This window comes from Acinetobacter minutum, from assembly GCF_035916735.1.
GTDB lineage: Bacteria > Pseudomonadota > Gammaproteobacteria > Pseudomonadales > Moraxellaceae > Acinetobacter.
The window spans coordinates 1-57,671 of record NZ_JAQIHG010000007.1 but is presented as its reverse complement, the minus strand read 5'-3'; the positions used below and the strand labels follow the sequence as shown (position 1 = coordinate 57,671).

Genomic DNA, 57,671 nt, shown 5'->3' with positions numbered 1-57,671 from the left:
TCGCCGGCGGTCATGCAGCGACAATCGACAATTTAAGCCTGATTTATAATGTCCTATCACAACGTGTGACCCGTATGGGCGACAGCGGGACAGGACAGGCGACCAAAATCTGCAACCAGTTGATCGTCGCAGCTAACAGTACCTTGATTGCTGAAGCAGTGGCACTGGCTGATCAAGCTGGCGTGGATACCCGCCTGCTTGCTCCGGCCTTGGCCGGTGGTTTTGCCGATTCCAAACCTTTCCAGATTCTGGCACCTCGTATGGCGACCCATACCTTTGAGCCGGTTCAATGGAAGGTACAAACTTTATCGAAAGATCTGAACAATGCAGTTCGTCTGGCGCAAAGTTATCAGTTGTCGATTCCAGTCGCACAGCGTGCATTGCAGCAGCTACAGGCCCATCAAGACAGCGGCAACGGTCAAAAAGACCTCGCCAGCATCATTGAATACATCGAACAATAAACTCACCCTCACAATGGAGCGCGACACATGAGTAAACTGGCAGTCAACTTGTCCATGATCTTTACTGAAGTTCCCCTCATTCAGCGTTTTCAGCAAGCGCATGAGCACGGTTTCAGACATGTAGAAATCCAGTTTCCTTATGAGTTAAGCATTGAAGAGATCCAGGTTCAGTTGATTCGTTATGACCTGAGCCTATGCCTGATCAATGCACCTGCCGGGGACTTGATGCAGGGGGGTAACGGACTGGCTGGTGTCCCAGGGCAAGAAGCTGCATTTTATCAGGCCGTTGAGAAAGCGATTGCTTATGCCAGTGCACTCAAGGTACCGAATGTGAATATTTTGGCTGGCAAGCAGCCACTCGATGCCGACCTGCTCCCTTGCCTCAATACCTTAGCCAAAAATCTCAAGCTAGCGACCCATATGCTCAGCGATGTTGGAATTCAGACGGTCTTTGAAATGATCAACGGCACTGATATGCCCCGTTTTCTGGTACAGAATATTGCCCAGGCACAAGAAATGCTCGAGGCCGTTAATCATCCGGCGTTAAAAATGCAATATGACTGCTACCATATGGCCATGATGGGAGAGGATGTACTGGCAGGATTACAGGAAAACATCGAACAGATTGGACATATCCAGTTTGCTGACTGCCCAGGTCGCCATGAACCGGACACCGCACAAATCGACTTCGCAACAATTTTTACCTGGCTCAAGCAAAGCAATTATCAGGGTTATATCGCAGCAGAGTATCGTCCACAGGCACACTCCAGTCATTCTTTCGCCTGGAAACAGAAATATTTTGCCGATCATTTACAATTTTAATGTCGGTGCTTGATTTGAAATTTAAGGGTAAAGACGCTATATTAGATCATGAGTTATTGTCAGGAAATTACCACCTTTATGAATTTAGAACCATCGCCCAGCGCTTCTAATTCTTACGATCTCGCCATGAATGCTCAAAATCAACACGTTCAAGCTTGCCTCAATGTCGTGCGTGAAGCTTTAGTTGATGTAAAAGCCAAAGATATTATCGAACTTGATGTCAGCAATATCAGCAATGTTGCCGATGCGATTGTAATCGCCAGCGGCACCTCTACCCGTCACGTCAAAGCACTTGCCGACAATGTGGCTGAAGAAGCACGCAAAGCCGGTTTCCGCCCGATTGGCGTAGAAGGCGAACGTGATGCTGAATGGATCCTCATCGATCTCGGTTTCGTTGTCGTTCATGTCATGTTGCCAACAGCACGTAAATTTTACGATCTTGAAAGCTTGTGGCGTGTCGCCCCGGAATCCGTGGCTTAAGGACCCGATACACTTCAAATGAATAGAAAAGCGACCATCCGGTCGCTTTCTGTTTTTAAGGTCTCGCTACAACAGCTGGTGCAGGTCAACATCGGGAAAGGTATTTTTCACCTGCAACCTGCTGCGTGCATAAATCTGGTCGGCCTTGGCAGGTCCATAAAACTCACAATAGACTTCATATAACGCCGTAATCACTTTGGCATAACTGCTTAACGGTACAAACTCCAGAAAATCTAGCGCATCCACTCGCTGTAACGGATCAACCGAGAGCTTAAGTAAGTGCAGCTGGGCTTTAACTTCAGCGTCAAATTCTGCACGATCCACATCAGTGACAGTATGCACCACCTGCTGGATAAACTGGATAAAAGCATCTGTCAGATAACCGGAAACCAGCGTTTCGTGTTTCGTTTGCCCTTGCTCAGCTGGAGACTTTCCTTGAAGACGCACCTGTTTTTCCACTTGTGCAATTTCAAACAGCAGCTCCCGCAGCATTTCCTTACGCTGCTGTTTTAATAGGTCCGTCGTACAAATGTCTTGCAAAAAACGGTTCAGCACAAAGGACGGCTGATTGCCATACTGCTGTTCCCAATATTGTACGATCCGCTCAAGCACATTGCCCTGCACAAAACGGCTCAGGCCTTTGGCAATTGCCTGTTTCTTTTGTGCAACCGATAAAACGTCTACAGACATCTTGACCTCCTTAATGTCGTGTTGTCATATCGTCGGTTTCAAAGGTCACGTCACGCTGGAATTCCGGATAGCACAACTCGGCATGCTCGGTATAGTCTAGGCCACGTTGTTCATGCTGTTTGCTGACCCGCAATCCACCGAGCACTTTATCAAGAATCTTGAATACGATGAATGCTACCCCGAATCCCCAAACAAAGGCCACGCCCACACCTAATACCTGCACACCAATAATTCCAGGATTAAACATCTGCTTCTCAAAGAAGATCCCGGCAGCCAGTGTTCCCCAAACACCACAAAAGCCATGAACCGCCACTGCATCCACCACATCATCAATCTGAAATTTCTCTAAAATGGTGGGCAATATACTGACCAGCAGCCCCGCCACTAACCCAGTCACAATCGCGAACAAAGGTGTCATGGTGGCACAGCCAGCTGTCACTGCAACCAAACCACCCAGTGAGGCATTAATACTCGAACGCATCAACATAGCCTTGCCACGCAATAATGCCCAGAGCATATATGCTGTTGCTGCTGCACAGGCCGCCAAATGGGTGTTTAATGCAATCCGGCCAATACTGACATCTGCACGCACAGTAGATGCTGCATTAAAACCAAACCAGGCCAACCATAAAATGAATCCCCCCAAAGCGACCAATGGCAGATTATGCCCTGCCAAATAATGGCTTTGACCATGTCGACCAAAACGCCCGAGACGCGGTCCCAAGACCATAATGCCTGCCAGCGCTACCCAACCACCAATTGAATGCACTACGGTTGAACCGGCAAAATCGATAAAACCTAAGGCTTTCAACCAGCCTTCGCCGCCAAACAAGCTGCCCCATGCCCAGCTGCCAAATATCGGGTAAATCAAGCCACTGACTATAATGGCACTGACCACATAGGCGACAAAATGAATCCGCTCTGCCATCGCCCCACTAGCAATCGTGGTGGCTGTAGCAGCAAACATCATTTGAAAGAACAACAAATTCCAGTGCCAGTCATCCAGCTGATTCGGTGCAAAATGGCTCATGCCCAGCCAACCAGTATGGTTCAGACCAAACATCAGGCCAAAACCGAACAACCAGAAAATCAACCCACCCAAGCAGGCATCCATATAGTTCTTCATCAATACATTGACGGTATTCTTACTGCGTACCGAGCCGCTTTCAACCAAGGCAAACCCGGCTTGCATAAAAAACACCAAGATACCGCCCACCACCACCCAGACACTATCCAGTGACAAGCGGATTTCCTGAATATTGGCCGCTGGTGTTAGATTGCCTTCAGCCCATACTGGACGAACCACCCCAAATAAAAACAACATGAGATAAATTATTTTTTTCATATAGCACCCCTAAACTTAATTAGGGAAATGCAAGTAAAATGCCAACTTATTAAAATATCATCAGAATATTGCTAAATCCCTCTCTCAAAAACCAATCAAATGAGCGCAATAAAAAACCACCCGAAGGTGGTTTTAGATCAGCTCGAACAATCTTAGTGCCCAGTTCCATTAATGGCTTTGGTCATATCTTCCACCACTTTTTTGGCATCACCAAAAACCATCATAGTTTTATCATGATAGAACAAATCATTGTCCAGACCCGCATAACCGGTTGCCATCGAACGCTTGATCACCATAATTGTGCGTGCTTTATGTGCTTCCAGAATCGGCATGCCATAAATTGGTGAACTTGGATCATCTTTGGCAGCAGGATTCACCACATCATTCGCCCCAATCACCAAGACCACATCGGTTGCCGGGAAGTCTGAGTTGATCTCATCCATTTCCAGAATGTCTTCATACGGTACATCCGCTTCTGCCAACAGCACGTTCATATGACCTGGCATACGACCAGCCACCGGGTGGATAGCAAAGCGTACAGTCACACCCTGCTCTTTTAGCAAGTTGGCCAACTCTTTCACGGCATTTTGTGCACGACCTTGTGCCATACCATAACCTGGTACAATGACGACACTGTCCGCATTCGACATCAGGAAGCCCGCATCATCTGCTGAACCGGAACGGTAGTTGCGTTGTACCTGCGCACCCGCTGCAGCCACAGGTGCAGCAGCACCCATGGTGCCACCAAACAATACGTTGATGATGGAACGGTTCATTGCCTTACACATAATGTAAGATAAAATCGCTCCCGAGGAACCGACCAAGGAACCTGCAACGATCAGCATGTTGTTTTCCAGAGTGAAACCGATTCCTGCGGCAGCCCAACCCGAAAACGAGTTCAATAAAGACACCACCACCGGCATATCACCACCACCCACCGGTGCAATCCAAACCCAGCCAAAAGCCAGCGCCAGAGCGGTCATGGCCCAGAATGCGGTCATATTGCCTGTAGTAAAGAAGTAGAAACCACACGCCAGCATGGCAATAAAAATCGTTGCCTGCACAGGTTTAACCCAGGCACCCGCAATGGTTTTTGCCCACTTTTTAGCTGCCAGTTTGCCGTAGGCAAACACAGAAGCCGTAAAGGTAATCGCACCAACAAAACAGCCAACGAAGAGTTCAAACAAATGCACTTTGCTCATATGTGCAGCTTCAACCCCTGCAGCAGTCAATGCTTGTGGGTTCTGTGCAAATAAAGTCGTGAGCTGATTGTTATGCAGGATTGCGGCAATCGCGATCAAGACGGCTGCCAAACCGACCAGCGAGTGCATCAGTGCCACAGTTTCCGGCATTTGTGTCATCGGGACGGTACGTGCACGTGTAACCCCCACCACAGCACCGAGCACCATTGCACCAACAATCATCCAGATCACCGGATGATTCGCGACAAAAAAGGTCGTCAGGACAGCAATCGCCATCGCGATCATGCCATAACGGTTACCCGCAATCGCGGTTTTAGGCCCCGACAGTCCACGTAGCGTCAAAATAAACAGGACTGCACCAATCAGGTAGAACCAATCCGCGTTCGCTCGAATAAATTCCATTGTGTCGTCCTCTTATTTCTTCTGCTTTGGCTTGAACATTTCAAGCATGCGGGCAGTCACTGCGAAACCACCAAAAATATTAATGCTCGCCAGGAACACCGCAATCGCACCTAAAACGCTAACGACATTGACACTCTGAAACTGCACATTGGCATCCATACCCAATACAGGCAGACCGACGGTCTGGATCATGGCTCCCACAATGATGATCGAGGAAAGTGCATTAGTGACAGCCATCAGCGGCGTATGTAACGCGGGTGTCACCCCCCAAACCACGTAATACCCGACAAAAATGGCCAGGACAAAAATCGTAATCGTTTCAACCATGGTTGTTCTCCTTAACCACGCTTCAACAGCACTTGACCCGCATGGGTCACCAATAGGGCTTTCTGAATTTCATCATCCTGATTCAGGACGAAGTTTTTCTCCTGATCAAACAGGGTATCGACAAAATTCAGTACATTACGCGCATACAACGCAGATGCCTCTGTCGCGACAGTTGCCGGAATATTCGGAACCCCTAAAATCTTGACACCATTCACAGTCACCACGGTTTCGCCCACTTGAGATCCTTCCACGTTACCGCCCGTTTCCACTGCCATATCCAGAATGACCGAACCCGGTTTCATCTTGGCCACGGTTTCTGCCTTGATCAGACGGGGTGCATTACGTCCTGGCAATAGTGCCGTGGTAATCACGATGTCTGCATTGGCAACGGCCTTATCCACAATCGCGGCTTGATCCTGGATGTATTGCTCACCCGGCGTCCAGCCATAACCATTCTTGGCCGCATCCGCAGCACGCTGCTGTTCTTCAGCAGACATGGGCACATCGAGCCATTTCCCTCCAAGGGATTCCACCTGGTCTTTAGCCGTTGGACGTAAATCGGTCGCTTCAACCACCGCCCCCAAACGTTTCGCCGTTGCGATCGCCTGTAGGCCCGCCACACCAACTCCCATCACCACCACACGGGCCGGTTTTACCGTACCCGCAGCAGTCATCAGCATCGGAAACATGCGCTGGTATTCATTGGCTGCCAGTAACACGGCTTTATAACCCGCCAGGTTCGCCTGAGAAGACAACACATCCATGTTTTGTGCACGTGACAAGGTTCGAGGCAACAGTTCCAAAGCAAAGGCAGACACTTGCTGTGCCGCAAATTGCTCAAGCTCAGGGTTGCGATAGGGATCAAACATCGCAACCACCACACTTTGCGTTGCAAGTTTTGTAATCTCATCACCCTGTGGCGCACGAACTTTCAAAATCAGCTGGCTACCGGTATAGGCGTCCTCAGTGATTTTGGCACCCATCTGCTCATAAGCACTGTCCAGGTAAGCGGCTTTGACTCCAGCGCCACGTTCAATCAAGACACTATGACCGGCGCTAATTAACTTCTTGACTGTCTCTGGTGTTGCAGCAACGCGGTGTTCACCAGCGACAGTTTCAACAGGTATTCCAATCTGCATGAGCATTCCTCAAGCTTGTGTTTTCTCAAGTAAACATCGCGGTAAGCAATGTTTCCCCCAGGATTATTCTTATTGACTCACTTGGATTCTAATTAAAGTTTTTGAAAATGCTACCCAGTATTTATTTAATAAATGATGACATTTTCAAACAATGATTCTTAAAAATTATGATGCGATATATAATTTTTTAGTTAAGCTTTTTATTTTTAAGCAAACACCACCCTAATTTTCTGTGCATGAAACCAGCTCTCTCTAGCACGCAACTCGGCTCGTTGTTTGCCTTATCCGCTGCCTTTTTGTTTAGCAGCAAAGCCATCCTCATCAAACAAACCTATGCCCTATCTCCTCTGGTCGATGCCACAGTTCTGATGGCACTTCGTATGGCCAGTGCTTTACCTTTTTTCCTGCTTATCTGCTGGTTCTGCCGTCACCGCAACCGGGGCATTCAGGCTAAAGAATGGGGGTTATTAGTGTTGTCTGGCCTTCTGGGCTATTACTTTGCCAGCTGGCTGGATTTCTTGGGTTTGATGTTTATTAGTGCGTCGTTAGAACGGATTATTCTGTTTTTGTACCCGACCCTGACCGTTCTGGGTTCGAGTGTTATTTATAAACAAAAATTAAATGTAAAAACTTTGTTTGCCATTTTGTTGAGTTATGGTGGAACGCTACTCGTGCTGTTGCAGGAACACAATAACGCACCAATTCAGGGCAATTTCTGGTTGGGTGCCAGTTTGGTGTTTGCCAGTGCGGTGGCATTTGCGGTGTATTTACTGCTGACACCACGGCTCATCCAGAAATTTGGCTCCTGGAATTTTACTGGTTTAGCCCTGAGTGTCGCGTGTATCGGCACGCTGCTGCATTATGTCGTGGTAACTCCCGACCCACTGCATCTATTGCTCAAGTTACCGGCAAGCGTGATCTGGTATGGCGTTGGATTAGGCTTTATGGTCACCGTTTTACCCACTGTTCTACTTATGCAAGGCATTGAACGGTTGGGGGCGGCTCAATCTGCCATGATTGCATCCATCGGTCCGATCCTGACCATTTTACTGGCGGTGGCATTTTTAAATGAGCATCTGAATGGCTGGCAATGGCTGGGCTGTATTTTGAATATTGTCGGGGTGATGATGGTGACCCTGAATAAAAACAAACTGAAACATTAAGCACCCGGTAAACTCTGATCTAAGCCGTTATGTTTGCTCAGGTTATATAGACTCAGTATATCTTCCACCAATCCAAGGCAGTGTTTATCCTGCGGTTATTTTTGCTATAGTTCCGCACACCCTATTTGACCAGTTGCTTTATTTTTCAGGAGTTCTCATGTCCACAGCCTACGATATTAGCCACAACAAAGCATTACTGTGGCTGATGGCTATTGCCTGTGGACTCTGTGCCGGATCCAACTATTACTGTCAGCCGCTGATCCATTCAATCCAGCAGTATTTTTCGGTCAGTGCAGCTTCAGCCGCTCTCACGGTCACTTTTGCCCAAGTTTCTTATGCCTTTGGACTGCTACTCATCGTCCCGCTGGGTGATGTGAGCAACAAACGTAAATTAATCCCGGGACTGATGGTGCTGACTGCATGTGGTTTGTTTCTCTGCGCCTTCGCGATCAATTTACCGATGTTATGGATGGGGACCATTCTCACCGGGCTGTTTTCTGTGGCGGCCCAAGTCTTGATTCCGCTGGCAACCATGGCAGTTAAACCGGAAAAAACCGGTGAAGTGGTGGGCTTCTTAATGAGCGGACTGCTCGTCGGCATCTTGCTGTCTAGCACTCTGGCCGGTCTACTGTCCGATCTGTTGCACTGGAAAGCCATTTACGCACTGAGTGGCATACTGATGTTATGGCTGGCGTTCCTCCTACACGGCAAACTACCTTATGTGCTGCGCCTGAATCTAAGCTATGGCCAGATTTTTCACTCCATGGCCAATTTACTGCGTCATGAAAAACGCTTAATTCTGCGTTCTTTACTGGGTGCCTGCGCCTTTGCCTCGATGAGCACACTCTTTTCGACTTTTGCCCTGCTGTTATCCAACCGGCCTTTTCAGCTCAGTGATTTCTGGATTGGATTGGTACCTCTGGCTGGTATGATCGGTGCCCTATCCACTTCATGGATTGGCAAATGGGCCGATCAGGGTCATACCGAACGTTTGACCTGGATCGGTGCAGCGATCCTGTTACTCAGCTGGCTATTGCTTTATTTTGCGCAACAGGGTTTACCGTTCTACCTACTTGGCTTTGCACTGATCAATTTAGGGCTGGCGATGCTACACAGCTGCAACCAGAACGTGATTTTCCGCCTGCGTCCCGATGCAAAATCTCGTTTAAATGCCATTTACATGACCTTATATTTTGCCGGTGCAGCTACCGGTTCAGCACTTGGCGTCTTTGCCTGGCAGCATGGCGGCTGGCAAGCAACCTGCTTAACCGGTTTCATTTTGGCGCTCTGTTCTGCCGGCTTTTCCGTGATAGACCGACTCATCAAACCTGTCACGAAACCAGCCTAACAGCCCAAACATGTCAGGAAAATTGCACAACCGGATAAAAGGGTTGCGGTTGATCCAGCGCCTGAGCATTTTCCAGCAGGATAAACATAAAGCCCGAAAGCAGACCCGATAAAACACTACAGGCTTCCGACAACTGTGTCCGGTTCACACTGCTGTGGCAACTACTACCACCTTGCAACAACTGTTGTCCTAAAGTCTGCAGGCAGTGGAACAGACGATGCAAAATATGCAAGGCGTCTTGTTCTTGCCAAGCTTGTTGCCATTGTTGCTGATCCCGCTCAAAAGCCTGTTGCCAGGCCAGTTTGCTAATCTTTTGGTTCTGATAATCCCAATAAGACTGAAAGGCATAAGGAGACTGCAATAAAAAACGGATTGCTTGTGGAAATCTGCTCCAGATCATATACTCAATACGGTGCGGTGCATCATGCTGGAACATCTGATCCAAAAAAGGCTGCAAGGTTGTTTCTTCAGCGTCTGTTTCGCGCGCGCACATGGCTTTGAATGCCACCCACAAACTGATAAATTTTAAATCCAGTTGTCTCGCATCTAACTGCAAAGCCTGCTTAAACCAGCTCAGCGTACGTTGCATGCGCAGATTAAAATACTCAGAATGTTGCGCTTTCTGGCTGCGGAACACCATTTCTAGCACTAACATGAACACCTCTATCTTCTTTATTTTTCTAGTTTGATGCAGCATAGACATCAAAAAAATTACACTTAAATTTCAGCAAAAAACCGCTTTTAAACATCTACGGGTTACCATCCAATCACGCCCCGATCAGCAGTTTTCAGGATCAGGCTGTTGTATTATAGCCAAAGTCCGTATAATTTCGCCCTCTCCTTTCGCGGTTTAGGTTTTCGCATGCAATCCACATCAGTTCTTCAGCCTCGTATTTCAGTTGCCCCGATGATGGATTGGACCACCAAGGATTACCGTTATTTTGCCCGCCTGTTTAACCCGAATGTCGTCCTGTACACCGAAATGGTCACAACGGGAGCGATCCTGTTCGGTGATGCCAAACGTCATCTAGATTTCAATCAGGAAGAACATCCGGTTGTGTTACAGCTAGGGGGATCAAATGCAAAAGACCTTGCCACCTGTAGCAAAATGGGGGAGGATTGGGGGTATGACGAAGTCAACCTCAATGTTGGCTGCCCAAGTGATCGGGTACAAAATAATAAAATTGGCGCTTGTCTGATGGCGGAACCGGATTTGGTGGCGGAATGTATTGCCGCCATGCAACAGGCTGTCCAGATTCCTGTCACGGTCAAACACCGCATCGGCATTGACGATATGCATTCTTATGAAGAAATGCTGCACTTTGTAGATACCGTAGCAAAAACAGGCTGCAAGCACTTTATCGTGCATGCGCGAATTGCTTTACTGCAAGGCCTCTCACCGAAAGAAAACCGCGAAGTCCCCCCGCTGCGTTATGAAGATGTATATCGTTTAAAACAGGATCGTCCACAGCTCACCATCGAAATTAATGGTGGCATTAAGACCTATGCTGAAACCGTCGAACACCTGAAACATGTCGATGGTGTGATGATTGGCCGCGAAGCCTACCATAACCCGTATTTACTGGCAGAACTCGGGCAATTATGGCATCTGCCGATGCCAGACCGCTTCGACATTATGCAGCAGATGATGCCTTATATTGCACAACGGGTTGCGGAGGGTGCTCCATTGTCGATTATTACCCGGCATATACTTGGTCTGTTCCAAAATTTACCCGGTGCACGCAAATGGCGTCAGGCGCTGAGTGGTGGCAATGCCAAAACCTTAAAAGATGTGGAAACCGCACTCGTCAATATTCAGGCTGCGATGCAACGCACTGAAGACTATATACGCGAGCATCAAGTTTAAGTTGCAGGTTGACTCACGACACCATAACAATCTCAAGTTGCCTGAAAGATGGTTTCAGGCAACGGATCAGGCAGTATCAACAGCATTAAAAGATGGCTTACGGCTAACTTCAATCAAGGCTTAGTAGGCAGTCAAATTCATATTGGCCTGCCCCACACAAGGGGTTTCTGCCAGAACCTGATCGCCACGGCTCACCCGAATACCCGCTTCTTCTTCGCCACTGGCACGATGATAGGACCACCAGCCGGTATAGGTATTACCATTAAATTTCAGCATGATTTGCTGGGTCATCCACCAGCTCCCACCACCCAAATTTTCACTGCCATCATCAATCGAACTGGCAGAACGAGGAACGGAAAATGCCAAATCTGGTGCTACCACTGACTTTCCATATCGATAGTGAATGACTTTACCCGCATTTAAAAACTGTACTGTTTTGCCGCTGGCCGTTTTACAGGAAAAAATCACCTGATCAGCTGGCGCTGCCTGCGTCAGGCTAGACAGGAAAGAAACCAGACATGTCGTGATCAGTGTCACCGCAACTCGGTGCAATCGTGCCATAAATACTCCAAATCCATTATTATTCTCATCAGATCAGTCTATCTGGATTTTAATTATTTGAATAGCATCACATTTTATAAAACTGAATGCGGCTTGCCCCACCAATCTATCTAGAGCATTAAGCTCTAGCTTTAAGACTATCCAGTTTCTTCAGCACCTCGGCAACGGCAATCATGGCGAAACTGGATGTCACCACCACGGCAGAACCATATCCCCCACAACGCAAACCAGCACTTGCACACACCTCAGCACTGGAAAACGGATTGTCGATGGAATAGACACAGGTAATACCAAATTTTTCTTTGGGCTTTTTACAAATGCCTTTGGCACGCAACTGGGCACGCAATTTGGCCAGCATCGGATCCTGTTCCGTTTTGGATAAATCGGCCACTCGAATTTTTAATGGATCAAGCTTACCGCCTGCACCGCCAGAAACGATAAGCGGAATTTTATTAAAACGGCAGTGCAACATCAGAGCCAGTTTAGCTTTCACATCATCAATACAGTCAAGTATCAGATCCGGCTGGCCTGCCAATAAGGTTTTGACATTGTCCGGTGTCAGGTAATCATCAATCAGGTTGACCTTGATACGCGGATTAATCTGTCGGCAGCGCTCCGCCATGATTTCAATTTTTTCACAACCCAAGGTCGATGTCAGTGCAGGCAGCTGACGATTGATATTGGAAGCCGCCACCACATCCATATCGATCAGGGTCAATTCACCAATACCCGTACGGGCCAGTGCTTCAACCGCCCAACTGCCCACGCCACCGATCCCGATCACCATTACATGACTGTTTTCATAATGGGTAAACACATTTTCCCCATAGATTTTGGCAACTCCGGCAAAACGGCGTTCATATTCATCATCTTGAAGAAGGTCTGTCATGGTGCATATCAGCATAAGAAATTCGCTGCTATTTTACTGATTTTCCCTCTAAGCGTCTTGTCTTTCATTTCATAAATAAGCCCAGCATTAGCTGGGCTTATTTATGAAAAATATCAGGATGCAATCAAGTGACGCAGCACATAATGCAAAATACCCCCCGACTTGAAATATTCCACTTCATTTAAGGTATCGATACGGCATAACACCTGAAAACTGCGTTGCTGGCCCGTTATATCTTGCACATCCACTTCCAAAACCTGATGTGGCTGTAACTGATCCGACAAACCACGGATCGACAGGATTTCATTGCCCGTCAAGGCCAAACTCTGCCTGTTTTGTCCGTCCATAAACTGCAAAGGCAAGACTCCCATCCCAACCAGGTTCGAGCGATGAATCCGCTCAAAACTTTCTGCAATCACGGCTTTTACCCCTAACAGGTTGGTCCCTTTCGCGGCCCAGTCACGTGACGAACCTGTTCCGTACTCTTTTCCAGCAATAATCAGCAAAGGGGTCTGGTCTGTCTGATAGCGCATGGCAGCATCATAAATCGACATTTTGCTTGCGGTTGGAATATGAATCGTATTGCCGCCTTCTTCGCCACCGAGCATTTCATTTTTAATCCGGATATTGGCAAAGGTCCCGCGCATCATGACTTCATGATTGCCTCGACGCGAACCATAGGAATTAAAGTCCTGCGGTTCCACACCTTGCTGCTGCAAATAGCGCCCCGCCGGACTGTCTTTTTTAATGTTACCCGCCGGAGAAATATGGTCTGTGGTGACCGAATCTCCCAATACTGCCAGAATGCGCGCGCCTTCAATATTCTGGATCGGTGGAGTTGGCTGATCGATGCCTTGGAAAAATGGAGGATGGCGGATATAGGTCGATTGCTCATCCCAGAGATAGGTTTTGCTTGGTGGAATAGGAATGGCTTTCCATTGTTCATCCCCTTCAAAGACTGCCGCATATTCCTTATGGAACATTTGCGTATTGACACTTTGTAGAGCTTCCTCGATTTCAGCCTGAGTTGGCCAGATATCTTTCAGATAGACCAGTTCACCATTGAAGCCCTCGCCAATTGGCTGCTGGCTTAAATCGGTACGGATATTGCCAGCCAAACCATAGGCAATCACCAATGGCGGTGAGGCCAGCCAGTTGGTTTTAACTAAGGGATGCACCCGTCCTTCAAAATTGCGGTTACCCGAAAGCACCGCTGCCACATTCAGATCAAAACATTGCACCGCCTCTTCAATCGCGGGAGGTAAAGGACCCGAATTCCCGATACAGGTGGTACAGCCATAACCGACCAAGTGATAACCTAGCTGTTCCAGATAGGGAGTTAAGCCGGCAGCATTCAGATAATCGGTCACCACTTTGGAACCCGGTGCCAGTGAGCTTTTCACCCACGGTTTACGCTGCAGACCTTTTTCTACTGCCTTTTTGGCCAGCAAGCCGGCAGCCAGCATGACACTCGGGTTAGAGGTATTGGTACAGGATGTAATCGCGGAAATTACCACATCACCATGCTGCAAGGGGTATCTTTTCCCTTCAATCATGCAGAAAGCTTCTTCATGGGGCAGATTGGCCTGTTTAGCTTCTACCGCCGTTCCACCACCGCCTTCATTTTCCAGACGCTCTTTTTCCTCTTTGGCCGGTTTTAAGGTCAACTCCATTAAGGCTTTAAAGGTCTGTGGTACATGTGAGAGTGGCACACGATCTTGTGGACGTTTAGGTCCAGCCAGGCTCGCTTCCACGGTACTCATATCCAGTTCCAATGTGTCGGTAAAGACGGGTTCATCGCCAGGATTACGCCATAAACCTTGCGCCTTGCTATACGCTTCAACCAAGGCTATACGTTCCGGCTGGCGTCCAGTTAAACGCAAATAACCTAAAGTGATATCATCAATCGGGAAGAAGCCACAGGTTGCCCCATATTCCGGGGCCATGTTGGCAATCGTCGCACGGTCAGCCAAAGGCAAATCAGCCAAGCCATCGCCATAGAATTCGACAAATTTTCCGACCACGCCTTTTTGCCGCAACATCTGAGTGATGGTAAGCACCAGATCGGTTGCAGTGATGCCTTCGTTCAGTTTTCCAGTCAGTTTAAAACCGATCACTTCTGGAATCAGCATGGAAATCGGCTGCCCTAGCATCGCAGCTTCTGCTTCAATCCCACCTACTCCCCAACCCAACACACCCAAACCATTAATCATGGTGGTGTGTGAATCTGTCCCTACCAGCGTATCTGGAAATGCAAAGGTCTGGCCTTCAACGTCATCCGTCCAGACGGCTTGTGCCAAATACTCCAAGTTGACCTGATGGCAAATCCCGGTTCCCGGAGGGACAACCCTAAATTGGTTTAACGCCGATTGCCCCCAACGCAAAAACTGGTAACGCTCGCCATTGCGCTGCATTTCGATGGCCACGTTCTGTTCAAAGGCTTGGGGTGTGGCAAAATAGTCAACCATCACCGAATGGTCAATCACCAGATCAACCGGTGACAACGGGTTAATTTTGTCTGGGTCTTTACCGGCTTTGGCAACGGCAGCACGCATAGCTGCGAGATCCACCACAGCAGGCACACCGGTAAAATCCTGCATCAGGACGCGTGCAGGGCGATATTGGATTTCCTGTTCTGAACTTCGGGTAGCAGGCCATTGCAGCAGCGCATGGATATGTTCGGTTTTTACGGTCAGCTGATCTTCAAAGCGCAATAAATTTTCCAGCAAAACCTTAAGTGATTTCGGCAAGCGTGTCACATCCGGACACTGGGCCTGTAATTTATTGAGGTTATAAATCTGATAATGTTTAGAATCGACTGTCAGTGTTTCTAAGCTATTAAAACTATTGAGATTGCTATACTTGGCCATCGAGTTACCCTCCGGCTTGGCATGTTATTTTTCTGTGCCCAGCGAACTACGTCTGTATTTACTGTATGCCAACTGGGTGAATGGATTGTTATTGATTGGTGAATATTTATTATTCGATTATGTTAGCGTGTTAAATGCAAGGCCGCCAATGAATTCTGCCACAATATATCCGCCAAGTCCGTTTCCGGCATCGCGAGCGTTTCTGCCAGCCCTTTCAAGACATACGGTAAATTCACCGGGGTATTACGCGTGCGCTGTTGGTCAGACAGCTGGCAGCATAACGGCGTCATATCGGGACAATCTGTTTCGAGTACCAGATGTTCAGCACCCAGCTGTTGAACGACGTTACGCAGCTTTTTGGCATTTGAATTGGTAATTTGCCCGGTCACACCAATCTTGAAACCCAGCTTAACAAAAGCCTTTGCTTCTTCAATGCCACCGCTAAAGGCATGAGCAATGCCGCCGAGCTGAAAGCGTTGCTGCTTGAGTAGTTGCAGGCTTTCAGCATGTGCCTTGCGAATATGTAACAAAACCGGCTTGTTGTATTGTCGTGCCAATTCAAGCTGTGCAGCAAAATACTCGCGTTGCTTAGCCAAATTTTCCGGCTGTTTGTGCTGTGGCAAAAAGGTATCCAGGCCAATTTCGCCCACTGCAACACACGCTTGTGTTTGCAGAATCTGCTGCAAGTGATCCAGATGTTCGGGCTGATGCTGCTCGATATAAACCGGATGTAATCCCGGTGCGAGATAACTTTTTGGAGCTGTGTTGAATTGCTGCAATTCGCGATGGACCGCCAACAACTGGGGAAAGCGCTCTGCAACAAAGCCTATCAAGATTAAAGCCTCTACCCCCACCCTCTTAGCCTGTCGTGCCAGTTCAATCCGATCTGCATCAAACTCAGTGACATCAAAATGGGTGTGGGTATCAAACAGGGAGCAAACGGACATCGTTTAGGACGCTGCCTTTTTGTCTGCGGCTTTCGCTGCTTGCGGCAAATATTGGGGTTTTAGAATCTTCTGCAATTTCTCATACGGAACCACCAGACGTGGTAACCCAACCACATAAGGACCAATTTCGTATTCGCCATATTGCAGAATTAAGCCCTGCTGACTCAGGAAAAAATTATCGGACAACTGAAATGGCCAGACCTGTTCATATTCTTCAACACTTGTGGCCAATTTGGAATCGACAACCCAACGTTGAAAGATACGATGAGCTTCCTGTCTGAGGGCTGCTCGCTGGTTCGGTTGCAGAATGTCCTGCAACTGCAGCTGCCTTTGCTGTTTTAAATCAAAATTATAGTACTGCTGTGCCGCCGAACCATGTGCTCCGCCCAGATAACTACTGCTATTCATGACCACGGTGGCTACCGGACTTTGCGCAATCAGGATTTTGGGTTTAACCATAAGGTTGATGGAGTGACTCGCACCCAACTGCTTGAGTTCCTGATCCAGCTGCAGAAATGTGCGCAGATAAGGTTGTACCTGCGTTTCCAGGTTTTGCTGAGGCGTCGCCGGTACACTGGCTTCTGCCACCGTTGCACTGGCGGCAATTGCGCTGGCAGGTTCACTCGCAGCCTGCTGATCTTGTGGGGCAAGATCTAGCGTTTGTTGCAGCTGTTTTAAAATTTCCTGATCAATCACCTGATCAATAAAGGGCTGGTTACTCTGCAAACGCTCAATGCTAATTTCTGGGCAACTGTGCCCCTCACATTCGGGAAGCACCAATTGCAGCTTCACGATCTCGCCTTCCAGGCTCGGTAGCTTCGCTGTTTCAACAGCAGAGGCTTCCGGTTTTGCCGGTTCGGGATCTGCTTTAGGTTGACAAGCACTCAGTCCTAACGTACTCGCCAAGATCGTCAAAGCCAAAAGTTTTGCAGAATTCGACATTACACCAACCTTAGTGTAGAGCATTTCATAATGCTTTAAGCCTAAAACGATGTGCGGTCAGACTCAATCATGTTTTGTATCTAAATCAAAACATTTGTTGATAAATTTCGGGTTTCAGGACTTGCTTGCTTTGTTCGGCACTCAAATAGATATCCAGTTGGCTAGCATCTGGGGCGATCTGCGCGGCACGATAATGTAGCCCAATACCTTCAGAATCAAAAAACCAGTCCGCTTGCCCCCAATACAGTTTTTTCGGTGCCTGCTGTTGAATCTCTGGCGTTTGTTTCTTTAACCATGCCTGATAATGTTGCTGCACCCACTCATTTACCAGAATCTGCTGCTGTGGTTGCAAGACATCCAAAAGGGTCAAGTTTTTTTGTACCTGACGATCCGCCACAAAAAAGTAATGCCGCTCTTTTACTGTACGCTCTTCCTGTTTGGAATCCAAAGCAATCTGCAGCAATACATACTGATGGCGCTGTGAGGCAATCCGGGTTCGCATATGCAATTCATAGGCACGATGTGCACTATATTCATCCTGCCATTGATCAGATTTTTTTACATAAGCATCAATCGCCTGCTGCAGATTCAGGTTCTGTTTCAGCCCGATCTGCTGTTGAATGACATTGGCCTGATTACGGCTAATCCAGTCATTCAGCCAGTGATCCTGTGTTTGCAAGCTCTGGATATCGATTTCAATACAGTTTTTATTTTCACAAAATGGCAAAGCATATTCAGCCGGACGTTCCTGAATGTTCAGTGCAGCTAACGTCCGACTGGTCTGCTGTGCTTCAGGTTTGCCCGAATCCGCTTGCTGCGAGGAATCACAGGCCGTCAATCCACCCAATACCAACACAGCCGCCAAAATACTCAGTATCGGTTTAAACATGTATTGCTCCTTTGGCTTAGAATACATCCAGCATAAAACAACAGCTTCACGAGGAAGCTGTTGGAGATGGCTAGTGCTCTCGAGTGGCACGGAACTGAATATCTGGATAACGTTCTTGCATCAATTGTAAATTGACGCGGCTCGGTGCCAGATAGGTCAAGTGTCCGCCGCCATCCAAAGACAGCTGATCATGTGCTTTTTTCTTGAATTCGTTGAATTTCTTCTCATCATCACAATGCACCCAACGCACGGTATTAATGCTGACCGGCTCGTAGATACAATCCACTTTGTATTCTTCTTTCAGACGGTAAGCCACCACTTCGAACTGCAGTACACCAACAGCACCAACAATCAGGTCATTGCTGTTTTGTGGCATAAACACCTGAGTCGCACCTTCTTCAGACAGTTCCTTCAGTCCTTTTTGCAACTGTTTAGATTTCAAAGGATCTCTCAGACGCACACGACGGAACATTTCTGGTGCAAAGTGCGGAATCCCGGTAAATTGCAGTTTTTCACCCGAAGTAAAGGTATCACCAATCTGGATCGTGCCATGGTTATGCAAACCGATAATGTCACCCGGCCAAGCTTCTTCCAGATGCTGACGATCCCCTGCCAAAAAGGTCAGTGCATCACTAATCCGCACGTCCTTGCCGATCCGCACGTGGTTCATTTTCAGGCCTTTTTCATACTTGCCTGAACAAATCCGCATAAAGGCAATACGGTCACGGTGTTTCGGATCCATATTGGCCTGGATTTTAAACACGAAACCGCTAAAGCCTTCTTCTTTGGCATCGACGACACGATCCTGTGTAGGATGGGCTTTAGGTTCTGGTGCCCATTGAACAAAGGCATCCAGCACATGATCAACACCGAAGTTTCCTAAAGCAGTACCAAACAAGACCGGAGTTTGACGACCCGCAAGAAACTCCTCACGATCCAAAGGCTCATTCGCCATTTGCACCAACTCTAGAGATTCTTCAAAAGCGGCCCATGCCAGATCACCGACTTTTTCACGGATGTCCGGATAATCATAGCCTTCACGCACTTCAATATCCGTGATGGTCGAACCAAAGCCGGCTTTATACACATATAACTTTTCTTCGAGTAAGTTATACACGCCAGCAAAGTCACGACCTGAACCCAATGGCCAGGTCAATGGAACACATTTGATTTTTAGAACGTTTTCAATTTCATCTAGCAGCTCTAATGGTTCTCGGATTTCACGGTCCATCTTGTTGACGAAGGAGATAATCGGTGTGTCACGCATACGACACACATCCATCAGTTTGATGGTTCGTTCTTCGACCCCTTTTGCACCATCAATCACCATCAGCGCAGAGTCCACAGCCGTCAGGGTCCGATAGGTATCTTCCGAGAAGTCTTCATGCCCCGGAGTATCCAGTAAGTTGATCACATGATTTTTATAGGGGAACTGCATAACCGACGTGGTAATCGAGATCCCACGCTCTTTTTCCATTTCCATCCAGTCTGAAGTGGCGGCACGATCTGATTTACGGCTTTTTACCATCCCAGCCACCTGAATCGCCTGCCCCCATAACAGCAGCTTTTCGGTCATGGTGGTTTTACCGGCATCGGGGTGGGAAATAATCGCAAAAGTACGACGCTGCGCGACCTGCGCCGCTAGTTCATCTTTAAAACTCATGAAAGACACCTACTGCAGAAGGCAGTGTAGAGGATCAAGACTTGATCAATAGCAAAAATTGGCGATATTGTAGCAGATCGGCATGTTTTTGAAATGGATCAACTGCTCTGCAACAGCGGATAAGCACCAGTATCGGTCTCAGCCAGATACATATCCAGACGTTCAACATCTACCGGCATACCGAGTAAAAAGCCCTGTAATTGCTTGCACCCCAAACGCGTGAGAATGTCTGCCTGTAGGGGTGTTTCCACCCCTTCCGCTGTGACTGTAAGACCAAGTTTCAGGGCTAGATGAATAATACTTTCCAGAATCATTTCATCCTTGGAGCCCGGCGTTAACTCATTGATAAATCCACGGTCAATTTTCAGTTCATCCACGGGTAATCGTTTCAAATACATAAAACTGGAATGTCCGGTGCCAAAATCATCAATCGCGATACGAAGTCCCATCTGGCGTAAACGTTCAAAACTGCGAATACTCAGTTCAATATGATGCATGGCGGTAGATTCGGTAATTTCGATCACCAGATGCTGCGGTTGTACCTGATACTGTTTCAGCAATTTTTCCAGGGTCGTGAACAGGTGTTTATGTTCAAACTGAATCGCGGAGAGATTAACCGCAATCGGATAAAAAGGCTTACCCAAGCGTTGCCATTGCTGAATTTGCTTGCAGGCCTGTTCCAACGCCCAATAACCCATCCGAATAATCAGGCCGGTCTTTTCCGCTCCCTGAATAAATAGGTTGGGGGTGAGTAATCCCAAGGTGGGATGCTTCCAGCGAATCAGGGCTTCTACTCCACAAATCCGGTAATCTGTGGTGAATTTGGGCTGATAGAACAGGACAAATTGCTCTTCTTCAACCGCCTTATAGAGATCATTCATCAGCTTGCTCTGACTGTGACTCTCTTGCTGTTCAAGCGTGGAATGAAACACGGAATGGGTATTGCGTCCCTGTTCTTTGGACATCAGCATCGCGGCATCGGCATGCATCAGCAAGTCTTGCAGCTGCGTGCCATGTTCCGGGTAAATGGCAATCCCGATACTGGCCGAAATCTTGATCTCTTTGCCAGCAATCAAAAAACCATCCTGCAAATGCTGCAAGACTCTCTCGGCCAGCACACTCGCACCATCCGCATCAGTTTGTTCGACAACCAACAGAAACTCATCTCCACCGATTCGCAGCAGTTTTTGCTGGGCGGTTAAATGTCGCTGAATCCGGTTGGCGATCTGCACTAATAGCTGATCCCCCGCGGAATGACCAAAGGCGTCATTGATGCTTTTAAAGCGATCCAGATCAATATACAACCAGGCAATCTTCTGCGCACAAGCCTGATGCTGCTGAAACAGCATCTGCGCATAATCCAGCAGAAACAGCCGATTCGGCAGTTTGGTCAGATTATCCTGTAAAGCCTGCGTGGCCAGTTCCTTACTGACTTCGGAAAGCTGAAAATCACGCTGCTCAAGGCGTAATTCCAGGGAAGCGACAGCCAAAGCCATCAAAATAATCAAACTGGCAATCACGATAATGGTCAACAGTAACAAGCCTTTGCTTAACTGGTAGGGACTGAGGACTGAAACGACTTCTGCCATTTCAGGATGATAATAGGCAGCTCCCATCCCCAGGTAATGCATCGCCACAATACTCATAGCCATGATCAGGGTGACCATCATTTTCAGAGCCACATGATGATTTGATTGAGCGATTTTATATTTAAAGGTTAGCCAGAACGCTAATGCTGCACCGGCAATTGCGGTCAGAATCGAGACCACAACCAAGAACAGATCATAATGCAAATGATAGCCTGGGATGATCAGCCCCATCATACCCACATAATGCATCCCCGACATGCCGAGTCCCATTAAAATGGCACCCGTCAGCAAGCGGGCTAAAGGTAAAGTTGGACGTGTTGTTAGCCTAATAGAGAATATCGAGGCAATCGCCGCAATCAAATAAGATAAAAATGTCAGCGCAGGATCAAAATAAAAATCTTGCGGTAAATGACCCGCCAGCGTACCAACCAAATGCATCGACCAGACAGCAAACCCTAAGATCATGCCACTGATTGTAATAATCATTTTCCGGTAATTTTTATAAAATTTTTGGAATAGCAGCTGTTCCACAGAAATGGCGAGATAGCTGGCTAGAAATGCGACAAAAATCGACGCAATCACCAGGTTGCTATCATAATGTATTTCCACCATATCCCAAGTTCCAAAACCCGATCTATTTTCTTTTTTTTAATACACTGCTTTAAAAAGTTAGTATTTTACATAAGGATAGAGGGAAAAAAGTTTCCCCCTATGTTGTTCTGCTACGAAAATAGCATCATCTTCTTGCAGGTCAAGGTTTATTTGCCGATTAGCACTGAAATACATCACACAAAAATGAGTAATAATTCTCATTTCTTGATTTTAGCGTGACCTTCATTAAAACCACCTTATTTTATAATTCAAAAATACTTTCCTGTTCACGTTATTTTTCATCATTGAGTTATTATTCTTCACGCTAGTGACTTTTTCACTGCATTCCAAAATAGCTTTCAAACACACGTTCAGTATTTTGGACGCCGATAGGTCAGACATAAAAAAAGCCTATCAAAATAGGCTTTTTTATCACGGCTTAATCATCAGGATTTGTGCAATTGAGCATAATCCAACAGCACTTGAGCCGCTTCGGTCACGAAGGCTTCTTCTTCTGGCAGTGCCGGACGTTGTGCAGCTTTCATCTTGGCCCGAGCTTCAGCAAGGGATTCCAACGCCGCCTGATAACTTTCCCAATTGGCATATGGTTTTTGTCCAGATGCCTGACGGCGCTTATTCTCCGCCTCTAGACTCTGCTGCTCTAGACGGTGCAATTCTGCACGGCGCTGATCAATATCCAGCACCAGACGTTTTTGCTCAGCCGTTTCTTCAGCAATCTGTTTGCGTTGATTGAGATAATTAAATTGCGGATCTTGCATCACCCGCTGTGCCGATAAAGTACTCAACTGTTTTACATACGGTTGCACCACACCCTCTCGTTTAAACGGTGCTGTCGAGATGGTATCCCACGCCAGTGCATTTTTAGATTTCCGTTCACCAAATTCATCGTTGTAGATATCGACCAGCTGGATATCCGGCACGACGCCTTTGTTCTGGGTACTGCCACCGGTCACCCGATAGAACTTGCGCTGAGTGAGCGTTGCTTGACCATGCGCCAAGGTATCCAGTTGCACTTGTGCCGTGCCTTTACCAGTTGTGGTACTGCCAATCACAATACCACGCTCATAATCCTGAATCGCCGCAGAATAAATCTCGCTCGCGGATGCAGAGGCCAAATTCACTAGAACTGCCAATGGCCCGGCATAGGTCTGTGCACCACCATCGTTATCTTCAAACACGCTGACATTGCCATTGCCATCACGGATCTGCACCACAGGTCCGGACTTAATGACTTGTCCCAACATACGAGCCACTTCTTCTAATGAGCCGCCTGGATTATTACGCAAATCGATGATAATCCCTTCAACCTTTTGTGCCGCCAGTGCTTTCAAGGCATTGTTGGTGTCTTCAGCGACAGAGCGGTATTCTGCTCCGGCACGACGTGCACGGTAATTCAAGTAAAATGAAGGAATTTCTATTACACCAAACTGATGGTCTTTGCCATTACGATTCACCGTGACGGTACGTGCACGCACTCCGGCATCTTCTTCCTTAATCACATCACGCACCAATGTCACGCTGCGTGCCTGTCCCATCGATGCACCTGGGCCTAAAAGTCTCAAGGTGACTTTGGTGCCGCGTTTTCCCCGGATCAATCCAACAATTTCCGTGCTTGGCCAGCCAATCACATCCACCATTTTCTCGCCATCTTGGGCCACCCCAATAATCCGGTCACCCGATTTGATCTGGCCGGACTTGCTGGCCGGACCACCTTCTACGATGGTTTCGATCTTAGTGTAGTCTTCATTGCCACGATCCGGACGAATCGAAACCCCAATTCCCTCAAGTTGCAAGGTGGTTTGACGGTTGAGTTCCATCGCATCCACTGGTGGGAAATAGTTACTGTGTGGATCATAAGTCGCCATCATGGCATTTAAGGTTTTATCCAGCACATCATCACTCTTAATCCGGTTAATCCGTTCGAGTTGACGGGTATAACGTTTGACCAAGGTTTGTACCGGTGTTAAATCTTCCGGACTGACCACATCCTGACCATTGGCCAATTCTGGATTGTCTTTCAGGGCTTGCTGTTTGGCCAGTTCTTCTTCTTTGGCAATGGTTAAATTGATCAGCTGCGAGACCAGCATCTTGCGCCAGTGTGCGTGCTGCTCTGTTGCACTTTTAAAATAAGGTGCTTTTTCACGTTCTGCGTCAATATACACATTGGTTTGTTTTAGATTTTGCGGCTTCTGCAATTCAGCCAACATAAAACGGTTATATTCTTTTAAACGCTGACGATACTGCTGATGAATCGCATACGGACCAGACAGGTCACCCGCCTTTAAGGCTGCACCAAATGTTGGACCATATTTCTTTTTATATTGTTCTACATCTGCAGCCAGGAACAAGGAGTGATCCGGATCAAGACTGTCCAGATACATATCCAGAATACGCTGCGATGTCGTTGCGTCCAGGCGCATGTTTAAATAATGCTGACGGTCAACAAGGGTTGCCAACTGGCGGGAAACTAGAGCCTGTTCTGGACTCGGTTGAATCGACTGGCTAACTGAAGCAGCATTGGTTGCTGCAATCGCCTCATTCATCGCATGGCTAAAGAAAAGTCCACCTGTTGCGATGGCAACCGCACAAGCTATAGTTTGAAGTTTCATAAAAATTCGTACTTCCTGGGTTTTTCACCAATAACACAACACGCTGTGATGGAGATACATCAAAAACGATGATTCATCTTAACCTGTTGATTCTGTTTATCTCGTGTAGTTTTATCATATTCTGTACTGACAAAATGTAGCAAATCATTGCAAAATTCGGGTATTGTTTTTCTTTAAAAATTCGAACACGGATACCGATATGATTGGCGCATTGATGCTGGACATCGCCGGCACAGCCCTTACCCAAGAAGATATTGAACTCTTACAGGCTCCGCAAGTCGGCGGCATGATTTTATTTGCGCGTAATATCGAATCTCCAGCCCAGGTGCGTGCTCTAACCGATCATATGCGCCAAATCCGCCCGGATATTCTGATTGCTGTCGATCAGGAAGGCGGTCGGGTACAACGTTTAAAACAGGGCTTTACCCTGCTCCCCGCCATGGGACGTTTTGGTGAGTTATATCAGACTCAACCAGAACAGGCTCTACAACTGGCTGAACAATGTGGCTGGTTGATGGCCACAGAAGTTTTGGCGGTGGGTATTGACTTTAGCTTTGCCCCGGTTCTAGATCTGAATGCAATCAGCGATGTGATTGGTGACCGTGCTTTTGCCAAGACCATACAAGCGATCATTCCACTCGCAGGGGCTTTTTTAAGCGGCATGCATCGTGCAGGGATGGCCAGTACAGGCAAGCATTTCCCAGGACATGGTTCTGTCAAAGCAGACTCACATATTGCAGCGGCCATTGACTCGCGTTCATACGAAGAGATTTATCAGCAAGATATGCAGAGTTTTATCCAGTTGATGCCACAACTCGATGCACTCATGCCAGCCCATGTGATCTATGAGCAGGTCGATCCAAACCCTGCGGGCTTTTCTCCCTACTGGATTCAGCAAATTCTCCGTCAACAGCTCAAGTTTGATGGTGTGCTGTTCTCTGATGACCTCAGTATGCAAGCCGCTTGTGTCGCCGGTGGTGCCGATGCCCGTATCCGTGCAGCACTCGATGCCGGCTGTGATATGGGACTGGTCTGCAATGACCGTGCTGCAGCCTGCCTGGCTTTGGATGCCATTCAAAGCTATGCGCCACCCAACCAAGGCCGTTTAGAACGTATGCGGGGGCAAATTCCTGCCATTCGTATCGCTGATACATTGGAGCTTGGCCAAGAATGGCAACAGGTCAAAGCAACGATTGAAACATTTAAAAATGCAGTTTAAGCAGGAGATTGTCGCGGACTGATACTCCTCACATTTTTCCAGCAAATCAACCCGAGCCAGATTGCTCGGGTTTTTCTTTATAAATTAATCTATGATTTTTAGCTGTTAAATTCTATTGATCATGCTTTTGATCCGAGATCACGACCTCAAACACAGCAGAGCCCGTTGCTGCATTTTACAAGCGAATACGCGTTTTTTCCGGGAAGTGCTTTATGGTCTGCCGAGAGGCTGCTACTATCGTTCTGTAAAAATGTCTAAGTGATCAAACCGCTATGCAAGATTCGATTGAACAGTACATGCAAACGGTAGGACAACAGGCACGTCAAGCGTCACGCGTGTTGGCCAGTGCCTCTACCCTTGTAAAAAACAATGCTTTGTCTGCTATTTATACCGCTTTGGAAAATAGCGAAACCCAGATTCTGGCTGCTAACCAGGTCGACATGACCAAAGGCCGTCACAACAATCTCGACAGTGCCTTGCTTGATCGCTTAGAACTTACCCCCGCACGCTTTCAAGGCATGTTGCAGGGCTTAAAAGATGTGATTAGCCTGATCGACCCGATTGGTGAAATCACCGACCTGGCATATCGTCCTTCCGGCATCCAGATCGGCAAGATGCGCGTACCGTTGGGTGTCGTGGGCATGATTTATGAATCTCGTCCAAATGTAACCCTGGAAGCCGCTTCGCTCGCACTAAAATCGGGAAATGCCATTATTTTACGTGGCGGCTCTGAAGCACTCGAATCCAACAAAGCAATTGCTGAAGCCATCCAGCATGGTTTGAAAACAGCAGGACTGCCTGAAGCCTCCGTGCAGGTGATTGCGACAGCTGACCGTGCAGCAGTGGGCCATCTCATCACCATGACTGAATATGTGGACGTGATCGTACCGCGGGGTGGCAAAGGGTTGATTGAACGGATTACCAATGAAGCCCGTATCCCGGTGATCAAACATCTTGATGGCAACTGTCATGTGTTTGTGGAAGCACAGGCCGACCTGCAGAAAGCGCTACCGATTGCGCTGAATGCCAAAACCCATCGCTATGGTGTCTGTAATGCCATGGAAACTTTATTGGTGGATGAGAAAATCGCTGAAATTTTCTTGCCCCGTATTGCCGAGCTGTATGCTGAAAAACAGGTGGAACTGCGCGGCTGCCTGGAAACCCGCCGTATTTTAGGCAGTAGCGTAATCGCGGCCAGTGAAGAAGACTGGTATACCGAATACCTCGGCCCGATTCTGGCAGTGAAAGTGGTCAGTGGCATAGCTGAAGCGATTGAACATATCAACAAATATGGCTCACATCATACCGATGCCATCATTACTGAAAACTTTAGCCTGGCGCGTCAGTTCCTGGCCCAAGTGGACTCCAGCTCAGTCATGGTGAATGCCTCTACCCGTTTTGCAGATGGTTTTGAATATGGTTTGGGCGCTGAAATCGGCATCTCCACCGATAAGATTCATGCTCGTGGCCCCGTCGGTCTGGAAGGCCTGACCTCACAAAAATGGATCGTGCTGGGCGATGGACAAATCCGTAAATAAGCCTCATATTCAAGCGTAAGTATTCCGATCCGGTTTTTCGCAGTAGAAGCCGGATTCCCCCAATCAACAGGGCTCTCAATTAAAATAATAAAAGGAGAATCCGATGTTCTTCTATCTGATTATCAGTACCTTTGTTCTGGCTTTTGTGGTTTCACTGATTGTGATGCAGCTGTTTTCCGGCTCGATCAACAATATCTTGGCCCGCATTATCCATGATCCGATTCATAGCTCATGGGCGAAATACACCAAATTCGCTGGCATGGTCGTTGGTATTTCCTCAGGCGTGCGGATTTACGATATGGAAAAATATATCAATCCCATCACCTACAATGCCAAAAATGAGCAAGGCATGATTATCCAGCTCACCACCGAACGCTGGTTTCTGGAAATCTACCGCACGATTATCGAAACCCTACAAGGTCTGGCTTGGATGATGTTGGTATTTTTTATGGTTGCTTTGATCGCTTATGTCATCGTACGCTGGTCAGAAATGAAATATCATCGCGCTAACGAACAAAAATAAACATGATCCAATGAAGCAAAATGAGGTGAGAAAACTTAGAATAATGAGCAATAAGAAACAGCAGACAACAACTGATTAAACTGAATGAATAGTTGATTTTTAAAGCTTTAATAACTAAAAGTGATCAACTCATAAATATTAGCTATGAAGCCTTTTCGGGTCGATAGTGCTTAAGTCTAATCTGCTAAAGTCTAGCTTGGACAGAAAAACAACACATGATACAACATCATTAACTGATCTAGATTGCATCCGTTTGCACTGCATAAAAGATCATCTAGGACGACTATTTCAATTAAAATTTGGGTAATTTAACGTGTCTACATCAGTATTAGTAATTAATTGCGGATCTTCTTCTCTCAAATATGCATTGGTATCTGAGAACTCTGACGATCGAATCTATGGTTTGGCAGAAAACTTAGGTTCTGCTGATGCACGTATCAAAGGTGTGACTGTCGGTGGTCAACCGCTCGAGCTTGCTATTCCAAATGCCGATCACGAAAAAGCGCTCGAAACCATCTTGGAACGTTTAGCACAATACAAACCACAAGCGATTGGTCACCGTGTTGTCCATGGTGGCACGTTAACCAAAGCAGAACTGCTTACCCCAGAAATTGTTGAACGTATTCGTGAAGCAACACCCCTTGCACCACTGCACAACCCTGCTCACTTGGTAGGTATTGATGCAACCATGCGTCTGTTCCCAGACCTACCACAGGTTGCAGTATTTGATACAGCGTTCCACCAAACCATGCCAGCACATGCTTACCGCTATGCTGTACCAAAATTCTTATACACTGAACACAATGTTCGCCGTTATGGCTTCCACGGTACAAGCCATGCTTATGTTTCAGAGCGCGGTACGGAGTTGGCAGGCAGCTTCAAGCAAGGTGGCTGGCTCACAGCTCACTTGGGTAATGGTAGCTCAACTTGCGCGATCTGGAATGGTCAAAGCGTAGACACCTCTATGGGCTTGACGCCACTTGAAGGCTTGGTTATGGGTACCCGTAGTGGTGATGTAGACCCTAGCCTGCACAGCTTCCTGGCTTCTAACTTGGGTTGGGATATCTACAAAATCGACAAAATGCTGAACAAAGAAAGCGGCTTGCTTGGTTTGTCTGACAACCTGTCAAACGACATGCGTACTCTGATTGAAGCATCTGAACAAGGTAATGAAGACGCAACGCTCGCGATTGAAGTATTCTGCTACCGTCTTGCAAAATCACTTGCTGCGCTCAGCTGTGGTTTACCACGTCTTGATGGCTTGATCTTCACCGGTGGTATTGGTGAAAACTCGGCGTATATCCGTGAAAAAACCATGAGCTACTTGCCACACTTCGGTTTCAACCTCAGCAAAGAGCAAAACAGTGGCCTGAAACGTGGTACTGAGGGCCGTATCGATGCCGGCACAGGTCCACAAATCTGGGTGATCCCAACCGATGAAGAAGGCCGTATTGCCAAAGAAACCAAACAAGTGGTTGAGCAAGAGGTTCTCGCTGCAAAAAAGCCTGAAGCAATGGTTACCTCTGCGTAACCATTGACCACGACGATCAAATTAAATTACAGCGATATTTAAGGTCATTATGAATACAATTCTATTGATTCCAACCGGGGAAGGCGTAGGTTTAACCTCTGCATGTCTGGGCATGATCTATGCCCTAGACTGTAATGGCATCAAAGCCGGTTTCTTAAAACCTTTTTCTCAAAGCCCGCAGCACACCCGTGATGGCACAACTGCTTTGTTTGAACACCTGTTCCAAGGTAAAACTGCAACACCAATCGCCCATAAAAAATTATCGCAATTGATGGCACTCGGTGAAACTGACGAGCTACTTGAAGAAGCCGTGAGCCTGCACCGCGAGGTTGCACGCAATTATGACCTAATCATTGTTGAAGGCCTGATGCCGAACAGTGAAGATCACTTTGTCAATGAAATGAATGCCTGCCTCGCGCAAGCACTCGATGCCAAAGTCGTATTGGTCAGCACAGCAGATATTCAAAATCCACGTAAAACCGTAGAAAAAATTGAAGCGAATTTACGTCAGTTTGGTGGTGCAACCTCTACCCGTACTGCCGGTGTACTGTTTATGCGTACCAAGGGCTTACCAGAAGAGTCTGCCCAAATTCCAGTCACCATGGATCCATCTTTACGTCTGACCGCAGAAATCGAACGCTTCACAACTGAACTACAGCAACATAACCGTTATATCGGCAGTGTGGATTTACCAATTATTGGAATGGTTCCGTTCAGCAACACTTTAAGCGTGCCGCGTACTTTGGACATTGCTCCACTCATTCAAGCTGAATGGATTTATCAAGGTGATGCAAAACACCGCCGCGTGCTACATACCAGCCTGATTGCATCCAATATTGAAAACGAATTGGATAAATTTGTTGCCGGTGAATTGCTGATCAGTGCTTCAGAACGTACCGATGTGTTGCTGGCCAGTAGCTTGGCAACCAGTAATGGTATCCCATTAGCGGGCGTTGTGTTGAGTGACCGTGATGCACCAAGCAGCCAGATTCTGGACTTCTGCCAAAATGCCATCAAGCAAGGCTTGCCAATTTTGCATACCGCATTAAGCCCGCTTGAAACTGCGCTTCGTTTAAACAACTTCTGCAGCGAAATCCCGACCGATGATATCGAACGTGCTGAACAAGTGACACACTTTGTTTCCAGTCATCTTGATTCTGCCTGGTTACAACGTTACAGCGAGAAAGGTGCTAAACCTCGTCTGTCTCCTTCAGCTTTCCGCCATGAGTTGGTTCAAAAGTCGATTGCAGCGAAAAAACGTATTGTATTACCGGAAGGTGATGAACCTCGTACCATTGAAGCGGCAGCGATCTGCCAGTCTCGTGGTATTGCACACTGTATTCTTTTGGCCAAACCAGAAGCGGTATTTGAAGTGGCAAAAGCTCGTAATATCGAGTTGCCAGAAGACTTGGAAATTATTGATCCAGATACGATCCGTGACAACTATGTTGCACCGATGGTGGAATTGCGTAAAGGCAAGTTAAACGACTTACAAGCCAAAGACCAGCTCCAAGATACCGTTGTATTAGGCACCATGATGTTAGCGCTTGATCAAGTGGATGGTTTGGTTTCTGGTGCAGTGCATACTACAGCAAACACTGTACGTCCTGCCTTCCAGCTGATCAAAACTGCACCGGATTATTCTCTTGTGTCTTCAGTATTCTTCATGCTGCTCCCAGACGAAGTGTATGTCTACGGTGACTGTGCGATCAATCCGGATCCAACAGCAGAACAGCTGGCTGAAATTGCCATCCAGTCTGCAGATTCTGCAAAAGCCTTCGGTATTGATCCACGCATTGCGATGATCAGCTACTCAACCGGCACCTCTGGTGCGGGTGCAGATGTTGAAAAAGTCAGCGAAGCGACCCGTATTGCACAAGAGCGTCGTCCTGATCTGTTGATCGATGGTCCATTGCAGTATGACGCAGCCTCTGTGGAAAGTGTGGGCCGTTCTAAGGCACCAAACTCTCCAGTAGCAGGTCGCGCCAACGTATTCATCTTCCCAGATTTGAATACCGGTAACACCACTTATAAAGCAGTTCAACGTTCTGCGAATGTGGTCAGTGTCGGCCCGATGTTGCAAGGTCTGAACAAACCTGTGAATGACTTGTCTCGTGGTGCATTGGTCGATGATATCGTGTTTACCATTGCATTGACTGCGATCCAATCAGAACAACAAGCCGCAGCAAAATAATCTTTAACTCCGCTGATAGCCATTCAATTGCAAAATTGAGTGGCTTTTTTTATGGTACTCCCTCTACTCTCAACCTCTCTACAGCTTGTGCCAGCCACACCGTATGCCCTGCACATTCAGGATCATTTATCCGCATCTCAATCAGCTGAAAACCATGTTGATAAAGTAACTGCTCATATTCTGCTGGTGCCAGACTCGCATGGTATAGCAATTCTCCTTCAAACTCGCCAATCGCTTCACCATGTTCCGGACCACTGCTAAACATCAAAACTGTACCTGTTTTGGCATGTTGCTGAAAAATGCCAAACATCTCTCTTTGATCCTGATGAGTGAGATGAAAGAAACTGTCCCAAGCCAGAATGCCGTCAAATTGCTGTACTAAATTCAGACTACGCATATCGGCCTGCTGCCAACTATGCTGAGGAAAGCGTGCTTGCGCCAATTCCAGCATGGCTGGTGCACTATCAATGCCCGTTAGCTGAAAATGATGCTGAATCAACACTCCTGCGATCGGCAATCCGGAACCACAGCCCACATCCAGAATCGCTCCCCGTGCAGGCAACAAGGCCATAAATCGCTCCAGCCAACCCTGCTGATAATTCTGTTCACGACGTACGTCATCCCACTGCCGGGCATAGCTTTGATACAGTGGAATGATCTGTGCGGCAAGTGCATTCTGATCTTGCATTTTTATCCATTTATTCCTTTTCTTTAGATACCGACGAGCCTGCTATATCCTAGTTTCTCAGTCACTTATTAGTCTGATTAGTTTATTAAACTTTTGCCCAAAAAACAGTTTAAACGCCCACAAATCCTGCTTTTTATCTTATAATTTGGCCGCTAGCTTTCAGCCCGCTCAAGAGAATTCTGATATGACCACTATTATCAAGCAAGATGACTTGATCACATCGATCAAGGACGCGCTACAGTTCATTTCGTACTATCACCCACAAGACTTTATTCAAGCAATGTCTCGTGCCTATGATCGCGAAGAGAACCAAGCGGCCAAAGACGCAATTGCACAAATCCTGATCAACTCTCGCATGTGTGCAGAGGGCCATCGTCCGATCTGTCAAGATACTGGTATCGTGAACGTATTCCTTGAAGTGGGCTTAGACGTTAAATTTGATTTAACCATGAGCTTGGATGATGCGATCAACGAAGGTGTACGCCAAGGTTATCTCGAAAACAGCAACGTACTTCGTGCTTCTGTTTTGGCAGATCCTGCTTTTGGCCGTAAAAACACCAAAGACAACACGCCTGCAGTGATCCACTACAAACTCGTTCCAGGCAACAAAGTGGATATTACTGTTGCAGCCAAAGGTGGCGGTTCAGAAAACAAATCTAAACTGGCGATGTTGAACCCATCTGATTCCATCGTGGATTGGGTATTGAAAACTGTTCCAACCATGGGTGCAGGTTGGTGTCCTCCTGGTATGCTTGGCATCGGGATCGGCGGTACTGCAGAAAAAGCCATGATGCTTGCGAAAGAAGCATTGATGGAAGAGATCAACATGGACGAATTGCTTCGTCGTGGTCCACAAAGCAAGATGGAAGAACTTCGTATCGAGATCTTCGAGAAAGTGAATGCACTCGGTATTGGTGCACAAGGTCTCGGTGGTTTAACGACTGTTCTGGATATCAAGATCAAAGATTACCCTTGCCACGCGGCAGGCAAACCAGTCGGCATGATCCCGAACTGTGCGGCAACCCGTCACGCGCACTTCCAGCTTGATGGTTCAGGTGTTGCGCATATCCAAGCGCCTAAACTTGAAGACTACCCTCAAGTGACTTGGGATGCATCTAAATCTAAGCGTGTGAACCTGGATACCATCACTCAAGAAGAAATGAATTCTTGGCAGCCAGGTGATACCTTATTGCTCAGCGGTACCATGTACACTGGCCGTGATGCAGCACATAAACGTATGGTTGAAATGATCGACAATGGTGAAGAGCTTCCTGTTGATCTGAAAGGTAAATTCATTTACTACGTAGGTCCAGTTGATCCGGTCCGTGACGAAGTGGTTGGCCCTGCAGGCCCTACAACTGCAACACGTATGGACAAGTTCACTCGCAAAGTACTTGAGCATACAGGTCTGTTCGGTATGATCGGTAAAGCGGATCGTGGTCCTGCTGCGATTGAAGCAATCAAAGACCACAAAGCCACTTATTTGATGGCTGTGGGTGGTGCAGCTTACCTGGTATCTAAAGCAGTACGTCAGGCTGAAGTTGTTGCCTTTGCTGACTTAGGTATGGAAGCAATCTACAAATTTGTCGTAGAAGATATGCCTGTTTCTGTTGCTGTAGATGTGAATGGTACTTCCATCCACGCGATTGCACCAAAAATCTGGCAAGCCAAGATTGGTAAAATTCCAGTCGTAGATGCTGCTGCTCAGTAATCATTGAGTAGATATAAAAAAGCACCTGAATCAGGTGCTTTTTTATTGCAGAGAAATATTTTCTTTCTACAAGAAAGAAAAAACGTGTAGCATCCTTTCGACACTACACGTCCTTTCAACACACAATCAAAACTTAAGCCGATTTAGAATCAATCACTTTAAGATCTGATTTGACTGCTTCTTCAGTTTCTACTTTGGGCAAACGCTCTGGCTTAAATACTGGCTCAGCTGTTCCATTGATCACCGCTTCATTGATCACCACGGTGCCAACATCGCTACGGCTCGGTAAGTCATACATAGTTTCAAGCAGGACATTTTCCAAGATAGAACGCAGACCACGTGCACCTGTATTACGTTCGAGCGCTTTTTTCGCTACTGCACGTAATGCAGAATCTTCAAATACTAGATCTACATTTTCCATGCTGAACAAATATTGGTACTGACGAGTCAAAGCATTTCTCGGCTCAGTCAGAATCTGCATCAAGGCTTCTTCGTCCAGCTCTTCAAGCGTTGCAATCACCGGTAAACGACCAATGAATTCAGGAATCAAGCCAAATTTGACCAGGTCATTCGCTTCAACCTGACGGAACAGCTCAGTGACTTTTTTGCTTTCGTCTTTTTTCTTCACTTCAGCATTAAAGCCAATCCCGCCTTTTTCCTGACGCTGCTGTACGATTTTCTCCAAACCAGAGAAAGCACCACCACAGATAAACAGGATGTTTGAGGTATCAATCTGAATGAACTCTTGCTGTGGATGCTTACGGCCACCTTGTGGTGGAATAGAAGCCACAGTCCCTTCAATCATTTTCAGTAGGGCTTGCTGCACCCCTTCACCCGATACGTCACGGGTAATCGATGGGTTTTCCGATTTACGGGTAATCTTGTCGATTTCATCGATATAGATAATCCCTTTTTGAGCCTTTTCGACATCGTAATCAGCTTTTTGTAACAGCTTCTGTACGATGTTCTCAACATCCTCACCGACATAACCGGCTTCGGTCAAAGTCGTTGCATCCGCCATGGCAAAAGGCACATCCAGCAAACGTGCCAGTGTTTGTGCCAATAAGGTTTTACCTGACCCGGTTGGACCGATCAGCAAGATATTACTTTTTGCAATTTCCAGCCCATCTTCAGCTTTATGATGGCCATGATGGGAAACTTTCAAACGCTTGTAATGGTTATAAACCGCCACAGACAAGGTTTTCTTGGCCAAGTCCTGACCAATCACATATTGATCCAGTGCAGCACGGATTTCATGTGGTTTTGGCAGAGGACGGCTCGCCCAATCTCCAGATTCCACCTGCTGGCTGGTTTGTACCAAGTCTAAGCATACGTCCACACATTCGTTACAAATATATGCGTCCTCGCCTGCAATCAGTTTCCCGACTTCGGCCTGCGTTTTACCGCAAAATGAACAATGCTTTTGTCCTTGAGGATGTTCGGACATACTTTCTCCAATAATCTAATCTTTTGAGCTTACAGACGTTTGCTTAATACGGCATCAACCAGACCGTAGTCTTTCGCTGCCTGAGCCGTCATAAAGTTATCACGGTCGGTATCGCGTGCTACGGTTTCGTAATCCTGGCCACTATGCTCAGCCATCAAACGGTTGAGACGCTCTTTAATAAACAGGATCTCACGCGCATGGATTTCGATGTCTGATGCCTGACCACGGAAACCGCCTAGAGGCTGGTGAATCATGACACGGGCATTTTCCAGGCAATAGCGCTTGCCTTTGGCACCCGCATTCAACAGGAAAGCACCCATAGAGGCTGCTTGCCCCATACAGATCGTGGATACATCAGGTTTGATGTATTGCATGGTATCGTAAATCGCCATACCTGCGGTCACAGAACCGCCCGGCGAGTTAATATATAAATGAATATCTTTATCTGGATTTTCTGCTTCTAAAAAGAGCATTTGTGCGACGATCAAATTCGCCATGTTATCTTCGACTTCACCGGTCAAGAAAATAACCCGTTCACGCAACAAGCGAGAAAAAATATCAAATGATCGTTCACCACGAGATGATTGTTCAACAACCACAGGAACTAAAGCATTTTCAATACCTGGAACATACATACGTTTATTTATTCCTAAATTTTTTGTGACTCAACCCATCGCAACAATATGCGGGATAATACGCAAAATTGCAAAATTATTCCGAGTAAAATGTCAGATAATTTGTGCATATGCTAGAGGCAGTTACAGTCACAAACAATCCTATAAAAAAAGGCGCTTACGCGCCTTTTTTCATTCAAGTCAAATTAACCTTGTTGACGAGCTTGTTGCTCTTTCAATAGGTCTTCATAACTTACTGCTTTGTCGCTGACTTTAGCTGCTGCCAAGATGTGGTCAACAACTTGGTCTTCAAGTACAACAGCTTCAATTTGCGCGCGTTGTTGCTTGTCATTTTTGAAGAATTCGATCACTTCGTTTGGATCTTCGTAAGAAGAAGCCATATCTTCGATGTAAGCATCTACACGGGCTTGATCTACTTCAAGTTTCGCATCAGCCAAGACCTTGCTCACCAATACGCCAAGTTTTACAGATTTTTCAGCTTGTTCTTTGAACAATTCATCTGGAAGCATGCTTGAATCAAATGCTTTCGCACCTTGTGCACCAAATTGTTGGGTGAACTGTTGGATCATTTGTTGACGTTGACGGTCGATTTCTTGAGCAACCATTGCCGCTGGAAGTTCAACTTCGTTTGCTGCTACAAGCGCGTCAAAAGTAGCGCCTTTCACTTGGTTACGTAAGCCGTTTTTCACTTCACGTTCCATGTTTTTACGAACGTCAGCTTTTAACTTTTCAACGCCGTCTTCTTCAGAAAGACCAAACAATTTCAAGAATTCAGCATCGATTTCTGGAAGTTTTGCTTTTTCAACCAACTTCACAGTGATCTTGAATTGTGCTTGTTTACCTGCAAGATTCGCAGCTTGGTAGTCTTCAGGGAAAGTTACATCAATAACTTTCTCTTCGCCTTTCTTCATGCCTACGATGCCATCTTCAAAGCCTGGAATCATACGGCCAGAACCTAATACCAGTTTAAAGTCTTCAGCAGAACCGCCTTCGAATTTTTCACCGTCGATAGAACCTTCAAAATCGAAAGTCACTTGCATGTCTTTTTTCGCCATACCTTTGGTTTCAACCCAAGTTTGACGTTGTTTCTGCAAGTTCTCGATCATCTGATCAACATCAGCGTCTTTTACTTCAGAAGATTTACGTTCGATTTCAAGAGCATCAAATGCTTTTACTTCAACTTCAGGATAAACTTCAACAATCGCTTCAAAAGTCAATGCATCTTCTTTTTGCTCAACTTTCTCAATGTTAGGCATACCTACAGCATTGATTTTTTCTTGTTGAATCGCTTCGAATACAGTGTCACGAATGATGTCATTCACCACTTCTTGGTAGATGCCTGCGCCATATTCACGACGTACAACATTCACTGGCACTTTACCAGGACGGAAGCCGTTGATCTTCACAGTTTTGGCAGTGCGTTTCAAGCGAGCTTCGAATTGCTCGTTAATACGGCTCGTCGGTACAGATACGTTTAAACGACGGGCAACGCCCGAAACCGCTTCAGAAGTTACTTGCATGGCTTCCTCGATATGTTTAGTAATAACAGTTTATAAAAAAGTGCCATATTATATGCCAACATTTCAAGATATACAAAATCACCTGATTTTTAGTGTTATTTTTGTTTATCAGAATCGTTGAATTAGATTCAAATCTGAATATCACTGCAGATATCGAGATTAAACAACAAGTTAAACTTCCTTCTTGTGCTTTGAGCAAAACTCATTTCAGCCCTGCTCAACCACATAACAGCAAACTTCCCTCCCAAACACTCTAAAATCCCCAAAATCATCTCCCATTCATACAGAGATAACCGAAAAAAACATCAAGAGATTAAAAATATTCACTTAAAATCAGAGCATAATTGAATAACGCCTACAGGACTTAAGCCAAAGATGTGGATGAATCAGCCTCACAACGTGAAAACTTCCCTTGATCCCTGTACTAGGTAAAGCAGGCATAGGCACTTTTAGCATACGCTTTGTTTCATTCCATTATGAATCGACTGCAACAGCCAAATAAAATGATGCCCAGGGATTTTGATTAGTTTAGGCAAGTAAAATAGGACTTTGAAACAAGACTTAACGTTTTTAAATGAAACCTTAATGAAAATCTTTCTCAAAAAAAATGCTTACATTTAAAATACTGATCAAAAACAAACAATACAAAGTTTTATCCTATTTATAATTAAAAACAGTAAGTTATTTGTTTTTTGTTACAACATATCATTTGCAAAAATGATCAATACCAAAATATCAATCTTTAGTTTCAATAAAAAGCAATTGGTATTACAAATAAGAATTACTATTATTTGCAACATCAACTGATTCTCATTTAGAGCCAATTATGTCATTCATCAAAACACGCAAAAAGATTGTATCTTCAGCGATCGCTTCTTCACTTTCAGTGATGGCAACAGCCGCAATTGCGCAGGAAGATGTTACCCAGCTACCAACGATTCAGGTGGCTGCAAATGCTCAGGAACAGCAAGGCTTAAAGGTAGATAACTCAGCAAATAGTAAATTTGTTGCCCCTCTGCTCGACACCGCAAAATCAGTCTCTGTGGTTTCCAAGCAACTGATTGAAGACACCAAAGTCACAACATTAAGTGATGCACTGCGTACGGTGCCAGGGATTACCCTAGGTGCAGGTGAAGGAGGTAACCCGAATGGTGACCGTCCATTTATTCGCGGTTATAACTCGGAAAGCTCGATGTATGTCGATGGTATCCGCAATGCTACCTCACAAAACCGTGAAATGTTTGCGGTAGAACAGGTTGAAGTCACTAAAGGTTCTGCATCTGCCTTAGGTGGTGCAGGCACCAGTGGCGGTAGCATCAACATGATTTCTAAAATCGCTAAAGCCGGTGACTTTTTAGAAGGTTCTGTCGCGGGTGGTACAGATAGCTATGCACGTATTACGCTCGATGCCAATAAAGATTTTGGTAACGGTGTCGCAGCACGTGTTGCGGTTCTCGGTCATCAAAATGAAAAAGCTGGTCAAGCTGATGGTACCGAATACAAACGTGCTGGTATTGCCCCTAGTATTACGTTTGGTTTGGATACTCCTACCCGTGCAACATTAAGCTATTACTACTTGAAAACGGATGATACGCCAGATTCAGGTATTCCATACAATAACCCGAGTAAGTTCCCTGATAATAGTGGTAAACCAATTGATGTCAAACAAGGAACTTACTATGGTTGGAAAGATCGCGATTTCCAACAGCAGGAAAACCAGATTGGCACCCTCAAGTTAGAACATGATTTGACTGATGATCTGACAATTACCAATACAGCCGTTTACTCAAATTCAAAGAATGATTATCTCTGGACCAACCCAGATGACTCCAAAAATAATATTTATACTGGCACAAACCCGGGTGTGCTAAATGGTTATGTTTGGGCACGTGTCAACTCTCGTATTGCTGATACCGATACCTTTACTGATCAATTGGCATTAACCGGTAAATTCAATACTGGTCGCTTAAAACACCGTTTTAACCTCGGTGCAGAATATAGCGATCAAGAAACTGATCGTACGCAATATATTATTAATGATAAAAACAGTACTGGTAGTGCATATCAAGATTGTTCTATAGCAGCCAATATCATTTCAGGCTGGTGTACTCCAGTACAGGATCCGAACAGAGGCGCATGGACTGGTTCAATCAGCACCAATGGTGCGGATCGCTACAATATCCAAACCAAGTCAACCTCTGTCTATTTCCTGGATAACATTGAGCTGAATCCACAATGGCTTCTAGACTTGGGTGTTCGTTGGGACAAGTTTGATACCGAACAAACCATGGTTGCTGGTAGCAAAAATACTCTTGTTGACCCAGGTACTGTACGCAAGGCAAAAAATGACAAAGATTTCGTTAATTACCAAGCCGGTATTACCTTTAAACCGGTAGAAAATGGCTCTATTTATGCCAGTTATGCAACATCTGCCAATCCAGTCGGTGTCGATGGTGGTGATGGTTCTGAAGGACTGAGCAATCAGACTAGTTCTGTAACCTTAGAACAAGCGAATTACATCAATAACCTCAAGCCTGAAGAAGTACGTACCATCGAGTTAGGCACAAAGTGGGATTTATTGGATGAACACTTAAATCTAACTGCGGCAATTTTCCGTACGGAAAAAACCAACACGCGCGCTGTAGATTTTGACAATCTTACACGTAATATTGGTGAAACACGCATTGATGGTTTTGAATTAGGTCTGAACGGCAACATCACTGAGCAATGGGCTGTTTCAGCTGGTTATACTTACCTAGACAGTGAAATTATTGATGATGGTAAGGCAACCAATGAAGGTAACCAGGTACAGAACGTCGCTAAAAATAGTGCAACGCTCTGGACGACTTACCAAGTTCTGCCTCAATTCACCATTGGTGGTGGCGCAACCTATATGGATAAAGTCTATGGTGACCCAGCAAATACCAAGTGGGCTCCATCGTATGTTCGTTATGATGCAATGGCACGTTACAATGTTGATAAGAATATTGATGTGCAATTAAACGTCAATAACTTGACAGATAAACGTTACTTCAATAGAACGTATAGCAACCACTATGCTACTGAAGCGGAAGGCCGCAGCGCAGTCTTGTCTTTAAACTTCAAATATTAATTCAACCGGAGAATTCCATAATTAATTTATGGGATTTTTCACTCATAGCCTCCTCATGTGAGGCTATTTTTATATACTGTCTATATCCATTTACACAGGTACACAGCCGTGATCCATCATATTCCGAATGTATTAAGCTCTGAACAAGTCCAATATTTTCGTGAGGAAATGAATAAAATCGAGTGGGTCAATGGCAAAGTGACGGCCGGCACCCTGTCTGCAACCGTCAAACAAAACCAGCAACTTCCAGAAGATAACCCTTTAACCCATCATCTTAGCAATATCATTTTAGAATCTTTAGGCCAGCATCCTTTATTCCTGTCAGCTGCATTGCCACTGGATATCATTCCGCCCCTGTTTAACCGTTATGAAAATAATGAAGCCTTTGGTTTTCATGTCGACAATTCCATCCGCCGTATTCGTGGCACCAATGAACGTCTAAGAACCGATCTATCCTGTACCGTATTCCTGAGTGAACCAGATGAATATGAAGGGGGTGAATTGGTCATTGAAGATACTTATGGCTACCATGAAGTGAAGTTACCCGCTGGCGATATGGTGCTCTACCCTTCAACCAGTCTGCATGAAGTAACTGCCGTAACCGAAGGCTGCCGTATTGCTTCTTTTTTCTGGGTACAAAGTATGGTGCGTGGTGAGGCTGAAAGACATATGCTATTCAATCTGGACCAAACCGTACAAAACCTGCGGGTAGAACTCGGTGATAGCCATGATGAAGTCATTCGCCTGACCAATCTGTATCATAACTTGATGCGTAAATGGGCCGAGCTTTAACGCTGTCCGAGTGCTCTTGATCTCTAAAATGCTCGTACAATCCAGCCACATTCTATTTTAGAGATCATTTGCTTTTACTCAAAAAAGTATTTACCACACTGAGGAGAAAAGAAAAAATTTTTCACATTTATTAAAATAATGAAAATTTATTTTCATAAAACTTAAAAATGACTAAAAATTGAAAAACTTTTTCCCTTTATTCTGGTTAAACTCTATCTTATAAATGAACAGATAAGCATCAATTCGATCCAGCTCAACGCGATAGCCCAAAAAGCTTGGAAATTGACTGCATAGACACAATCTATATTAGTAGAACGGTAGTTTGAGTAAGAACTAAACTACTGAGACTACACAAGGAGTTCCCTCATGATGTTGGCTGATCCAAGTAAAAAATATCGTCGCATGTACCAGCGTGTGGACTTGCCTGACCGTCAATGGCCAAATAACGAAATCACCCAAGCGCCGATGTGGATGAGTACTGACCTTCGTGATGGTAACCAGGCCATTTTTGAACCGATGGACATGGAACAGAAATTTAAAATGTTCCAGATGTTGGTCAAAATTGGTTTCAAACATATCGAAATTGGCTTCCCATCAGCGTCGCAAATTGACTTTGATTTCACGCGCAAATTGATCGAAGAAGGTCATATTCCGGATGACGTGTATATCGAAGTCTTGGTACAAGCCCGTGATCATTTGATCCAGCGTACGTTCGAGGCCTTGGAAGGTGCGAAACGTGCCATCGTGCATATCTATAACTCCAACTCTCCAACATTCCGCAAGAAAGTTTTGAATGTGGATGTGGAAGGTGCACGTCAGTTGGCAATCAATGCTGCACAAAAAGTGAAAGAATACGCGGCGAACTACCCTGAAACTGATTTCATTTTCCAGTACAGTCCAGAGTGTTTCTCTGCAACTGAATTGGAAGTTGCCAAAGCCGCCTGCGATGCGGTGACTGAAGTTTGGGAAGCCTCTCCAGACAACAAAGTCATTTTGAACTTGCCAGCGACTGTTGAAGTTTCTACACCGAACATCTATGCCGACCAAGTAGAATGGATGCACCGTAACATCGAACGTCGTGATGGTGTAATCATCTCTGTTCACTGTCATAACGACCGTGGTTGTGGTATTGCAGCGACTGAATTGGCGATTATGGCCGGTGCAGACCGTGTCGAAGGCTGTGTGTTTGGCAATGGTGAACGTACCGGTAACGTAGACGTTGCTGCAGTGGCCTTGAACATGTACACCCAAGGTGTTACACCAAACTTGGACTTCTCCAACATCAATGAAATCATTGCGACTGTGGAAGAATGTACCGGTTTGCCCGTGCATCCACGCCATCCATATGCTGGTGACTTGGTGTTCACTGCATTCTCTGGCTCGCATCAGGATGCGATCAAAAAAGGCTTTGAATACCAGAAAAATGAAGAAATCTGGGATATGCCGTACTTGCCAATCGATCCAAAAGATTTGGGTCGTGACTATGACGCCGTGATCCGTGTGAATTCACAATCAGGTAAAGGTGGTATCGCCTACTTGTTGGAATCAAATTACAATGTGGTCTTGCCGCGTCGTTTGCAAATCGAATTCTCACAAGTGGTTCAGCAACATACTGATGCAACGGCCAGCGAAATTTCAGCACAAGAAATCTGGAACTTGTTCAAAGAAACTTATGTTGAAGTGAAGAATGCCAACTACACGGCGAAAAACTACAAGTTGTCGGATAACAACGGCAATCAGGTGATTGAGCTTGATGTGGTGGCGAATGGTCAGAGCCAGCAACTTCGTGGTGAAGGCAATGGTCCAATCTCAGCGATCTTGGATGCCTTGAACTTGCCAATCGACGTATTGAACTACGAAGAGCGCAGTATTGGTTCAGGTGCCAATGCCAAAGCCTTGGCCTTGATCGAAATTCAAGTGAAAGGTACCGGTAAATCTGCTTTTGGTGCCGGCTTGCATGACAATATCGTGACGTCTTCAATCGAAGCGATCATTGCTGCAACCAACCGTTTAATTGAACAAGGCGTGATCAGCACCGAGCAAGTTGTTGCCACTGCCGTTTAATTGACAAAAAACCCTTTTGAAAGGATACCCTTCGTTGGTATCCTTTTATTATTCTTACTAAAGATTTAAGGCGAATTGTTCCCGTGTCTTTTCCATCCGACTCCGTGGGTCTGATCACCCCGCAAAAGTTCCAATTCGAAGAACCGCTAGAACTAGAATGTGGACGCGTGCTGCCACGTTTTGACTTGATGGTGGAAACCTATGGTGTGCTGAATGAGGAAAAATCCAATGCGATTCTCATTTGCCATGCCCTGTCAGGTCATCATCATGCGGCGGGATATCACCATGCGGATGACAAGAAACCAGGATGGTGGGATGCCTGTATTGGTCCAGGAAAAGCGCTCGATACCAATAAATTCTTTGTGGTTGCCCTGAATAATATTGGGGGCTGCCATGGCTCAACGGGTCCAATTTCCCCAAATCCAGAAAATGACAACCGTCCTTATGGCCCAGATTTTCCTTTGGTCACAGTGCGTGACTGGGTCAAAACCCAAGCCATGCTTTCCGACCGTCTGGGTATTACCACCTGGTATGCCATCGTCGGTGGCTCACTCGGTGGCATGCAAGCCTTGCAATGGTCAGTCGATTATCCTGAGCGTTTGCAGAAGTGTGTGATCATTGCCAGTGCGCCAAAATTATCGGCACAGAACATTGCCTTTAACGAAGTGGCACGTCAGTCGATTCTTTCGGATCCTGATTTCTATAATGGCCGTTATCTAGAGCATGACAGCTACCCAAAACGTGGTCTTATTCTGGCACGTATGGTCGGTCATATCACCTATCTGTCCGAAGAAGCCATGAAACAGAAATTTGGCCGTGATTTAAAATCCGGCAAATTCATGTATGGCTTTGATGTCGAATTCCAGGTCGAAAGCTACCTGCGTTATCAAGGTGAGCAATTTAGCCGTAACTTTGATGCCAATACTTATCTGATCATGACCAAGGCGCTGGATTATTTTGATCCTTCGCGTGAGTACGAATCCTCCTTGAAAAAAGCCATGGCCAATACAAAATGCCGCTTCTTGGTGGTTTCATTCACCACTGACTGGCGTTTTACACCAAGCCGCTCACAGGAAATCGTCAATGCACTGATCAGCAACCACAAACCGGTGAGCTATCTGGATATTGATGCCGAACAGGGCCATGATTCCTTCCTGTTCCCGATTCCGCTGTATGTGAAAGCCCTGCGTGCCTTTTTGGGTGGTGCGGAAGATTTGGCCTCAACACGTGTGGAGACCGCATAATGCGTATTGATCAACAGTTGGCAGAAAAATGGATCAAACCAGGTTCGAGCGTATTGGATCTGGGCTGTGGTGATGGCGAATTACTGGCACATATGAGCCGCAAACATCAAATCCGGGCCTATGGCTTAGAAATCGATCAAGAAAAGATTGCAATTGCGGTCAGTCGCGGTTTAAATATTATTCAACAGGACTTAAATTTAGGCTTAAGCCGATTTGCCAATCAGTCTTTTGACTATGTGGTGATGGCACAAGCTTTGCAGGCTGTAGATGCACCCGATGTTTTATTACGAGACATGGTGCGCGTGGGGAAACAGGCGATTATTACCTTTCCAAACTTTGCCCATTGGAAGACCCGTTCTTTCTTAGCTTTGAAAGGGAAAATGCCGGTTTCTGAGGCTTTACCGTATATGTGGTACAACACTCCCAACATTCACCTGTGTACCTTTAAAGATTTTGAAGCACTCTGTGCCGAAAATAATATTCAAATTATTAATCGACTTGCCGTCAATGGGAACCAACAAGGTAGTTTACTCAGTAAACACATTCCGAATTTGTTTGGTGAAGTGGCAATTTATCGAGTGAGCGCACTATGAAAAAACTATTACTTAGCACACTTTTAATGGGGTTTTTTAGCCTTCACGCCCACGCAGACTATATTCCCCAGCCGCAATCAACGTCTTCTCAAGCAGCACGTTACTCCACTATGTCAGTCAATGACCTGATGCAGGCAGCGAAGTCTGGGCAGGCGGGTGCACAATTCTATTTGGCCACCCGTTATCAACAAGGCCGAGAAATTGCAAAAGATGACAAACAAGCTTTTGCCTGGTTCAAACTCGCGGCTGATCAAGGCCTTTCTGCTGCGCAACTCAACGTTGGCCGTATGTATGCAGATGGGATCGGCACACAAAAAAATGAAACGCTCGCACGCAAATATTTCGAAAAAGCAGCCAGTAATGGTGATAATCGTGCCAGCTTTAACCTAGCGATGATGGAAGAACAGAAAAAAAACTACGTGGGTGCGTATCAATGGTATGAACTGTCTACCCGTGATGGCATGCTCGACACCAAAGTGATTAATCTCTCTGAAGGTAAAAAAACCGCTTTGGCTGCCAACCTAACCCAAGAGCAAATTCGTATGGCACGTGACCGTGCGGACCAATGGATTCAAGCCCAATAAAATTTTGATCTTTTTAAAAGGCACCTTCGGGTGCTTTTTTATCGTCCAGATTTTACTTCGCACCAAAACCAACCAGGTTGTGATGCGGTTAAAAGATTCTCTCCAAATTGGATCAACTGATCAACGCGATGACTGCATTCTTACGATAAGCCAAATATACAACCGCTTTATTCTCTTCACTGCTCTACGCTCGACGTTTTCCACACTCAAAATCATGACTTTGTGTCCCCATTTTGAATACCGACTAAAGAATTAATGAATGTAAAGTTTACCTGCCTCAACTTCCAGTCGAGCTTTCAGCTCCCTCTTTTACACTGACCATACCAGCCTTGCATTTATGCCCTCATTGCATGGATAAATCCGCTAAAATAGTCGCCATTCTTTTTTTTCAGATCACGGGCGAAATAATGTTTGCACACGATTGGTTATCTCAGGGTACGCTGGTTCTGGCCAGCAATAACAAAGGCAAAATCGCTGAATTTGAAAAACTGTTCAAGCAGTTGGCCCTACCGGTGGCGGTGGTGCCACAAGGTCAACTGAATATTGAAGATGCCGTGGAAGACGGCCTGAGCTTTGTGGAAAATGCCATTATCAAGGCTCGCCATGCTTCCCGTATTTCCGGAAAACCGGCGATTGCCGATGATTCGGGTATTTGTGTCCCAATTCTGGGGGGGGCACCGGGAATTTATTCGGCACGCTATGCTGGAGAGCATGGCAATGATGCGGCTAACAATGAGAAATTGCTGCAAGACCTGAAACCATTCCGCCAAGAAGGCAAAACGATTGAAGGCATGTTTGTCTGTGTCTTGGCGCTGGTACAACACGCGGAAGACCCATTACCGCAAGTATTCCAAGGAATTTGGCAGGGTGAAATTCTTGAAGCCCCACGCGGTGAAAATGGTTTCGGTTATGATCCATTATTCTGGCTGCCTGAACTGGGGATTTCCAGCGCGGAAATGTCAAAACAGGATAAAAACCAGATCAGCCACCGTGGCCAGGCCATGCAGAAATTCCGTGCCAGCCTACTGCAAGGGTAATTTCTTATCAGTCAATCTGATGTCATGCACACATGGCATCAGCGCAAAATATGCAGTACGACCGCATATAGCAGCACAATTACACAGCTCACCATCGTTCCTGCTGCAATATAGGCAGCGGAACGTCCCGTCCCCTGATAATGGGTTTCTAATGCCACAATATTGGCCGCCGGAGGCAGGCAAAATAACAAAAACATTACCCCGATAAACGGCCGCAACGCTGCAAATGCCAGATAGGTAACGCCACACAATACAGCACCACAGAGCAGCTTTATCCCGGCTACCTGACTGCTCTGCAGAACATCGTCCCAAGCGACTTTGGTGTGCCTAAGCCACATGCCCAACACGCACATTCCGGCAAGGCTCATGGCCCATTTGCAGAACAGATACACCCACTGTAAAAGATGAGGATCCTGAACCTGATGTAGCCCAGATAGGCGTGCCAGCCCAGCCACAGCAAGGGCAATAATTGGCGGAGATCGCAGCACTTTGACTGCAATCGCCGTCCAGGGTTGAGGGCTGGAGCAGACTGCAGTGACCGCCCAGATATTGCCGAAAATGGAGCCCCCGATATAAAGAGCAACCATGGCGGCACTGATCTCTGGTCCGAACAGCGCAATTGCAAATGGAAATCCCAGCCAGGCAAGATTGACATAGCTAAAGCACAAGGCTCTGAGGCGATCATGACTAAAATAGAAAAACAGTGCATAGAGCACAAGCGCCGAGCCAAAACTGAATAGCATCAGCCCCAGACTGCCCGGCTGATAAAACACCATATTGTAAATAATGACCACAGGGATCAAACAGCGTGCCAACAGGCTCGCCAGTATCGGCTTGAGCCTGTTACTCCAGTCCTGTGCAGCCAAGCACCAGCCACAACAAAAAGCCACCAGGGCAACTAGCATCGCCACAATCTTGTCCCCCTCATTTCTCTGCGGCTATGCTACCACTTTCTTGGCAGGCGATTGCTTCTCTTGAGCTGTCTTAAAATTGCAACCGCAATGTCACTGATCTGTCATTTCAGCCTGTTCAGATAGCAGCTAAAACTTCGGGAGAAAGCGTGATGGCAGGCTTGTCGATTTGGCATGTACTGATTTTTGCCATTGTGGTGATTTTATTGTTTGGCACGTCAAAATTAAAAAACTTAGGTAAAGATGTGGGTGGCGCAGTAAAAGATTTTAAAAAATCCATCCGTGAAGAGGAAGACCGTTCGAACACAACAGCTGAACCGTCCTCTGCCGCGACTACTACTAAAGCCTCTGAAAATTCAGTGAAAGGTTAATAGGCTACAACACATGTTCAATGTGGGAATGACTGAAATTTTCTGTTTTGCTGTGATTGCCTTGGTGATTTTAGGCCCAGAACAATTGCCTGAGGCAGTGCGTTTTATTGCCAAATGGTATGGCAAATTCAAACGAGCCATCACCACGATCCAGCAGGAAATTGATCAGGAACTTAAGCTGTCCGAGTTCCGTAAAGAAATCCAGCAGGAAATCCAACGTTTGACGGAACTAGAACGGCGTCTGCAACAACAGCTGGATAAACAGCATTTGTTTGGGGAAACAAGTTGCAGGGAGCCACAAAGCCGACAAACAAGGCCACACGCCGCGCTATATCTCTACACGGCAAAACGACATATACCACCTTTCCTAAAGCCTTGTGCGGGCAGCATGATTACTTGCCCTCCTGACAATATCTCCCCTCACTTCAAGATTGCCGTATGAGCCAAATATCCCCGTCTTCATCGTCTTCAGAGACTGAAACGCTGACCCAAATGCCGGTGATACAGCATGTGATGGTGCTCCGGCAGCATCTGATCAAAATGTTGGGGCTCACCCTGCTGTTGTTTTTCTGTCTGTTGCCTTTTCGCAATGCGATTTATCAGGAGCTCTCGGCACCCTTACGTCTGCAGTTGCCGCAAAGCTCCTCGATGATTGCCACCGATGTCACCGCAACCTTTATGGCACCGTTCAAGCTCAACCTGTTTGTGGCTATTGTACTGGCCATGCCGTTTATCCTGTATCAGTTGTGGTGTTTTATCCGCCCCGCCCTGTATCAAAAAGAACGCCGTCTGGCATTGCCCTTGCTCGGTGCCAGCATCCTGCTGTTCTATGCCGGGATTGCATTTGCCTATTTCATTACCTTGCCGGCCATTCTGCATTTTTTTGTCAGTGTTTCTCCGGAAACCGTAGCGCCAATGACTGACATCAACAGCTATCTGAGTTTTTGCCTGAAGCTGTTCCTGCTGTTTGGGCTGACCTTCGAAATTCCACTGGTCACGTTGCTACTGATTCTGATGGGTATTGTCAGCACGCAAAGTCTGGTCGAAAAACGCCGTTTTATTATCGTGGGCTGTTTTTTTATTGCCATGTTTGTGACGCCACCGGATGCATTGTCGATGATTATGCTGGCGGTTCCGATGTGTCTGCTGTTTGAACTCGGCTTATGGCTAGGCAAATTGTTGGAAGCCTCACGTTCGGGTCAATATGAATCCAGACATTAGGGATGAGAAGAACTGATCAAGGTGGCAACCCACGACTCCCCAAGTGACAAATCAAGCAAAAAAAACATGGACTGCCAAAAGAATGATCACGGCCCATCCCGATAACAAACAACAATTTGAATGGATCTGAAAATGACAATGACTTCTCCCTCTGCTAGCCGCCGCGATGTGTTGAAATGGTTGATTGGTCTGCCTTTCTTGCCTTTAGGTGCGATGACAAGCGGCTGTGCACACAATCCTGCACTCACCACTGCACAGATCTCTGGAATGCGACTCAAACAGGCCACCTTCAGCGCGATGCAGGCTCCAGTCCATATTGCCGAGATGGCCAAAACACAGGTGAACTCGCGTCTGAAAATTACCTGGGAAGACAATAGCAGCGACGACTATCAGCTCGGCTATCATGAATTTCTGCGCACAGGCACCCTGGTCGAGCATTTAGATGGCGGAAAAATTGTGGCGGGGGGGTATTTTGATGCAAACGGCAAGCCTATTCTGGATAATACGCGCCAGTATTTCTCGGATTGTCCGGATGGTTCTTCGCTGATTGCGCTGGAAAATGCGCAAGTCCCGGGCGTCAAACATCCGGTCTTTTTTGTGGTGCAGTTTGAGTACACGTCAAAAAGCCTGAATGGTGAAGATCCCTACGGCATTTTGCCCTCTCCGATTGCTATTTTGACACTGGATCAAGACCCGCAGACTGGCAAGCTCGAATTCAAGAAATACTTCAATGTCGATACGGCTCCGGTACATGGCTTATGGATTACCTGTGGTGCTAGTCTGTCCCCTTGGAATACGCATCTTTCAAGCGAGGAATATGAACCGGATGCCTTTGATCAGGGCTTGGGCCAGTCCTTGAAAACTCTACTGGGATTTGGCCAGAAGTTCTTTGCCGACGCCCACAAAGCCAAGGCCTATAACTATGGTCATTTGCCAGAAGTGGTTGTTCATCCCGATGGCCATGCCAGCATTCAAAAACATTTCTGTCTGGGCCGCATTTCCCATGAACTGGTGCAGGTCATGCCGGATCAGCGTACGGTGCTCATGGGGGATGACTATACCAATGGCGGGCTGTTTATGTTTATTGCCGACCGGGAACGAGACCTGTCTGCCGGTACGCTGTATGTGGCGAAATACACCCAAGTGTTGAATGAACACTCGACAGCTCGCCTGCGCTGGATTGAACTGGGTCATGCCCGCAGCCGTGACATTGAAACGCTGGTGAATCAGGACAATATTCAACCGTGGGACATCATGGAAAGTTATCTGGATACGGATCCGGGCAAACCGGCCGATCTGACAAGTTATACACCGATTGTGCTCAACAAGAAAAAAGCCTGGGTCAAACTCAAATCTGGGCAAGAAAAAGCGGCTGCCTTTCTGGAAACCCACCGCTATGCCGCGATGCGTGGAGGCAGTTTGGGCTTTACCAAAATGGAAGGCACGACGGTCAACATCCGGGATAAAGTCGCTTACTCGGCACTCGCTAACATTCAGGACTGTATGGTGCAAGGCGACCCTTGCTGGCAGAAAGAACTGAATATTTCGTTTAGCCGTCCGATCAAGGCCGGAGGCATTCTGGCGCATGATCTGGCAGGAGGACAACGGACTACGGATAATCAACCGATTCACAGTGAATGGGTGCCCTACCAGTCCAAAGTCCTGCTATTAGGTGAAGACATCGGCAAAGATAAACTGGGCAACACTGCCCATCCGGATAAGATCGCCAGTCCTGATAACCTGAAATTTTCGGAAACACTGCGCACCCTGTTTATTGGTGAAGACAGTGGCCAGCACACCAACAATTTTCTCTGGGCTTATCAGGTCGATACCGGTTCCCTAACCCGCATCCTCTCGACCCCGGCAGGTGCAGAATCGACCGGTTTACACGCGGTTGATTCTATCCATGGCTGGACTTACATCATGAGTAACTTCCAGCATCCCGGAGACAATGACAAGCTGCCTGCGGAGTTAAAAGCCCAAGTATTGGCCAACTATAATCAAGGCTATAGTGCCAGTGTCGGCTATTTGACTGCAGACTGGATCATGCCTTCAGTTGAAAAGAAAAACTAACATTTTCCAGGCAAATGCCGGTGTACGCATCGGCATGGTGCTATTTACTGCAAAGTAATCTGTTGCTGCCGGATCATGCCACGCTGCTCGCCCTGTTGAGCTTTTTCCAGCCAGATCCATTGCTGCGGCGTCATGCGTAAAAAGTTGGAACAGCGCGTGCCATAATCCGCACTTTGAATAAACGTGGAAGACAGCAGCTGTTCTTTTTCAAGACTCAAGCCAGTATGCGGTAATTGTTGCAAGGGGACTTTGCGTTCATCTTCCAGCAGATCCCAAACTGCAGCCTGCAGTTCGCTTTCTACCAACTGAGGTAACTGCAACATCGGTAAAAACTCTTGGGTAAAGCGTTTACGCAAATGCTGGGTTTTGACCCAAGGTTCCTGCAGCAAACCATTGGAAAGGACATACACGCCATTGGCCAGAACCTGCGGTGCTTCACCACGGTTGCTCATATACACGGCCTGTTGCCGGTCGCCAATGATCAGGTTAAAGCCGGCGTAATTTCGCTGCTGTTGTGCCAGTTGTTGTGCAAAGCGAATCGGAGCTTGCTTTGATTCTAAAAAAGCTTGCACCAGATGGCCCCGCGAGGTGGGATATTGTTGCTGATCCGTGCCATCACGGAAATTGGTAATCACCGCCCAGCGCCCTGTCGCAGTCACGCCCATCCACGTGCCACCAGACTGCAAATCCTGACCCGCCACAATCGGACTGTCCGGCCAAGGATGTAAGGGAGCTGTGGGGCGTTGATAGAATTCATCACGATTGGAAATCAGGCATAATGGAACCTGCTCTAATACCTGCCAGGCCAGCGCCACAATACACATAAAGCACTCTCTTGATCTTTACACATTGAATGTACAACATTTTTCATGGCATTCCGCTAAAATCTGTACAAAACATATGACGAGGAGCAGGAATGCTGACCTACCCCCACATCGACCCTGTCGCGATCTCACTCGGTCCGTTAAACGTGCACTGGTACGGGCTGATGTATTTACTGGCGTTCCTTTTTGCCTGGGGACTCGCCACCTACCGTGCCAAGCAGCGCACCGGGTGGAATGCCGACATGGTCTCTGATCTGATCTTTTATGGTGCTTTAGGCGTAGTCGTGGGTGGCCGGGTCGGCTACGTTTTTTTCTACGGTTTCGAGCAATTCCTGGCTAATCCACTCTGGCTGTTTCAGGTTTGGACCGGTGGCATGAGTTTCCACGGCGGTTTCATCGGGGTCATGCTGGCGATGCTGCTATGGTGCCGTAAATATCAGAAAACCTGGTTCCAGACGCTGGACTTTATTGCCCCGTGTGTACCCACCGGTCTGATGTTTGGCCGCATTGGCAATTTTATTGGTGGTGAATTATGGGGCCGTCCGGTGACCAATCCAGATTATCCTTTTGCCATGGTCTTTCCGCATGTCGACAATCTGGCACGTCATCCGTCACAGCTCTATCAGGCACTCGGCGAAGGGCTGATCCTGTTTATCGTACTCTGGTGGTTCAGCTCCAAGCCACGTCCACGTATGGCGGTTTCAGCACTGTTCCTGATCGGTTACGGGATTGCCCGTTTTGTGGTGGAATTCTTCCGCGAACCGGACAATGGTCAGCTGTTTATTGCCTGGATGAGTAAGGGGCAGTTCCTGACTTTGCCAATGATTCTGATTGGCATCTGGATGATGTGGTACGCTTACCAGAAGAAAGTTTATGATTGGGGACCAGCGGTATCCCGTTAATTTGAAGAGGAGCCTCGGCTCCTCTTTTTTATGCTAAAGTCTTTCTATTCTTGGCCATCAGACCGACCTCCCATGCTCGAATTTTGGTTTTCGCCCCAAATCTCAACATTCAAAAAGCTGTTGATTGCCACTGGCATTTTACTGCTGAGTATCGTGCTGTATCTGCGCTTTCCCATCGCACCGGTCACAGTCCTGATGTTTTTGGCCACCGGCCTGCTTTTTGTCATCTGCCGCTTTATCAAAGTGCAATTTACCCAACATCAACCGTTGGGACTACTGGCACGTGTACTCACCTGGATTCCACTGGCGGCGCTATTTGCCGTGATTTTTAGCCAGCAGCAACAACGCGACCTGCTGCTTTTTGGCATTCAGGGTGTCGGCTTTATGGCACTGGGTATTTTTCTGTTTTCTCCCCAATATCTGTTTCTGCCAGCGAGAGACTCCTCCTCCGATTCTGAATCGAAGTAACAGTTATGCTGCATTTTTGGTATTCAGAACGCTGTACACGACCAATTAAGCTGTTGATCTGTGTTATCACTGTTGCGGTGACCTTATATTTTGCTGAAATGACCAAACTTTCAACCAGTTTGACTTTGCTAAGTCTTGCATTAAGCGTGGCGATTCACGGTCTTTATTCATTTTTACTTAAGCTGCAACACCGTGAACTCGCCTGGTCACAACGATTACACTACCTTCCCAGCCTGACCTTGTTGATGGGTTGGACAGTGCTATTGCTACAGTTACCGACTGAACAGCAACTGGTTCAAGGCGTACAAATCATCGGCTTTAGTTTGGTCGGTTTTTATCTGGCCTCCATTTACACCAATCGAACACCACGTTACCCAGTGCACTAAGCTCAATACCCTTACGCTACGATTTCCATTCCGCAGACACGATGAAACGGGTATGATACAAGGCAATTTAAAGATTTAAATACAGCGCTCACCAGGGAACTTTTTCACCCCCCTTCAGGTGGAAAAACCAATGAGCGCTCAGGATTGTTATGCGCGCATATTTAGATTTACTCCAGCACATCCTCGACAACGGCGGTGACAAAGGCGATCGTACCGGGACGGGAACCCGTTCTGTTTTTGGTCATCAAATGCGTTTTGACCTATCCAAAGGCTTTCCGTTACTCACCACCAAAAAAGTTCATTTCCGTTCCATTGTGATTGAACTGCTCTGGTTCCTGAAAGGTGATACTAACGTTCAGTATTTGCAGGACCATAAAGTCACGATTTGGGATGAATGGTCTACTGCCGAACAGACCGCCCGTTTTGGCCGTCCTGAAGGCGAATTGGGCCCGGTTTACGGTCATCAGTGGCGTAACTTTGGCGCTACAAAAAATAGCGAGGGTTCTTATAATCAGGATGGCTTTGACCAGATTAAATGGTTAATCAACGAGATTAAAACCAATCCGAACTCGCGCCGCCTGATTGTTTCTGGTTGGAATCCGAATGAAGCGGGCCAAGTCGCACTGCCGCCTTGTCATACCCTTTTCCAGTTTTTTGTACAAAATGGCAAGTTGTCCTGCCAACTGTATCAGCGCAGTGCCGATGTGTTCCTTTTATTCCCCCATCTTAATAATGCACAGTCTGCTGAACTAGCTGCTTAAAATAAGTACATAGAAGAATTTTCAAAACCTAAAGGCTTTGTTGCATAAACATTCAAAAGCCGAATTTTTCCCAAGCCGTTCAAATTTAACAGACAGTTTGGATATGTGGTCTACCTAATTCCGTAAATCTATTCAACACTGCCACACGTGCATGAATCTCATTGACCTGGCTTTGAAAACTCAGTGCACTTAGTTTATCCCCCAATAATTTGATGCAATGCATCTTGGTTTCCACCAAACTTCGACGATAATAGCCCGACCATTTTTTCCAGATGGTTCTTCCTAAATGTTTAACAGTTTGAAGTAACTCATTTCGTTCTATTGAATAATTGTAGAATCTTTCCAGAGCTTGGCATTTTTTCTGGGCGGAATGACTGCATGTGCTTGTCGATCAGCAATCACTTCTCGGCAGTATTTTGTGTCATAAGCCCCATCCGTATACATCGAGACAATTCGCTCATTTTCTGGGATCTGCTTGAGTAAATCCCCCCAATCACTGACATTGTTTGAGGTGAGCTGAACAGCACGTATTTGCAGCATTTCGGCATCGATACCAATATGTAGTTTCCGCCATTGGCGACGATATTCAGGCTGATTTTTCTTGTGCTTCCATTCACCTTCACCTAGAAATTTTAAACCCGTTGAGTCGACGAGTAGATGTAATCCATGACTATTTTTCTGATAGCGAATCGCAATATCAATATACTTTTGTCTACGGCAAAGGGTCGAATAATCTGGTGCCGTCCAATTCAGGCCACAGAGTTTATTCAGGCTTTGAACAAAGCCCGTAACCATACGTAAAGAGAGTCGAAATAGAGATTTCATCATGAGGCAGCATTGAATGGCGACATCGGAGTAGGTTTGATTTCGCCCTTGTTTGCCTGTTGATTGTGCATACCATTGAGTATCAGGATTAAACCAGATTGTTAGATTTCCCCGATTGATCAAAGCCTGGTTGTAAGAAGGCCAATTATTTGTACGATAGATTTTAGGTGTAGGCTTATTCATTTGAATATTATATTGCGGAATAAGCACTTAGCGGAGTTTTATGCAAAAAAGCCAAACCCAAATAGAACTCAAATAAAATTTACCAATATCCTTTTATTAACTCCCATTAAAATTTAATAATCTATCTCTTAATTCCAAAATTTTATTACCCATAAATATATATATAGACGAATAAATATTAATTAATCATTTATATTGAAAAATTATTAAAAATCAAAAAAAATACCATTTTATTTATTTTTTAATTTCTACAAATTCAACAAGTTAATAATACAAACAATAATAATTATAAAATCATTAATAAAAAAAACCTTGATAATCAAAAGAATTACATTTAATTTGTATTTATTTCCTATATCAATTCAACATTAAATTTGAATTTAAATCATATATTCGAATAGAGAGATAAGCATAAATGAAAGTCCAAAATTGTAGAGATACCATACTGGATCTATCTGAATCGCCTCTACATAAAAATGGAAAATTGGACTATTTAATCAAGGAGGTTCATGTTAATGGTGTTGGTGTCTTTGACGATAATTGCAAAATTTTACCTATTATTTCTGAATATCTCTCCTACTATTCAAAACATGAAAAAATTGCTTTTGAATCTGTGCCGACTTATGGAAAAAATCTAACTTACTTTTTGAAATATATTCGTACTCGTTCAGAATATGATAATGATGAAAGTGATGAAGTATTTATTACTGTCCCATCATATGTAATACAAGAATACTTAACATTCTTAAGTCGTGATCAAGGTCTGGAATCATCTACAATTAGAAATCGTGATGCAACTATACGTGCTTTTATGGAGTTCCTTACCTCTCCTACAGAAGATCATCTACCACTCAGAAAAGATAATCCCTATAGTGACGGCTATCTATCAAAAACACCAAAAATAAAACCTAATAAGGCATGTAAACTACATGATCTTTTTATATTAATTAAATCTACAGCCTCTGAACGTGAAAGAGTTATACTGCAGTTTTTATACGATTCAGGCCTACGTCGCTCCGAACTTCCTCGAGTTACCCTTGAACATTTCAGAAATGCTGTCAACTTTAACTCGGAAAAGTTTATTACATATGACTCAGACAAACCTATTCATCCAAATTATGTTCCTTTGGAAGTTTTAGGTAGCAAAGGTCGTGGAAACGAAATTAAACATCGCTGGACCTTAATCAGTTCGGCAGTCATTAATCGTATACAAAAGTATCATGCCTCACCACTCTATAAAAAACATGCCAGGAAATATTCTAATCAAGCTGAAACTCCAGCATTTTTTAATGCTCATGGTACCCCCTATACACCATCTGCCATCAATAAATTACTAGAGCGTTTAAGTGATCGTGCAATTAAGAAAGGTCTACTTAAGAGAAAAATCTCTCCACATAAGCTAAGACACGGCAGTGCTTATGTGTATTAGCCCCCGTAAAAACGGACAGTTAACTCGCTAATTTTAGCGATAGAAATTCCCGAGGGGATTTCATTTTT

Annotated in this window: 49 protein-coding genes and 1 pseudogene (1 of these 50 running past the window's edge); 28 read left to right on the top strand and 22 right to left on the bottom strand. The window is 46.1% G+C overall.

Annotation, left to right across the window (positions count from 1 at the left end; all coding sequences use genetic code 11):
• The 3 genes from PAE54_RS04790 to rsfS form a co-directional block, all read left to right on the top strand.
• Positions 1–461, top strand: partial view of an NAD(P)-dependent oxidoreductase gene (locus tag PAE54_RS04790; protein ID WP_326518635.1) — the 3' portion only. 406 nt of this gene lie to the left of the window's left edge; 461 of the gene's 867 nt are visible here — the last part of the coding sequence; the start codon falls outside the window, past its left edge; it ends in the stop codon at positions 459–461.
• Between the two features lie 27 nt (positions 462–488).
• Positions 489–1,283 (top strand): hydroxypyruvate isomerase family protein, encoded by a 795-nt coding sequence (locus tag PAE54_RS04785; RefSeq protein ID WP_326518634.1) that lies wholly within the window; start codon positions 489–491, stop codon positions 1,281–1,283.
• A gap of 78 nt (positions 1,284–1,361) precedes the next feature.
• A complete protein-coding gene (rsfS, locus tag PAE54_RS04780) occupies positions 1,362–1,763 on the top strand; it encodes a ribosome silencing factor (RefSeq protein ID WP_326518633.1) in 402 nt (133 codons plus the stop codon).
• Between the two features lie 66 nt (positions 1,764–1,829).
• On the opposite strand, the gene PAE54_RS04775 is transcribed toward rsfS, so the two are convergent.
• From PAE54_RS04775 to PAE54_RS04755, 5 genes are all read right to left on the bottom strand, one after another.
• Positions 1,830–2,453: a hypothetical protein gene (locus PAE54_RS04775; protein WP_326518632.1), complete on the bottom strand. Its 624-nt coding sequence runs from the start codon at positions 2,451–2,453 to the stop codon at positions 1,830–1,832.
• A gap of 10 nt (positions 2,454–2,463) precedes the next feature.
• The gene (locus PAE54_RS04770; protein ID WP_326518631.1) at positions 2,464–3,798 is read right to left on the bottom strand and encodes an ammonium transporter; all 1,335 of its coding nucleotides are present in this window, start codon (positions 3,796–3,798) and stop codon (positions 2,464–2,466) included.
• 152 nt (positions 3,799–3,950) lie between these two features.
• Complete coding sequence (locus PAE54_RS04765; protein ID WP_273777447.1) at positions 3,951–5,402, bottom strand: NAD(P)(+) transhydrogenase (Re/Si-specific) subunit beta; 1,452 nt, start codon at positions 5,400–5,402, stop codon at positions 3,951–3,953.
• A gap of 12 nt (positions 5,403–5,414) precedes the next feature.
• Entirely contained in the window at positions 5,415–5,729 is a 315-nt protein-coding gene (locus PAE54_RS04760; protein WP_273777448.1) for a proton-translocating transhydrogenase family protein, read from the bottom strand.
• An 11-nt stretch (positions 5,730–5,740) separates the two neighbouring features.
• On the bottom strand, positions 5,741–6,868 hold the full coding sequence (locus tag PAE54_RS04755) for a Re/Si-specific NAD(P)(+) transhydrogenase subunit alpha (protein WP_326518630.1): 1,128 nt from the start codon (positions 6,866–6,868) through the stop codon (positions 5,741–5,743).
• A 236-nt stretch (positions 6,869–7,104) separates the two neighbouring features.
• Here PAE54_RS04755 and PAE54_RS04750 point away from each other — a divergent pair, with 236 nt between their 5' ends.
• Together PAE54_RS04750 and PAE54_RS04745 are read left to right on the top strand one after the other, a co-directional pair.
• On the top strand, positions 7,105–8,031 hold the full coding sequence (locus tag PAE54_RS04750; RefSeq protein ID WP_326518629.1) for a DMT family transporter: 927 nt from the start codon (positions 7,105–7,107) through the stop codon (positions 8,029–8,031).
• Positions 8,032–8,188: 157 nt separating this feature from the next.
• Positions 8,189–9,379, top strand: coding sequence for an MFS transporter (locus PAE54_RS04745; RefSeq protein WP_326518628.1), 1,191 nt, complete (start codon positions 8,189–8,191; stop codon positions 9,377–9,379).
• A 13-nt stretch (positions 9,380–9,392) separates the two neighbouring features.
• On the opposite strand, the gene PAE54_RS04740 is transcribed toward PAE54_RS04745, so the two are convergent.
• Positions 9,393–10,034 (bottom strand): hypothetical protein, encoded by a 642-nt coding sequence (locus PAE54_RS04740; RefSeq protein ID WP_326518627.1) that lies wholly within the window; start codon positions 10,032–10,034, stop codon positions 9,393–9,395.
• A 207-nt stretch (positions 10,035–10,241) separates the two neighbouring features.
• On the opposite strand from PAE54_RS04740, the gene dusA reads away from it, so the two are divergent.
• Complete coding sequence (gene dusA, locus PAE54_RS04735; RefSeq protein ID WP_326518626.1) at positions 10,242–11,246, top strand: tRNA dihydrouridine(20/20a) synthase DusA; 1,005 nt, start codon at positions 10,242–10,244, stop codon at positions 11,244–11,246.
• A gap of 120 nt (positions 11,247–11,366) precedes the next feature.
• Here dusA and PAE54_RS04730 read toward each other — a convergent pair whose 3' ends face one another.
• From PAE54_RS04730 to PAE54_RS04690, 9 genes are all read right to left on the bottom strand, one after another.
• Positions 11,367–11,807: a hypothetical protein gene (locus PAE54_RS04730; RefSeq protein WP_326518625.1), complete on the bottom strand. Its 441-nt coding sequence runs from the start codon at positions 11,805–11,807 to the stop codon at positions 11,367–11,369.
• Positions 11,808–11,925: 118 nt separating this feature from the next.
• The gene (locus PAE54_RS04725) at positions 11,926–12,696 is read right to left on the bottom strand and encodes a tRNA threonylcarbamoyladenosine dehydratase (RefSeq protein ID WP_326518624.1); all 771 of its coding nucleotides are present in this window, start codon (positions 12,694–12,696) and stop codon (positions 11,926–11,928) included.
• 113 nt (positions 12,697–12,809) lie between these two features.
• Positions 12,810–15,566, bottom strand: coding sequence for an aconitate hydratase AcnA (acnA, locus tag PAE54_RS04720; RefSeq protein WP_326518623.1), 2,757 nt, complete (start codon positions 15,564–15,566; stop codon positions 12,810–12,812).
• Positions 15,567–15,688: 122 nt separating this feature from the next.
• Positions 15,689–16,513, bottom strand: coding sequence for a TatD family hydrolase (locus PAE54_RS04715; protein ID WP_326518622.1), 825 nt, complete (start codon positions 16,511–16,513; stop codon positions 15,689–15,691).
• A 3-nt stretch (positions 16,514–16,516) separates the two neighbouring features.
• Complete coding sequence (locus PAE54_RS04710) at positions 16,517–17,455, bottom strand: RsiV family protein (RefSeq protein ID WP_326518621.1); 939 nt, start codon at positions 17,453–17,455, stop codon at positions 16,517–16,519.
• Positions 17,456–17,540: 85 nt separating this feature from the next.
• Positions 17,541–18,344 (bottom strand): hypothetical protein, encoded by an 804-nt coding sequence (locus tag PAE54_RS04705; protein ID WP_326518620.1) that lies wholly within the window; start codon positions 18,342–18,344, stop codon positions 17,541–17,543.
• Positions 18,345–18,414: 70 nt separating this feature from the next.
• A complete protein-coding gene (locus tag PAE54_RS04700) occupies positions 18,415–20,007 on the bottom strand; it encodes a peptide chain release factor 3 (RefSeq protein WP_273777460.1) in 1,593 nt (530 codons plus the stop codon).
• A gap of 98 nt (positions 20,008–20,105) precedes the next feature.
• Complete coding sequence (locus tag PAE54_RS04695) at positions 20,106–22,208, bottom strand: putative bifunctional diguanylate cyclase/phosphodiesterase (protein ID WP_326518619.1); 2,103 nt, start codon at positions 22,206–22,208, stop codon at positions 20,106–20,108.
• A gap of 425 nt (positions 22,209–22,633) precedes the next feature.
• Positions 22,634–24,817, bottom strand: coding sequence for a carboxy terminal-processing peptidase (locus PAE54_RS04690; protein WP_326518618.1), 2,184 nt, complete (start codon positions 24,815–24,817; stop codon positions 22,634–22,636).
• A gap of 199 nt (positions 24,818–25,016) precedes the next feature.
• On the opposite strand from PAE54_RS04690, the gene nagZ reads away from it, so the two are divergent.
• The 5 genes from nagZ (at position 25,017) to pta (ending at position 31,822) form a co-directional block, all read left to right on the top strand.
• Positions 25,017–26,036, top strand: a complete 1,020-nt coding sequence (gene nagZ / locus PAE54_RS04685) for a beta-N-acetylhexosaminidase (RefSeq protein WP_326518617.1) — start codon at positions 25,017–25,019, stop codon at positions 26,034–26,036.
• Between the two features lie 272 nt (positions 26,037–26,308).
• The gene (locus PAE54_RS04680; RefSeq protein WP_326518616.1) at positions 26,309–27,574 is read left to right on the top strand and encodes a glutamate-5-semialdehyde dehydrogenase; all 1,266 of its coding nucleotides are present in this window, start codon (positions 26,309–26,311) and stop codon (positions 27,572–27,574) included.
• A 103-nt stretch (positions 27,575–27,677) separates the two neighbouring features.
• A complete protein-coding gene (locus tag PAE54_RS04675) occupies positions 27,678–28,097 on the top strand; it encodes a hypothetical protein (protein WP_326518615.1) in 420 nt (139 codons plus the stop codon).
• Positions 28,098–28,410: 313 nt separating this feature from the next.
• The gene (locus PAE54_RS04670; RefSeq protein ID WP_326518614.1) at positions 28,411–29,628 is read left to right on the top strand and encodes an acetate/propionate family kinase; all 1,218 of its coding nucleotides are present in this window, start codon (positions 28,411–28,413) and stop codon (positions 29,626–29,628) included.
• A 49-nt stretch (positions 29,629–29,677) separates the two neighbouring features.
• Positions 29,678–31,822 (top strand): phosphate acetyltransferase, encoded by a 2,145-nt coding sequence (pta, locus tag PAE54_RS04665; RefSeq protein ID WP_273777467.1) that lies wholly within the window; start codon positions 29,678–29,680, stop codon positions 31,820–31,822.
• A gap of 49 nt (positions 31,823–31,871) precedes the next feature.
• Here pta and PAE54_RS04660 read toward each other — a convergent pair whose 3' ends face one another.
• Entirely contained in the window at positions 31,872–32,510 is a 639-nt protein-coding gene (locus tag PAE54_RS04660; protein WP_326518613.1) for a class I SAM-dependent DNA methyltransferase, read from the bottom strand.
• Between the two features lie 184 nt (positions 32,511–32,694).
• Here PAE54_RS04660 and PAE54_RS04655 point away from each other — a divergent pair, with 184 nt between their 5' ends.
• Positions 32,695–34,221 (top strand): fumarate hydratase, encoded by a 1,527-nt coding sequence (locus PAE54_RS04655; protein WP_273777468.1) that lies wholly within the window; start codon positions 32,695–32,697, stop codon positions 34,219–34,221.
• Between the two features lie 133 nt (positions 34,222–34,354).
• On the opposite strand, the gene clpX is transcribed toward PAE54_RS04655, so the two are convergent.
• The 3 genes from clpX to tig all read right to left on the bottom strand — a co-directional run bounded on the left by clpX (position 34,355) and on the right by tig (position 37,823).
• The gene (gene clpX / locus PAE54_RS04650) at positions 34,355–35,668 is read right to left on the bottom strand and encodes an ATP-dependent protease ATP-binding subunit ClpX (RefSeq protein ID WP_326518612.1); all 1,314 of its coding nucleotides are present in this window, start codon (positions 35,666–35,668) and stop codon (positions 34,355–34,357) included.
• 29 nt (positions 35,669–35,697) lie between these two features.
• On the bottom strand, positions 35,698–36,303 hold the full coding sequence (clpP, locus tag PAE54_RS04645; RefSeq protein WP_273777470.1) for an ATP-dependent Clp endopeptidase proteolytic subunit ClpP: 606 nt from the start codon (positions 36,301–36,303) through the stop codon (positions 35,698–35,700).
• A 185-nt stretch (positions 36,304–36,488) separates the two neighbouring features.
• Positions 36,489–37,823 (bottom strand): trigger factor, encoded by a 1,335-nt coding sequence (gene tig / locus PAE54_RS04640; protein WP_326518611.1) that lies wholly within the window; start codon positions 37,821–37,823, stop codon positions 36,489–36,491.
• Between the two features lie 826 nt (positions 37,824–38,649).
• On the opposite strand from tig, the gene PAE54_RS04635 reads away from it, so the two are divergent.
• The 7 genes from PAE54_RS04635 (at position 38,650) to rdgB (ending at position 47,249) form a co-directional block, all read left to right on the top strand.
• Entirely contained in the window at positions 38,650–40,935 is a 2,286-nt protein-coding gene (locus PAE54_RS04635) for a TonB-dependent receptor (RefSeq protein ID WP_326518610.1), read from the top strand.
• 108 nt (positions 40,936–41,043) lie between these two features.
• A complete protein-coding gene (locus tag PAE54_RS04630; RefSeq protein WP_326518609.1) occupies positions 41,044–41,727 on the top strand; it encodes a Fe2+-dependent dioxygenase in 684 nt (227 codons plus the stop codon).
• A 366-nt stretch (positions 41,728–42,093) separates the two neighbouring features.
• Positions 42,094–43,791: a 2-isopropylmalate synthase gene (gene leuA, locus PAE54_RS04625; RefSeq protein ID WP_326518608.1), complete on the top strand. Its 1,698-nt coding sequence runs from the start codon at positions 42,094–42,096 to the stop codon at positions 43,789–43,791.
• Between the two features lie 83 nt (positions 43,792–43,874).
• Positions 43,875–45,035, top strand: coding sequence for a homoserine O-succinyltransferase MetX (metX, locus tag PAE54_RS04620; RefSeq protein ID WP_326518607.1), 1,161 nt, complete (start codon positions 43,875–43,877; stop codon positions 45,033–45,035).
• Positions 45,035–45,628: a methionine biosynthesis protein MetW gene (gene metW, locus PAE54_RS04615; RefSeq protein ID WP_326518606.1), complete on the top strand. Its 594-nt coding sequence runs from the start codon at positions 45,035–45,037 to the stop codon at positions 45,626–45,628. The genes metX and metW overlap by 1 nt, the downstream gene beginning before the upstream one ends.
• Positions 45,625–46,212, top strand: coding sequence for a tetratricopeptide repeat protein (locus tag PAE54_RS04610; protein ID WP_326518605.1), 588 nt, complete (start codon positions 45,625–45,627; stop codon positions 46,210–46,212). Before metW ends, PAE54_RS04610 begins: the two co-directional genes overlap by 4 nt.
• A 407-nt stretch (positions 46,213–46,619) precedes the next feature.
• The gene (gene rdgB, locus PAE54_RS04605; protein WP_326518604.1) at positions 46,620–47,249 is read left to right on the top strand and encodes an RdgB/HAM1 family non-canonical purine NTP pyrophosphatase; all 630 of its coding nucleotides are present in this window, start codon (positions 46,620–46,622) and stop codon (positions 47,247–47,249) included.
• Positions 47,250–47,287: 38 nt separating this feature from the next.
• On the opposite strand, the gene PAE54_RS04600 is transcribed toward rdgB, so the two are convergent.
• Positions 47,288–48,160 (bottom strand): AEC family transporter, encoded by an 873-nt coding sequence (locus PAE54_RS04600; protein ID WP_326518603.1) that lies wholly within the window; start codon positions 48,158–48,160, stop codon positions 47,288–47,290.
• Positions 48,161–48,312: 152 nt separating this feature from the next.
• Between PAE54_RS04600 and tatA the strand changes: the two genes are divergently transcribed.
• The 4 genes from tatA to PAE54_RS04580 all read left to right on the top strand — a co-directional run bounded on the left by tatA (position 48,313) and on the right by PAE54_RS04580 (position 51,825).
• Positions 48,313–48,531, top strand: a complete 219-nt coding sequence (tatA, locus tag PAE54_RS04595; RefSeq protein ID WP_273779495.1) for a Sec-independent protein translocase subunit TatA — start codon at positions 48,313–48,315, stop codon at positions 48,529–48,531.
• A gap of 13 nt (positions 48,532–48,544) precedes the next feature.
• Positions 48,545–48,973: a Sec-independent protein translocase protein TatB gene (tatB, locus tag PAE54_RS04590; protein WP_326518602.1), complete on the top strand. Its 429-nt coding sequence runs from the start codon at positions 48,545–48,547 to the stop codon at positions 48,971–48,973.
• Entirely contained in the window at positions 48,970–49,752 is a 783-nt protein-coding gene (gene tatC / locus PAE54_RS04585; protein ID WP_326518601.1) for a twin-arginine translocase subunit TatC, read from the top strand. Before tatB ends, tatC begins: the two co-directional genes overlap by 4 nt.
• Before the next feature lie 132 nt (positions 49,753–49,884).
• Positions 49,885–51,825 (top strand): PhoX family protein, encoded by a 1,941-nt coding sequence (locus PAE54_RS04580; protein ID WP_326518600.1) that lies wholly within the window; start codon positions 49,885–49,887, stop codon positions 51,823–51,825.
• Between the two features lie 44 nt (positions 51,826–51,869).
• Here PAE54_RS04580 and PAE54_RS04575 read toward each other — a convergent pair whose 3' ends face one another.
• Complete coding sequence (locus PAE54_RS04575; RefSeq protein WP_326518599.1) at positions 51,870–52,649, bottom strand: NRDE family protein; 780 nt, start codon at positions 52,647–52,649, stop codon at positions 51,870–51,872.
• Between the two features lie 92 nt (positions 52,650–52,741).
• Between PAE54_RS04575 and lgt the strand changes: the two genes are divergently transcribed.
• From lgt to thyA, 4 genes are all read left to right on the top strand, one after another.
• Complete coding sequence (gene lgt, locus PAE54_RS04570; protein WP_326518598.1) at positions 52,742–53,551, top strand: prolipoprotein diacylglyceryl transferase; 810 nt, start codon at positions 52,742–52,744, stop codon at positions 53,549–53,551.
• 72 nt (positions 53,552–53,623) lie between these two features.
• Complete coding sequence (locus tag PAE54_RS04565; protein ID WP_326518597.1) at positions 53,624–54,019, top strand: hypothetical protein; 396 nt, start codon at positions 53,624–53,626, stop codon at positions 54,017–54,019.
• 5 nt (positions 54,020–54,024) lie between these two features.
• Positions 54,025–54,405: a hypothetical protein gene (locus PAE54_RS04560; protein ID WP_326518596.1), complete on the top strand. Its 381-nt coding sequence runs from the start codon at positions 54,025–54,027 to the stop codon at positions 54,403–54,405.
• Positions 54,406–54,554: 149 nt separating this feature from the next.
• On the top strand, positions 54,555–55,166 hold the full coding sequence (gene thyA, locus PAE54_RS04555) for a thymidylate synthase (RefSeq protein WP_326518595.1): 612 nt from the start codon (positions 54,555–54,557) through the stop codon (positions 55,164–55,166).
• Between the two features lie 85 nt (positions 55,167–55,251).
• On the opposite strand, the pseudogene PAE54_RS04550 reads toward thyA, so the two are convergent.
• Positions 55,252–56,174, bottom strand: a pseudogene (locus PAE54_RS04550) (IS5 family transposase).
• 415 nt (positions 56,175–56,589) lie between these two features.
• Between PAE54_RS04550 and PAE54_RS04545 the strand changes: the two are divergent.
• Complete coding sequence (locus tag PAE54_RS04545; RefSeq protein WP_326518594.1) at positions 56,590–57,603, top strand: tyrosine-type recombinase/integrase; 1,014 nt, start codon at positions 56,590–56,592, stop codon at positions 57,601–57,603.
• Positions 57,604–57,671: the final 68 nt, after the last annotated feature.

Bases quoted from the DNA above. Each gene is read 5' to 3' on its own strand.
- leuA (WP_326518608.1), top strand. From the start codon at position 42,094: ATGATGTTGGCTGATCCAAGTAAAAAATATCGTCGCATGTACCAGCGT.
- PAE54_RS04710 (WP_326518621.1), bottom strand. From the start codon at position 17,455: ATGTCGAATTCTGCAAAACTTTTGGCTTTGACGATCTTGGCGAGTACG.
- clpP (WP_273777470.1), bottom strand. From the start codon at position 36,303: ATGTATGTTCCAGGTATTGAAAATGCTTTAGTTCCTGTGGTTGTTGAA.
- PAE54_RS04725 (WP_326518624.1), bottom strand. From the start codon at position 12,696: ATGACAGACCTTCTTCAAGATGATGAATATGAACGCCGTTTTGCCGGA.
- PAE54_RS04740 (WP_326518627.1), bottom strand. From the start codon at position 10,034: ATGTTAGTGCTAGAAATGGTGTTCCGCAGCCAGAAAGCGCAACATTCT.
- PAE54_RS04750 (WP_326518629.1), top strand. From the start codon at position 7,105: ATGAAACCAGCTCTCTCTAGCACGCAACTCGGCTCGTTGTTTGCCTTA.
- PAE54_RS04635 (WP_326518610.1), top strand. From the start codon at position 38,650: ATGTCATTCATCAAAACACGCAAAAAGATTGTATCTTCAGCGATCGCT.
- PAE54_RS04705 (WP_326518620.1), bottom strand. From the start codon at position 18,344: ATGTTTAAACCGATACTGAGTATTTTGGCGGCTGTGTTGGTATTGGGT.
- PAE54_RS04760 (WP_273777448.1), bottom strand. From the start codon at position 5,729: ATGGTTGAAACGATTACGATTTTTGTCCTGGCCATTTTTGTCGGGTAT.
- PAE54_RS04745 (WP_326518628.1), top strand. From the start codon at position 8,189: ATGTCCACAGCCTACGATATTAGCCACAACAAAGCATTACTGTGGCTG.
- PAE54_RS04560 (WP_326518596.1), top strand. From the start codon at position 54,025: ATGCTGCATTTTTGGTATTCAGAACGCTGTACACGACCAATTAAGCTG.
- PAE54_RS04695 (WP_326518619.1), bottom strand. From the start codon at position 22,208: ATGGTGGAAATACATTATGATAGCAACCTGGTGATTGCGTCGATTTTT.
- PAE54_RS04545 (WP_326518594.1), top strand. From the start codon at position 56,590: ATGAAAGTCCAAAATTGTAGAGATACCATACTGGATCTATCTGAATCG.
- dusA (WP_326518626.1), top strand. From the start codon at position 10,242: ATGCAATCCACATCAGTTCTTCAGCCTCGTATTTCAGTTGCCCCGATG.
- PAE54_RS04785 (WP_326518634.1), top strand. From the start codon at position 489: ATGAGTAAACTGGCAGTCAACTTGTCCATGATCTTTACTGAAGTTCCC.
- PAE54_RS04580 (WP_326518600.1), top strand. From the start codon at position 49,885: ATGACAATGACTTCTCCCTCTGCTAGCCGCCGCGATGTGTTGAAATGG.
- PAE54_RS04575 (WP_326518599.1), bottom strand. From the start codon at position 52,649: ATGTGTATTGTGGCGCTGGCCTGGCAGGTATTAGAGCAGGTTCCATTA.
- tig (WP_326518611.1), bottom strand. From the start codon at position 37,823: ATGCAAGTAACTTCTGAAGCGGTTTCGGGCGTTGCCCGTCGTTTAAAC.
- PAE54_RS04755 (WP_326518630.1), bottom strand. From the start codon at position 6,868: ATGCAGATTGGAATACCTGTTGAAACTGTCGCTGGTGAACACCGCGTT.
- rsfS (WP_326518633.1), top strand. From the start codon at position 1,362: ATGAATTTAGAACCATCGCCCAGCGCTTCTAATTCTTACGATCTCGCC.
- tatC (WP_326518601.1), top strand. From the start codon at position 48,970: ATGAGCCAAATATCCCCGTCTTCATCGTCTTCAGAGACTGAAACGCTG.
- clpX (WP_326518612.1), bottom strand. From the start codon at position 35,668: ATGTCCGAACATCCTCAAGGACAAAAGCATTGTTCATTTTGCGGTAAA.
- thyA (WP_326518595.1), top strand. From the start codon at position 54,555: ATGCGCGCATATTTAGATTTACTCCAGCACATCCTCGACAACGGCGGT.
- PAE54_RS04770 (WP_326518631.1), bottom strand. From the start codon at position 3,798: ATGAAAAAAATAATTTATCTCATGTTGTTTTTATTTGGGGTGGTTCGT.
- pta (WP_273777467.1), top strand. From the start codon at position 29,678: ATGAATACAATTCTATTGATTCCAACCGGGGAAGGCGTAGGTTTAACC.
- tatB (WP_326518602.1), top strand. From the start codon at position 48,545: ATGTTCAATGTGGGAATGACTGAAATTTTCTGTTTTGCTGTGATTGCC.
- PAE54_RS04610 (WP_326518605.1), top strand. From the start codon at position 45,625: ATGAAAAAACTATTACTTAGCACACTTTTAATGGGGTTTTTTAGCCTT.
- PAE54_RS04775 (WP_326518632.1), bottom strand. From the start codon at position 2,453: ATGTCTGTAGACGTTTTATCGGTTGCACAAAAGAAACAGGCAATTGCC.
- PAE54_RS04680 (WP_326518616.1), top strand. From the start codon at position 26,309: ATGCAAGATTCGATTGAACAGTACATGCAAACGGTAGGACAACAGGCA.
- rdgB (WP_326518604.1), top strand. From the start codon at position 46,620: ATGTTTGCACACGATTGGTTATCTCAGGGTACGCTGGTTCTGGCCAGC.
- PAE54_RS04700 (WP_273777460.1), bottom strand. From the start codon at position 20,007: ATGAGTTTTAAAGATGAACTAGCGGCGCAGGTCGCGCAGCGTCGTACT.
- PAE54_RS04730 (WP_326518625.1), bottom strand. From the start codon at position 11,807: ATGGCACGATTGCACCGAGTTGCGGTGACACTGATCACGACATGTCTG.
- PAE54_RS04690 (WP_326518618.1), bottom strand. From the start codon at position 24,817: ATGAAACTTCAAACTATAGCTTGTGCGGTTGCCATCGCAACAGGTGGA.
- nagZ (WP_326518617.1), top strand. From the start codon at position 25,017: ATGATTGGCGCATTGATGCTGGACATCGCCGGCACAGCCCTTACCCAA.
- acnA (WP_326518623.1), bottom strand. From the start codon at position 15,566: ATGGCCAAGTATAGCAATCTCAATAGTTTTAATAGCTTAGAAACACTG.
- PAE54_RS04660 (WP_326518613.1), bottom strand. From the start codon at position 32,510: ATGCAAGATCAGAATGCACTTGCCGCACAGATCATTCCACTGTATCAA.
- PAE54_RS04565 (WP_326518597.1), top strand. From the start codon at position 53,624: ATGCTCGAATTTTGGTTTTCGCCCCAAATCTCAACATTCAAAAAGCTG.
- tatA (WP_273779495.1), top strand. From the start codon at position 48,313: ATGGCAGGCTTGTCGATTTGGCATGTACTGATTTTTGCCATTGTGGTG.
- metW (WP_326518606.1), top strand. From the start codon at position 45,035: ATGCGTATTGATCAACAGTTGGCAGAAAAATGGATCAAACCAGGTTCG.
- lgt (WP_326518598.1), top strand. From the start codon at position 52,742: ATGCTGACCTACCCCCACATCGACCCTGTCGCGATCTCACTCGGTCCG.
- PAE54_RS04675 (WP_326518615.1), top strand. From the start codon at position 27,678: ATGTTCTTCTATCTGATTATCAGTACCTTTGTTCTGGCTTTTGTGGTT.
- PAE54_RS04655 (WP_273777468.1), top strand. From the start codon at position 32,695: ATGACCACTATTATCAAGCAAGATGACTTGATCACATCGATCAAGGAC.
- PAE54_RS04765 (WP_273777447.1), bottom strand. From the start codon at position 5,402: ATGGAATTTATTCGAGCGAACGCGGATTGGTTCTACCTGATTGGTGCA.
- PAE54_RS04715 (WP_326518622.1), bottom strand. From the start codon at position 16,513: ATGTCCGTTTGCTCCCTGTTTGATACCCACACCCATTTTGATGTCACT.